This window comes from Streptomyces sp. NRRL S-455, from assembly GCF_000717875.1.
Classification (GTDB): domain Bacteria; phylum Actinomycetota; class Actinomycetes; order Streptomycetales; family Streptomycetaceae; genus Streptomyces.
Window position 1 is genome coordinate 1 of sequence record NZ_JOCT01000035.1, and the last position, 57,671, is coordinate 57,671.

At 71.0% G+C, this 57,671-nt stretch carries 46 protein-coding genes and 4 pseudogenes; 25 read left to right on the forward strand and 25 right to left on the reverse strand.

The features are described 5' to 3' along the window. Positions 1-345: 345 nt before the first annotated feature. Positions 346-990, forward strand: coding sequence for a PhzF family phenazine biosynthesis protein (locus IE97_RS0134030; RefSeq protein WP_030249515.1), 645 nt, complete (start codon positions 346-348; stop codon positions 988-990). 21 nt (positions 991-1,011) lie between these two features. Here IE97_RS0134030 and IE97_RS0134035 read toward each other — a convergent pair whose 3' ends face one another. Together IE97_RS0134035 and map are read right to left on the reverse strand one after the other, a co-directional pair. After that, entirely contained in the window at positions 1,012-1,659 is a 648-nt protein-coding gene (locus tag IE97_RS0134035) for a heme oxygenase (biliverdin-producing) (protein ID WP_030249518.1), read from the reverse strand. 121 nt (positions 1,660-1,780) lie between these two features. Then, positions 1,781-2,638 (reverse strand): type I methionyl aminopeptidase, encoded by an 858-nt coding sequence (map, locus tag IE97_RS0134040; protein ID WP_030249523.1) that lies wholly within the window; start codon positions 2,636-2,638, stop codon positions 1,781-1,783. Positions 2,639-2,696: 58 nt separating this feature from the next. On the opposite strand from map, the gene IE97_RS0134045 reads away from it, so the two are divergent. Next, entirely contained in the window at positions 2,697-2,927 is a 231-nt protein-coding gene (locus IE97_RS0134045; protein ID WP_030249528.1) for a hypothetical protein, read from the forward strand. Between the two features lie 53 nt (positions 2,928-2,980). Here the strand turns inward: IE97_RS0134045 and IE97_RS0134050 are convergent, their stop codons facing one another. Beyond that, positions 2,981-3,583, reverse strand: coding sequence for a hypothetical protein (locus IE97_RS0134050; RefSeq protein WP_030249532.1), 603 nt, complete (start codon positions 3,581-3,583; stop codon positions 2,981-2,983). Between the two features lie 146 nt (positions 3,584-3,729). Between IE97_RS0134050 and npdG the strand changes: the two genes are divergently transcribed. Together npdG and IE97_RS0134060 are read left to right on the forward strand one after the other, a co-directional pair. Next, on the forward strand, positions 3,730-4,449 hold the full coding sequence (gene npdG / locus IE97_RS0134055; protein WP_030249535.1) for an NADPH-dependent F420 reductase: 720 nt from the start codon (positions 3,730-3,732) through the stop codon (positions 4,447-4,449). Positions 4,450-4,523: 74 nt separating this feature from the next. After that, positions 4,524-4,703 (forward strand): hypothetical protein, encoded by a 180-nt coding sequence (locus tag IE97_RS0134060; protein WP_030249538.1) that lies wholly within the window; start codon positions 4,524-4,526, stop codon positions 4,701-4,703. Between the two features lie 4 nt (positions 4,704-4,707). On the opposite strand, the gene IE97_RS0134065 is transcribed toward IE97_RS0134060, so the two are convergent. Further along, positions 4,708-5,508 carry a site-2 protease family protein gene (locus tag IE97_RS0134065; protein ID WP_030249542.1) on the reverse strand — a complete coding sequence of 267 codons (801 nt, stop codon included), beginning with the start codon at positions 5,506-5,508 and terminating at the stop codon, positions 4,708-4,710. A gap of 114 nt (positions 5,509-5,622) precedes the next feature. On the opposite strand from IE97_RS0134065, the gene IE97_RS0134070 reads away from it, so the two are divergent. Then, positions 5,623-6,342 carry a DUF6578 domain-containing protein gene (locus tag IE97_RS0134070; RefSeq protein ID WP_051705227.1) on the forward strand — a complete coding sequence of 240 codons (720 nt, stop codon included), beginning with the start codon at positions 5,623-5,625 and terminating at the stop codon, positions 6,340-6,342. Positions 6,343-6,465: 123 nt separating this feature from the next. Further along, the gene (locus IE97_RS0134075; RefSeq protein WP_030249549.1) at positions 6,466-9,744 is read left to right on the forward strand and encodes a BTAD domain-containing putative transcriptional regulator; all 3,279 of its coding nucleotides are present in this window, start codon (positions 6,466-6,468) and stop codon (positions 9,742-9,744) included. Positions 9,745-9,763: 19 nt separating this feature from the next. Here the strand turns inward: IE97_RS0134075 and IE97_RS0134080 are convergent, their stop codons facing one another. From IE97_RS0134080 to panB, 3 genes are all read right to left on the reverse strand, one after another. Further along, entirely contained in the window at positions 9,764-10,585 is an 822-nt protein-coding gene (locus IE97_RS0134080) for an ABC transporter permease (RefSeq protein ID WP_030249553.1), read from the reverse strand. Beyond that, positions 10,582-11,601, reverse strand: a complete 1,020-nt coding sequence (locus IE97_RS0134085) for an ATP-binding cassette domain-containing protein (RefSeq protein WP_030249557.1) — start codon at positions 11,599-11,601, stop codon at positions 10,582-10,584. The genes IE97_RS0134080 and IE97_RS0134085 overlap by 4 nt, the downstream gene beginning before the upstream one ends. 235 nt (positions 11,602-11,836) lie before the next feature. Continuing rightward, positions 11,837-12,712 carry a 3-methyl-2-oxobutanoate hydroxymethyltransferase gene (gene panB, locus IE97_RS0134090; protein WP_030249561.1) on the reverse strand — a complete coding sequence of 292 codons (876 nt, stop codon included), beginning with the start codon at positions 12,710-12,712 and terminating at the stop codon, positions 11,837-11,839. A 413-nt stretch (positions 12,713-13,125) separates the two neighbouring features. Here panB and IE97_RS0134095 point away from each other — a divergent pair, with 413 nt between their 5' ends. Together IE97_RS0134095 and IE97_RS0134100 are read left to right on the forward strand one after the other, a co-directional pair. Next, entirely contained in the window at positions 13,126-14,175 is a 1,050-nt protein-coding gene (locus tag IE97_RS0134095) for an endonuclease/exonuclease/phosphatase family protein (protein WP_030249565.1), read from the forward strand. A gap of 150 nt (positions 14,176-14,325) precedes the next feature. Then, positions 14,326-15,546: an MFS transporter gene (locus IE97_RS0134100; RefSeq protein ID WP_030249570.1), complete on the forward strand. Its 1,221-nt coding sequence runs from the start codon at positions 14,326-14,328 to the stop codon at positions 15,544-15,546. Between the two features lie 75 nt (positions 15,547-15,621). On the opposite strand, the pseudogene IE97_RS38890 reads toward IE97_RS0134100, so the two are convergent. Further along, a pseudogene (locus IE97_RS38890) lies at positions 15,622-16,178 on the reverse strand (O-methyltransferase). A 40-nt stretch (positions 16,179-16,218) separates the two neighbouring features. Continuing rightward, entirely contained in the window at positions 16,219-16,926 is a 708-nt protein-coding gene (locus tag IE97_RS0134110) for a haloacid dehalogenase type II (RefSeq protein ID WP_030249574.1), read from the reverse strand. Between the two features lie 101 nt (positions 16,927-17,027). Here IE97_RS0134110 and IE97_RS0134115 point away from each other — a divergent pair, with 101 nt between their 5' ends. Further along, positions 17,028-17,609: a hypothetical protein gene (locus tag IE97_RS0134115; protein WP_030249579.1), complete on the forward strand. Its 582-nt coding sequence runs from the start codon at positions 17,028-17,030 to the stop codon at positions 17,607-17,609. A gap of 179 nt (positions 17,610-17,788) precedes the next feature. Here IE97_RS0134115 and IE97_RS0134120 read toward each other — a convergent pair whose 3' ends face one another. Beyond that, entirely contained in the window at positions 17,789-18,676 is an 888-nt protein-coding gene (locus tag IE97_RS0134120; protein ID WP_158708380.1) for a hypothetical protein, read from the reverse strand. A gap of 404 nt (positions 18,677-19,080) precedes the next feature. On the opposite strand from IE97_RS0134120, the pseudogene IE97_RS38895 reads away from it, so the two are divergent. After that, positions 19,081-19,621: pseudogene (locus IE97_RS38895) on the forward strand (bifunctional DNA primase/polymerase); the annotation flags it as partial. Between the two features lies 1 nt (position 19,622). Further along, positions 19,623-19,903: pseudogene (locus IE97_RS43250) on the forward strand (ATP-binding protein); the annotation flags it as partial. Positions 19,904-20,482: 579 nt separating this feature from the next. On the opposite strand, the gene glnA reads toward IE97_RS43250, so the two are convergent. Next, a complete protein-coding gene (gene glnA / locus IE97_RS0134130; RefSeq protein WP_030249586.1) occupies positions 20,483-21,844 on the reverse strand; it encodes a type I glutamate--ammonia ligase in 1,362 nt (453 codons plus the stop codon). 295 nt (positions 21,845-22,139) lie between these two features. Between glnA and IE97_RS0134135 the strand changes: the two genes are divergently transcribed. Then, positions 22,140-23,327: a globin domain-containing protein gene (locus IE97_RS0134135; protein WP_030249590.1), complete on the forward strand. Its 1,188-nt coding sequence runs from the start codon at positions 22,140-22,142 to the stop codon at positions 23,325-23,327. 69 nt (positions 23,328-23,396) lie between these two features. Here the strand turns inward: IE97_RS0134135 and IE97_RS0134140 are convergent, their stop codons facing one another. Then, entirely contained in the window at positions 23,397-23,831 is a 435-nt protein-coding gene (locus tag IE97_RS0134140) for an RrF2 family transcriptional regulator (RefSeq protein WP_030249594.1), read from the reverse strand. 197 nt (positions 23,832-24,028) lie between these two features. Here IE97_RS0134140 and IE97_RS0134145 point away from each other — a divergent pair, with 197 nt between their 5' ends. The 4 genes from IE97_RS0134145 (at position 24,029) to IE97_RS0134160 (ending at position 28,035) form a co-directional block, all read left to right on the forward strand. After that, positions 24,029-24,697 carry a DUF3105 domain-containing protein gene (locus IE97_RS0134145; RefSeq protein ID WP_030249598.1) on the forward strand — a complete coding sequence of 223 codons (669 nt, stop codon included), beginning with the start codon at positions 24,029-24,031 and terminating at the stop codon, positions 24,695-24,697. Then, entirely contained in the window at positions 24,694-25,314 is a 621-nt protein-coding gene (locus IE97_RS0134150; protein ID WP_030249602.1) for a DUF305 domain-containing protein, read from the forward strand. Before IE97_RS0134145 ends, IE97_RS0134150 begins: the two co-directional genes overlap by 4 nt. 172 nt (positions 25,315-25,486) lie before the next feature. Continuing rightward, positions 25,487-26,236: a CPBP family intramembrane glutamic endopeptidase gene (locus IE97_RS0134155; RefSeq protein WP_078603482.1), complete on the forward strand. Its 750-nt coding sequence runs from the start codon at positions 25,487-25,489 to the stop codon at positions 26,234-26,236. A 44-nt stretch (positions 26,237-26,280) separates the two neighbouring features. Next, positions 26,281-28,035 (forward strand): NAD+ synthase, encoded by a 1,755-nt coding sequence (locus tag IE97_RS0134160; RefSeq protein WP_030249610.1) that lies wholly within the window; start codon positions 26,281-26,283, stop codon positions 28,033-28,035. A gap of 18 nt (positions 28,036-28,053) precedes the next feature. Here IE97_RS0134160 and IE97_RS0134165 read toward each other — a convergent pair whose 3' ends face one another. From IE97_RS0134165 to IE97_RS0134175, 3 genes are all read right to left on the reverse strand, one after another. Then, complete coding sequence (locus IE97_RS0134165) at positions 28,054-28,680, reverse strand: glyoxalase (protein ID WP_030249614.1); 627 nt, start codon at positions 28,678-28,680, stop codon at positions 28,054-28,056. A 79-nt stretch (positions 28,681-28,759) separates the two neighbouring features. Beyond that, complete coding sequence (locus IE97_RS0134170) at positions 28,760-29,209, reverse strand: VOC family protein (protein ID WP_030249619.1); 450 nt, start codon at positions 29,207-29,209, stop codon at positions 28,760-28,762. 28 nt (positions 29,210-29,237) lie between these two features. Beyond that, positions 29,238-29,750, reverse strand: coding sequence for a pyridoxamine 5'-phosphate oxidase family protein (locus IE97_RS0134175; protein ID WP_030249623.1), 513 nt, complete (start codon positions 29,748-29,750; stop codon positions 29,238-29,240). Between the two features lie 158 nt (positions 29,751-29,908). Here IE97_RS0134175 and IE97_RS0134180 point away from each other — a divergent pair, with 158 nt between their 5' ends. After that, entirely contained in the window at positions 29,909-32,917 is a 3,009-nt protein-coding gene (locus IE97_RS0134180) for a bifunctional [glutamine synthetase] adenylyltransferase/[glutamine synthetase]-adenylyl-L-tyrosine phosphorylase (protein ID WP_030249626.1), read from the forward strand. 27 nt (positions 32,918-32,944) lie between these two features. On the opposite strand, the gene IE97_RS0134185 is transcribed toward IE97_RS0134180, so the two are convergent. Next, entirely contained in the window at positions 32,945-33,823 is an 879-nt protein-coding gene (locus IE97_RS0134185; protein WP_030249630.1) for a phosphatase PAP2 family protein, read from the reverse strand. Between the two features lie 94 nt (positions 33,824-33,917). Further along, positions 33,918-34,952: a LacI family DNA-binding transcriptional regulator gene (locus IE97_RS0134190; protein ID WP_030249633.1), complete on the reverse strand. Its 1,035-nt coding sequence runs from the start codon at positions 34,950-34,952 to the stop codon at positions 33,918-33,920. 388 nt (positions 34,953-35,340) lie between these two features. Here IE97_RS0134190 and IE97_RS0134195 point away from each other — a divergent pair, with 388 nt between their 5' ends. The 7 genes and pseudogenes from IE97_RS0134195 to IE97_RS0134225 all read left to right on the forward strand — a co-directional run bounded on the left by IE97_RS0134195 (position 35,341) and on the right by IE97_RS0134225 (position 48,127). Continuing rightward, on the forward strand, positions 35,341-36,609 hold the full coding sequence (locus IE97_RS0134195; RefSeq protein WP_030249638.1) for an extracellular solute-binding protein: 1,269 nt from the start codon (positions 35,341-35,343) through the stop codon (positions 36,607-36,609). 125 nt (positions 36,610-36,734) lie between these two features. Further along, entirely contained in the window at positions 36,735-37,739 is a 1,005-nt protein-coding gene (locus tag IE97_RS0134200; protein ID WP_030249643.1) for a carbohydrate ABC transporter permease, read from the forward strand. A 16-nt stretch (positions 37,740-37,755) separates the two neighbouring features. Continuing rightward, complete coding sequence (locus IE97_RS0134205) at positions 37,756-38,664, forward strand: sugar ABC transporter permease (RefSeq protein WP_030249647.1); 909 nt, start codon at positions 37,756-37,758, stop codon at positions 38,662-38,664. 163 nt (positions 38,665-38,827) lie between these two features. Further along, on the forward strand, positions 38,828-40,603 hold the full coding sequence (locus IE97_RS0134210; RefSeq protein WP_030249652.1) for an alpha-amylase family glycosyl hydrolase: 1,776 nt from the start codon (positions 38,828-38,830) through the stop codon (positions 40,601-40,603). A gap of 119 nt (positions 40,604-40,722) precedes the next feature. Continuing rightward, positions 40,723-42,095, forward strand: a pseudogene (locus tag IE97_RS38900) (alpha-amylase). Between the two features lie 142 nt (positions 42,096-42,237). Beyond that, positions 42,238-47,649, forward strand: a complete 5,412-nt coding sequence (gene pulA, locus IE97_RS0134220) for a pullulanase-type alpha-1,6-glucosidase (RefSeq protein ID WP_030249655.1) — start codon at positions 42,238-42,240, stop codon at positions 47,647-47,649. Between the two features lie 118 nt (positions 47,650-47,767). After that, complete coding sequence (locus tag IE97_RS0134225) at positions 47,768-48,127, forward strand: 5-carboxymethyl-2-hydroxymuconate Delta-isomerase (protein ID WP_030249659.1); 360 nt, start codon at positions 47,768-47,770, stop codon at positions 48,125-48,127. 6 nt (positions 48,128-48,133) lie between these two features. Here the strand turns inward: IE97_RS0134225 and IE97_RS0134230 are convergent, their stop codons facing one another. From IE97_RS0134230 to IE97_RS0134240, 3 genes are all read right to left on the reverse strand, one after another. Further along, positions 48,134-48,823 (reverse strand): TetR/AcrR family transcriptional regulator, encoded by a 690-nt coding sequence (locus IE97_RS0134230; RefSeq protein ID WP_030249664.1) that lies wholly within the window; start codon positions 48,821-48,823, stop codon positions 48,134-48,136. Positions 48,824-48,917: 94 nt separating this feature from the next. Continuing rightward, a complete protein-coding gene (locus tag IE97_RS0134235) occupies positions 48,918-50,843 on the reverse strand; it encodes a hypothetical protein (protein WP_030249667.1) in 1,926 nt (641 codons plus the stop codon). Positions 50,844-50,890: 47 nt separating this feature from the next. Next, complete coding sequence (locus tag IE97_RS0134240) at positions 50,891-51,418, reverse strand: tetratricopeptide repeat protein (protein WP_030249672.1); 528 nt, start codon at positions 51,416-51,418, stop codon at positions 50,891-50,893. A 146-nt stretch (positions 51,419-51,564) separates the two neighbouring features. Here IE97_RS0134240 and IE97_RS0134245 point away from each other — a divergent pair, with 146 nt between their 5' ends. Next, positions 51,565-51,999, forward strand: coding sequence for a hypothetical protein (locus IE97_RS0134245; protein WP_030249676.1), 435 nt, complete (start codon positions 51,565-51,567; stop codon positions 51,997-51,999). 72 nt (positions 52,000-52,071) lie between these two features. On the opposite strand, the gene IE97_RS0134250 is transcribed toward IE97_RS0134245, so the two are convergent. From IE97_RS0134250 to IE97_RS0134270, 5 genes are all read right to left on the reverse strand, one after another. Then, complete coding sequence (locus tag IE97_RS0134250; RefSeq protein ID WP_030249681.1) at positions 52,072-53,649, reverse strand: DUF1996 domain-containing protein; 1,578 nt, start codon at positions 53,647-53,649, stop codon at positions 52,072-52,074. Between the two features lie 203 nt (positions 53,650-53,852). After that, positions 53,853-54,506: a LuxR C-terminal-related transcriptional regulator gene (locus IE97_RS0134255; RefSeq protein WP_030249685.1), complete on the reverse strand. Its 654-nt coding sequence runs from the start codon at positions 54,504-54,506 to the stop codon at positions 53,853-53,855. Further along, positions 54,497-55,756: a sensor histidine kinase gene (locus IE97_RS0134260; RefSeq protein WP_030249689.1), complete on the reverse strand. Its 1,260-nt coding sequence runs from the start codon at positions 55,754-55,756 to the stop codon at positions 54,497-54,499. The genes IE97_RS0134255 and IE97_RS0134260 overlap by 10 nt, the downstream gene beginning before the upstream one ends. 95 nt (positions 55,757-55,851) lie before the next feature. Then, positions 55,852-56,856, reverse strand: a complete 1,005-nt coding sequence (locus IE97_RS0134265; RefSeq protein ID WP_030249694.1) for an SDR family oxidoreductase — start codon at positions 56,854-56,856, stop codon at positions 55,852-55,854. Positions 56,857-56,937: 81 nt separating this feature from the next. Beyond that, complete coding sequence (locus IE97_RS0134270; protein WP_030249697.1) at positions 56,938-57,519, reverse strand: winged helix-turn-helix domain-containing protein; 582 nt, start codon at positions 57,517-57,519, stop codon at positions 56,938-56,940. Positions 57,520-57,671 lie beyond the last annotated feature (152 nt).

Sequence of the window (57,671 nt, forward strand, 5' to 3'; positions counted from 1 at the left end):
GTGTCCGTCCTCGGAACGGCGCGATGGGGTCGGAGACCGATTGACGGTCCGTTGACGCGCCAACCAGCTGCGGGCGGACACCCCCCGACACGTCCCCTTCCGTGCGACGGCGGCTGCGGGTGCGGGGGCGGGCCGCCGATCCGCCTAGCTGCGGGCAGTCGTGCCGCTGGGGCGATGGGGGTCCCCCCTGCTCGAGCGAAGCCGAGAGCTTGGGGGAGGGGCTCGGCTGTCGGGGGCCGGAGTTGTCGTCGGCCGGCGAATGTCCGAGGCCCGTCGGATCCTTGAGCGACCTACACCGACCGGCCTGCGACGCACCGGCCGCCCGGGCGATGCTTGAATGCCCCAGTGACGGACTATGACGTGCTGCGCGTCTTCTGCGGGCCCAACGGCGGATACGGCAACGAACTCGGGGTCGTTCGCGACGGTTCGGTGCTGCCCGAGCGGAGCGAGCGACAGGCGTTCGCCGCCAAGCTCGGGTTCAGCGAGACCGTGTTCGTCGACGACCCCGAGCGGGGCGTGATCGACATCTACACGCCGACCCTGCGGCTGCCCTTCGCCGGGCATCCCTGTGTCGGGACGGCGTGGCTGCTCGACGTGCCCGAGCTGGTCACGCCGGCCGGCGAGGTCGGGGCGCGGCAGGACGGGGAGTTCTGCTGGATCGAGGCGCGGGCGGAGTGGGTGCCGCCGCGGACCCTGCGGCAGTTCGGCAGTGCCGCCGAGGTCGACGATCTGGACGTGCCGCCGCCGGGGGAGTGGGTGTACGCCTGGGCCTGGGAGGACGAGCCCGCCGGGCGGGTGCGGGCCCGGGCGTTCCCCGGACGCGGCGACGGGATCGACGAGGACGAGGCGACCGGGGCGGCGGCCCTGCTGCTCACCGACCGGCTGGGCCGGGCCCTCAACATCACCCAGGGGGCGGGCTCCCAGATCCTCACCGCGCCGCAGCCGGGCGGATGGACCGAGGTGGGTGGCCGGGTCCACCTCGAACGCTGAACCACGGGGCGGGGCCCCGGCTCAGGCCGACAGCGGGAACTCCTCGCCCAGCGCGCGGAACACCGCGTTGTTCAGCGCGTACGCCCGCTCGCACTCGGCCACGATCCGCTGCCGCTCCAGCTCGTCGCCGGGCACCGCGTCCAGCCGTTCGTGGTAACTGCGCTTGTAGGCGGCCGGGTTGGGGATCTGCTCGAAGACGTAGAACCTGACCCCGTCGCCCTTCCTCGGGAAACCCCACGCCTTCTTGGCGGTGTCGCGGATGATCTGCCCACCGGAGAGGTCGCCGAGGTAGCGGGTGTAGTGGTGGGCGACGTAGCCGGCCGGCCAGGTGCGGGCGCACTCGGTGATCCGGCGCGCGTACTCCAGCGTGGCGGGCACTGCGCTGATGCCCGAGCGCCAGTCCGGCCCGCGCAGGTGCTCCAGGTCCCGCTCCAGCGAGGTCATGCGGAACAGCTCAGGGCGGACGAAGGGGCCGGCCACCGGGTCCGCCGCCAGGCGCTCCGTGCCGGACTCCAGCGCCGCGTACACGAACCACAGCTGCTCCGTGTAGCGCGCGAACGCGTCGACCCCCAGTCTGTGCGCCAGCAGATCGCTCATGAACGCCGAGCCCCTGATCTCCTGGTGCTGCTCACGGGAAGCGGTCCGAAGGAGGGTCGAGAAGGATTCCATGGCCCACTTCCCCTGCTTACCGACGTTGTGTCGGTAAAACGCTACTCCGGTGCAGGGCGGGGCGCCATGGGGAAGGCCCGCCCTCCGAGGAGAGCGGGCCGTGGGCGGGGTGACCGTGGCGCTACGGAAGGGTGAGGATCTCGGCCCCCGTGTCCGTCACCACCAGCGTGTGCTCGAACTGGGCGGTCCGCCTGCGGTCCTTCGTCACGACCGTCCAGCCGTCGTCCCACATGTCGTACTCGTGCGTCCCGAGCGTCAGCATCGGCTCGATCGTGAACGTCATCCCGGGCTGGATGACGGTCGTGGCGTGCGGGCTGTCGTAGTGCGGGATGATCAGGCCCGAGTGGAACGACGAGTTGATGCCGTGGCCCGTGAAGTCCCGCACCACGCCGTAGCCGAACCGCTTGGCGTACGACTCGATGACCCGGCCGATGATGTTGATCTGCCGGCCCGGCCTGACCGCCTTGATCGCCCGGTTGAGGGACTCCCGGGTCCGCTCCACCAGCAGCCGCGACTCCTCGTCGACGTCACCGACGAGGTAGGTGGCGTTGTTGTCGCCGTGTACGCCGCCGATGTACGCCGTGACGTCGAGGTTGACGATGTCTCCGTCGCGCAGGACCGTCGAGTCCGGGATGCCGTGGCAGATGACCTCGTTGACCGACGTGCACAGCGACTTCGGGAAGCCCCGGTAGCCGAGCGTCGAGGGGTAGGCGCCGTGGTCGCACATGTACTCGTGCGCCACCTTGTCCAGCTCGTCCGTGGTCACGCCGGGCGCGATCAGCTTCGCGGCCTCCGCCATCGCCCGGGCGGCGATCCGGCCGGCGACCCGCATCGCCTCGATCGTCTCGGGCGTCTGCACCTCCGGTCCGGTGTACGGCGTCGGCGCGGGCTTGCCGACGTACTCGGGGCGACGGATGTTTCCGGGCACGGAACGGGTGGGGGACAGTTCCCCGGGGACGAGCAGCGACTGGCCAGACATGCCAGCGAGTCTAACCAGCGGCCACGGGGGAACATGTCGATGGCGAGAGGAGCTGGTCATGGCCCTGTTCAAGAAGCGCACGGTCGGCAAGCCGGGTGAGTGGTACTACTGCCTGGAGCACAAGAAGGTCGAGGAGGGGCCGGAATGCCCCAACAAGGACCGCTTCGGCCCGTACGCGAGCCGTACCGAGGCCGAACACGCGATGGAGACCGCCCGCGAACGCAACCTCCAGTGGGAGAACGACCCCAAGTGGCACGACGCCCCGGCGGGCGGTCGGAACGAGGAGTAGGCGTACCCGTGCGGCCGTGACGTTCACGCGGCCGCACGGGTACGAAACCGGCCCTACCAGCGCGCGGGCGGTGGGGCCGTCAGGTGTTCCGCCAGTCTCCGCACCCTGTCCCGAAAGCGGCGCCGGCCACGGGGAGCCGGCAGGGAATTCTCCCCGGCCGCCGCGCTGACCAGATGCTGCACCGTGTCCAGGTCCAGCTCCGAGCCGTCGGGAACGGCCAGACACTCGTGGGCCAACGCCGGCAGCTCCCCCTCCCCGGGGCCGAGAGAGAGCACCGTCGCCCCGGCGCGCCGGGCGTCGGACACCCGTTCAAGGAGCGGCGCGGCCGGTCCCTCCGGGGACACCACCAGCAGCGTCTCACCCCGCCGCGCCGCCTCGAGCCGGCCGAGACCGACCGCCAGGTGCGCCGGATCCGAAGGGCGCGCGTCATGCCGTACCAGCGTCGGGGCCAGCTCCGGCGTGCCCGACCACGCGGCCTCGTCCACCAGGTGTGCCGCCAGGTGCCACGGCTCGAACGCCGGCGTGCCGACGAGCAGCAGACCGCCCCCGTGCGACACCACCGACCCCCGCAGCGCGCCGGCGAACCGCCGCGTGGACCCCAGCCACTCCGTCCCGGCGAGCACTTCCCTCAACAGCGCCACCCGTACCGCGTCCATGCGACCGCATCCTGCCCCGGCCGGTCACCCGTGAGGCGGAATTCACCCCGCATTCGCCCGGCTCGGGCAGAGTGACCGGTCATCCGTACCGCTGTCGAACGGCAGTCGGAATCCAGCGGGTTCCAAGCGGCCGTAGAGTCGGGGCCATGACCTCTACCGACAGTGCTGCCACCGACAACGCCCAGAAGGCCCCCGCCAAGGACCCCTGGGACCTGCCCGACGTCTCCGGACTCGTCGTCGGGGTGCTCGGCGGGACCGGGCCGCAGGGCAAGGGCCTCGCCTACCGGCTCGCCAAGGCCGGCCAGAAGGTGATCATCGGCTCGCGGGCGGCCGAGCGCGCTCAGGCCGCCGCGGAGGAGCTCGGACACGGTGTCGAGGGCGCGGGCAACGCCGAGACGGCGCGCCGCAGCGACATCGTGATCGTCGCGGTGCCGTGGGACGGCCACGGCAAGACCCTCGAGTCCCTGCGCGAGGAACTGGCGGGCAAGCTCGTCGTCGACTGCGTCAATCCGCTCGGCTTCGACAAGAAGGGCGCCTACGCGCTGAAGCCGGAGGAGGGCAGCGCCGCCGAGCAGGCCGCCGCCCTGCTGCCGGACTCCCGGGTCACGGCCGCCTTCCACCACCTGTCGGCCGTGCTGCTCCAGGACCCGGAGATCGACGAGATCGACACGGACGTGATGGTGCTCGGCGAGGTCCGCGCCGACGTCGAGATCGTCCAGGCCCTCGCCGGGCGCATCCCCGGCATGCGCGGCATCTTCGCCGGGCGGCTGCGCAACGCCCACCAGGTGGAGTCGCTGGTGGCGAACCTGATCTCGGTGAACCGCCGGTACAAGGCGCACGCGGGGCTCCGCGTGACCGACGTGTGAGCCGGTGACGCGGATGGGGGACACTGGACGGCACAAGCAGTGCCAGCAGTGTCCCCCGACAGGAGTCGACCGAAATGCCCCGCCTCGCCGTCTATGCCCTGATCGTCTGCGTCCTGTCCGTGACCGCGGCCGTGGTCTCCTTCGTGCAGGGCAGCTGGCTGGGGATCGTCTGGGTGCTGCTCGCCGGACTGTCGTCCAACATGACCTGGTACTACGTCAAGCGCGGCAGGGCCCGGAAGTCGGTCACGGGCTGACCCGTCAGGGGGCTGCCGAGCAGAACTCGTCCGAGCCCTGCCAGAAGCGGTACAGCCCCTGACCGCAGTAGGTGTCGAAGTCGCTGATCCCGAGCGACTTCAGGATCGCGTCGATCACGTCGAAGAACACGCCGTTCACCGCCGGCAGCCACAGCAGCGCGAACACGAACAGCAGGCCGAACGGCGCGAACGGCTCCACCTGCCGCCGGATCTTGTACGACAGCCAGGGCTCGATCACGCCGTAGCCGTCCAGGCCTGGTATAGGCAGGAAGTTCAGCAGCGCGGCCGACACCTGGAGCAGGGCGAGGAACGCCAGGGCGAAGCGGAAGTCGGACGGCACCCCGTCCAGGGTGTCCAGCCAGAACGGCGCCGTGCAGACGACCGCGAACAGCACGTTCGTCAGCGGACCCGCGGCCGAGATCAGGCTGTGCTTCCAGCGGCCCCGGATCCGCCCGTGCTCGATGAACACCGCGCCGCCGGGCAGGCCGATCCCACCCATGATCACGAAGAGCACCGGCAGCACGATGCTGAGCAGCGCGTGCGTGTACTTCAGCGGGTTCAGGGTCAGGTACCCCTTCGCCCCCACCGAGATGTCCCCGCTGTGCAGGGCGGTGCGCGCGTGCGCGTACTCGTGCAGGCAGAGCGAGACGATCCAGGCCGCCGTCACGAAGAGGAACACGGCGACCCCGGGCTGCTCCGCGAACCCGGTCCAGGTCGCCCACCCGGTGACCGCCGTCACGGCCAGGATCCCGATGAACACGGGACTGATCCGCCGCTCGCTGTGGCGGCTGGTGGCGGTGGTCATGGAACTCCCTGCACTCTCGGACACGCGACGGGGACGGAACGGGACGGCCCGACGGTACCGGGCGCAGGGGGAAAACGTCTCGCGCGGGGCGGCCGGTTCCGGGAGGGTGGGGGCATGGGGCTCTGGCACGTGATCTACGAGGACTGGCAGATGGAGTGCTGCGGCACCCCGTTCGGGGTGGGGGACGAGGTGAGCTGGCCCCTGCTGCTCGAGGACGCGGACCAGGCGTTCGGCGGTGGCTGGCACGACCAGCTCACCGAGGTCGCCGGGCAGGTGGAGGAGGCGGGCGGCGTCCGCCTGCTGCGCGAGGAGACGGGACTCACCCTCGCCGTGGGGGCGGACCTCGACGACGAGGAGGACCGACGCCCGAAGCCGGGCGACTGGTTCCGTTCCGTCGGCCTGCTCTCCGTCGAACGGCACGGCGCGGTCTGGCCCGAGACCGTCGGGCGGGTGCGGGCCGTCCAGGTGCTGACCCAGGCCTACGACCAGAGCGTCCCGGGTTCACGGACCTGGTACCCGGTGGCGGGGAAACGCCGGATGCGGCTGGTGGACCGATGCCCCGAGTGGTTCGCCGACGGCGGTGCAGCGGACCGGGGACGGTGCTGGAGGGAGGCGGGCGTGGTGGTGACCCTGGAGGTACCGCACACGGATTCGAGGCTCTCCCACGCCGTCCGCGAGGCCCGGGGCATCACGCGGCAGGGCAGCGAACCAGGCGCGGAGACGAAGGGACTCCCGGAGGCGGACCTGACGGTGCTGCTGGAGGGCCTGAGCACGGCTGCCGTTCCGGCGGGCAGCCCGGGGCGGCCGGCCCGGCGGAGTGGCCGGCGTGCGTGAACGCTGTCGTCGGAGCGGTCCGGCCGCGTCCGGCGCTTCCGGAGACCCGAGCACGCCTGCTCCACCCCGTGAACCCCGCCGCGCCGTCAACTGCCGTGCCCCGGCCTCGTATCACCGGAGACAATGGACCCCGTGCGCTATCGCATCCTCGGCACCACACAGGCACTCCGCACCGACGGCACGGTCGTCCCGGTGGGCGGGGCGCGGCTGCGTGCGCTGCTGACCGTGCTGGCTCTGCGGGCCGGTCGTACCGTGCCCGCGGGGATGCTCGTCGACGAGGTGTGGGGCGGGGAGCCGCCCGCCGACGCGCCGGGCGCGCTGCAGGCGCTTGTCGGGCGGTTGCGGCGGGCGCTCGGGGCGGACGCCGTGGCCTCGGCGGAGGGCGGGTACCGGCTCACGGCCGTGCCCGACGACATCGACGTGCACCGGTTCGAGCGGCTGGCCGATGAAGGGGTGCGGGCCCTGGCCGACGGCGACCCCGCCAAGGCCGCCGTGGTGCTCGACGACGCCCTCGCGCTGTGGCGCGGACCGGCCCTCGCCGACCTCCCCGACCGCACCGCCGAGGCAGCCCGCTGGGACACCCGCCGCCTGGACGTGCTGCGCGCCCGCCACGGCGCCGCCCTCGCCCTGGGCCGGGCCGAGCAGTCCGTTCCCGAGCTGACCGCCCTGTGCGACAGCCACCCCCTGGACGAACCCCTTCAGACTCTCCGTCTGCGCGCCCTGCGCGACGCCGGACGCACCGCGGAGGCACTGGACGCCTACGAGGACGTCCGGCGGCTGCTCGCCGACCGGCTCGGCACCGACCCCGGGCCGGAACTGCGCTTACTGCACGCGGAGTTGCTGAGACCGGGCGACAGCCCTGTGCCCGCCCGCGGCAGCGGGGCACCGCCCGTCGGCAATCTCCGCGCCCGGCTCACCTCCTTCATCGGCCGCGAGGCCGACATCGAGACCATCCGGGGCGATCTCGCCACCGCCCGGCTCGTGACGCTGCTCGGACCCGGTGGGTCCGGCAAGACACGGCTGTCGCAGGAGGCCGCCGAGGCCGTGCGTCCCTCCATGCCGGACGGCGTCTGGCTGGCCGAACTCGCCCCGGTCGAGGACCCCGCCGCCGTACCGGAGGCCGTGCTGACCGCCGTCGGTGCCCGCGAGACCGTGCTGTACGGCGCCGGCGCCGAGGAGATGCGGGCCGCCGCCGACCACCGTCACGACGACCCCTTCGAACGCCTCGTCGAGCACTTCGGCAGAAGCCGCATCCTGCTCATCCTCGACAACTGCGAGCATGTGGTCGACGCGGCGGCCCGGCTCGCCGAGGAACTGCTCGCCCGCTGCCCGGGCCTGACCGTCCTCGCCACCAGCCGCGAACCCCTCGGCGTACCGGGGGAATCGCTGCGCCCGGTGGAACCGCTGCCCGAACCGCAGGCGCTGCGGCTGCTCGCCGACCGGGGCGCGGCCGCCCGCCCCGACTTCCGGACCGACGCCGACGAAGAGACCGCGGCGGCCTGTGCCGAGATCTGCCGGCGGCTGGACGGCCTGCCCCTCGCCATCGAGCTCGCCGCCGCCCGCCTCCGCATGCTGACACCCCGCCAGATCGCCGACCGGCTCGATGACCGATTCCGCCTCCTCACCTCCGGCAACCGCACCGTCCTGCCCCGCCAGCAGACCCTGCGCGCGGTCGTCGACTGGTCCTGGGACCTGCTCGACGACGACGAACGCGACGTCCTGCGCCGCCTGTCGGTCTTCGCCGGCGGGTGTGACCTCGCCGCCGCCGAGGCCGTGTGCGGCCCCGTCGCCCTGGAGGCGCTCGGCTCGCTCGTCGACAGGTCCCTGGTCGTGGCAGGCCCGTCCGGTGCCGGCGGGATGCGCTACCGGCTCCTGGAGACCGTCGCCGAGTACGCGGGCGAGCGGCTCGACGAGGCCGGGCAGCGGGCGGACGCCGAGCGCGCGCACCTGACGTACTACCGCGAACTCGCCCGCACCACCGACCCGTTGCTGCGCGGCCCCGATCAGCTCACCGCCGTCCGGCGGCTGGAGCTCGAGTACGAGAACCTGCGCACCGCCCTGCGCCACGCCGTCGCCGGCCGTGACGAGCAGGAGGCGCTGTGCCTGGTGCTCTCGCTGGCCCGCTACTGGCAGATGCGTGACCTGCGCATCGAGGCCCGCAACTGGTGCCGCGAGGTCATGTCCCTCGGCCCCGACCCCTTCGCCGAGCCGGTCCGCCGCGCCGCCCCCGTGTGGGAGCGGTGCACCGCGGCGCCGCCGATGACCGGCGAGACCCTCTGGGAGGCTCGGCGTGGCGTCCACCTCGCCCACGTCGCCTGCATGGACACGGAGCTGGACGCCTGGCAGAACCCGCGGGCGCAGCGCAAGCTGCGGATCATCACCGAGGCGTACGAGCCCGGGCTGCCGCAGACCTGCCGCAGCCCCGGCATCTTCTGGTTCTACGCCGTGATGCTGACCGGCGGCATCGAACGGCTGCGCGGCATCGCCGACGCCTCGGTCGAGACCTGCCGCAAGACGCCCGGATACGACTGGGAGCTCGCCTTCTGCCTGCAACTGCGTGCCAACCTGATGGCGAACCGCACCGACTGGGCGGGCGACGCGACCCGTGACGCCGACGAGTCGCTGGCGATCTACCGGCGTCTCGGCGACATCTGGGGCACCGCCGAGGCGCTCTCCGCGCGCGGCGAGGCCCGCGAGCACAGGGGCGAGTACGTCCTCGCCGCCGCCGACTACGAGGCGGCGATCGAACACGCCGAACGCCTCGGAGCCCGCGCCCATCAGGCGGTGCTCGCCGCCCGCCTGGGTGCTGTCCTGCTGCAGGCGGGCGAGCCCGAGCGGGGCGAGCGAATGCTGCGGGACGTGATCGCGCAACAGCACAGCCCGGGCAGCGGCGCCATGCCCGCCGCCCGGCACTTCCTCGCCGGCTGGCTCGGCATGACCGGCCGGACCGCCGAGGCGCGGGAACAACTGCGGCTGCTGCGCGAGGACTTCCAGATCGCCCACTTCGTCGTCTTCGACGCGTTCATCCTCAGCGCGGAGGCCTGGCTGGACGCGCTCGACGGCCGCCACCAGGAGGGCCTGGACAAGATCCGGCAGGCGCTGGAGAGGGCCGAAGACCCCTTGTCCGAGGTCATCGCCCCGCACATGCGCTCCGCGTACCTGGTCATCGCCGCGATGTCCCTCGCCCGCGTCGACGGCGGACGCCGGGCCCGGGACGCCGCCCGGTGCATCGGCGCCGCCGACGCGATGCTGCCGCCGACCCGTGTCACGGTGGGCTTCGAGCGGGAGGTCCACCGCCAGGCCGTCGAGCGGGCGCGGGCGGCGCTCGGAGCGGATGAGTACGAGGCCGCGTGCGCGGAGGGCGCCGGCCTCTCCCTCGAGGAGGCCGTCGCCCTCGTGTGACGCGCACCGGCGGCGCCCGTCAGCTCTTGGTCCGGAACTTGTGGATCGCGACGGGCGCCATCACCGCCGTGATCGCCACCGACCAGCCGAGCGTCACCCACAGGTCGTGCGCGACCGGCCCGCCCACCATCAGACCGCGCGCCGCGTCCGCCAGCGTCGACAGCGGGTTGTAGTCGGTGAACGCCTGCAGCCAGCCCGGCATCGACGTCGTCGGCGCGAAGATCGACGAGCCGAACTGGAGCGGGAACAGCACCAGGAAACCCATCGCCTGCACGGACTGCGCGCTCTTCATGATCACACCCAGGGTGATGAACACCCACATGATCGACGAGGCGAACGCGGTGGACAGGGCCACGGTCGCGAACAGCCCGGGCCAGTTGGTGATGTCGAAACCGACTGCCACGGAGACGATCATCAGCACGGCGGTCGCGAACAGCATCCGCAGCAGCTCCACCGAGATCTTCGCGAACAGCACCGAACCGCGCCCGATCGGCAGGGACCGGAAACGGTCCATGACACCGGAGTTGAAGTCCTGGCTGAAGCCGGTGCCGACGCCCTGGGACAGCGTCATGCTCATCATCGCGATCATGCCGGGGATCACGTACTGCACGTACTGGTCCTGGCCGCCGCCCAGCGCCTGCCCGATCGAGCCGCCGAACACGAACACGAACAGCAGGGTGAAGATGACCGGCATCAGCAGCGCGTCGGCCATCGACTCCGGGTCCTGACGGATCCACAGCAGGTTGCGGCGGACGAGCGCGCCGGTGTGCCGCAGGTGCCCGCGCAGCGAGATGCGGGCGTCGTCGGTGGCGGCGGGGGTGGAAAGGGTGGTGGCGCTCATACGGCGACCTCCTCGCGGTCCTGGGCGGGCACGGTGTCCTGCGGGGTACTGGCCCGGTGGCCGGTGAGGGACAGGAACACCTCGTCCAGGCTGGGCAGTTCGGTGGTGATGGCGGCGAGCGTGACGCCACGGGCGGTGAGGGCGCCCACGACGGCCGTCAGTTGCTCGTCGCTGAGGATCGGTACGAGGAGGGTGCCGGTGTCGGTGTCCACCGTGGTGGACGCGAGCCCGGTGAGGCCGAGATCGTCGAGGTGCCCGGCCAGCGGCCGCAGCTGCGTGGCCTCGGCCGGCCGGATCCGCAGCGTCCGCCCGCCGACCTTGGCCTTGAGTTCGTCGATCCGCCCGTCAGCGACGACCCTGCCCCGGTCCACGACGGTCAGCTCCGAGGCGAGCTGCTCGGCCTCCTCCATGTACTGCGTGGTCAGCAGCACGGTCACGCCGTCCCCGACCATGGCCTTGACCTCGTCCCACACCTCGTTGCGGGTACGGGGGTCGAGCCCGGTGGTCGGCTCGTCGAGGAAGAGGACGGCCGGCCGGCCGATCATCGAGGCGGCCAGGTCGAGCCGCCGCCGCATACCGCCGGAGTACGTGGCGGCGGGTCGCTTCGCGGCCTCCGTCAGCGAGAACCGCTCCAGCAGCTCGTCCGCACGCGCACGTGCCTCCTTGCGGGGCAGGTCGAGCAGCCGCCCGATCATGTACAGGTTCTCCCAGCCGGGCAGCTTCTCGTCGACGGAGGCGTACTGCCCGGTGAGCCCTATCACCCGCCGCAGCTGCCGCGGCTGCCGTGCGACGTCGTACCCGGCCACGGCCGCCTGTCCCGAGTCGGCCTTCAGCAGGGTGGACAGGATCCGCACCAGGGTGGTCTTCCCGGCCCCGTTCGGCCCGAGCACCCCCATCACGGTGCCCTCCCGCACGTCCAGGTCGACCCCGTCCAGCGCCTTGGTCTCCCCGTAGTGCTTCACCAGCCCCCGCACGGTGACAGCGGCGCCGCCGGTTCGTGTGTCGATTCGCGTCATGTGGCAGACGGTCTCAGGGCCCACCGACAAATCACCGACAAGCCACCGACAAGCCCCGGACATCCCGCCGACGACCACCGCAACCATCAATTGACGAGCACCGCAACCATCAATTGAGCAACCACGACGGCGAGAACCACCTCCGCGAGAGCGGCGCCGGCTTAGGCGCAAGAAAGGGCGACGGCCCGCCGACGGGGGAAGATCGGCGGGCCGTCCGGGATGGTGCGGCAATGGCTCAGTGCACCGAGTGCTCCTCCTGCGGGAACGTTCCGCCGACAACCTCGTCGGCGAAGGCCTTCACCGCGTTCCCCATGACCTCACGCAGATTCGCGTACTGCTTCACGAACTTCGGCACCCGCCCGCCGGTCAGACCGAGCATGTCTGTCCAGACCAGCACCTGCGCGTCCGTCTCGGGGCCTGCCCCGATCCCCACGGTCGGAATGTGCAGCACCCGCGTCACCTCGGCCGCCAGCTCCGCCGGCACCAGTTCCAGCACCACGGCGAACGCACCCGCGTCCTGCACGGCCTTCGCGTCGCGCAGCAGCTGCTGGGCCGCCTCCTCGCCCCGACCCTGCACGCGGTAGCCCATCGCGTTGACGGACTGCGGGGTCAGCCCGATGTGCGCCATGACCGGGATGCCGGACTCGACGAGCAGCCGGATCTGCTCGTGCGACCGCTCGCCCCCCTCCAGCTTCACGGCCTGCACGCCCGCCTCCTTCACCAGCCGGGTCGCCGAGCGCAGCGCCTGCACCGGACCCTCCTGGTAGGAGCCGAAGGGCAGGTCACCGACGATCAGGGCACGCGAGGTGCCCCGTACGACGGCCGCCGACAGCATGGTCATCTCGTCGAGGGTGACGGGCACGGTCGTCTCGTACCCGAGGTGGCAGTTGCCCGCCGAGTCGCCGACGAGCATGACCGGGATCCCGGCCTCGTCGAACACGGACGCGGTCATCGCGTCGTACGCGGTGAGCATGGGCCACTTCTCGCCGCGTTCCTTGGCGGCGGCGATGTCACGCACGGTGATACGGCGGGTGCCCTTGCCGCCGTACAGCGCCCTGCCGCCGTCGGAGGGCTTCTGCTGAGCAGTCTGGGCAGCCGGAAGCTGCGTCATGGCACGGCTCCTAACACGTCATCTCGAGGCGCCCTGACGGCGTCCCCGGACCACGTCCATGGTGGCACCTCGTGCCATCGACGGCTAGGGGAGCCCCTGTGAGTTCCGCCCGGCCCCGCCCCGGGCCGTCGCACGACCTGTTCGTCCGCTCCCCGACGACCTCGCGGCGCGGATCGCCGGCACCGTCCTCGAAGGTCTACGTCCCGTCAGTTCCGAGCCGCGCCGGTCCAGGTGAGTGTGCGCGTTTCGTCACAGAGGGCGCTTACTCACGCGCGACCGGAACTCGTGGCGCCGGCTCGGACGTCATCGCCCCCGTACGGCCGTCGAGGGACGGCGGGAACGGAACGGATCATCCCCTAGGGTCGTAAAGGCACGGGGGCGATGGTGTGCACGGCAGGCAGTGAGGCGACGGTATGGCGCAGCAGGCGTACATGACGGAGACGGACGACGGCGGCTCGGGGCTCGAGCCCAGGGGAAACCGGCTTCGGCGCCTGTTCGACCGGCTGCTCGGCGGCCGGCGGGGCGACCCGCGGATCTGGCGGCGCGGGATTCTCGTGGCCGCGTGCGCGGTGCTGCTGGCCGTGATCATGGTGCTGCACTCGCACATCCCGAACGCGGTCGGCAACCTGGGCAGTCTCACCGAGACGTTCCTGCCCTGGCTGGGCCTCCTCGTCCCGGTGCTCCTCGTGCTGGCCCTGGTCCGCAGGTCGGCGACCGCCCTGATCGCGGTCCTGCTGCCGTCGGTCGTCTGGCTGAACCTCTTCGGCGGCCAGCTCAGCGACAAGACCGCCGCCGGCGGCGATCTCACCGTGGCCACGCACAACGTCAACGCCGACAACCCGGACCCGGCGGGCACCGCCCGGGACGTGGCCGCCTCCGGCGCGGACGTGCTGGCCCTGGAGGAGCTGACGGAGGAAGCGGTCCCCACGTACGAGAAGGCCCTGGCGTCGACGTACCGGTACCACTCGGTGCAGGGCACGGTCGGCGTGTGGAGCAAGTACCCGCTGACCGGCGTACGGGGCGTCGACCTGGACATGGGCTGGACCCGGGCGATGCGCGCCACCGTGACCGCTCCGGCCGGGCAGGTCGCGGTCTACGTCGCCCACCTGCCGTCGGTGCGCGTGAAGATGGAGGCCGGGTTCACGGCCCGGCAGCGCGACCGGAGCGCCGACTTCCTGGGTGAGGCCATCGCCCGCGAACCGCTGAGGAACGTCGTCCTGCTCGGCGACCTGAACGGCACGATGAACGACCGTGCGCTCAACGCCGTCACCGCCCAGATGCGCTCCACGCAGGGCGCGGCGGGCAACGGCTTCGGGTTCAGCTGGCCCGCCTCCTTCCCGATGGCGCGCATCGACCAGATCATGGTCAAGGGGCTGAAGCCGGAGAGCTCGTGGACCCTTCCGAGGACGGGCAGTGACCATCTGCCCATCGCGGCACGTGTGAGGGTCACCACAGGCGGCTGAGGGAAACCGCTGGTCAGGGACGTGTGGGCGGGGTTCGGCAACCCCGCTTTCACGTCCCGGCGACCTCACGGAATAGTTGGCCTGCGAGACTTTGTTCCGTACTTGAACATACGAAGTACGAATCCCCAAGCAAGTCTCGAGAGGTTCTTCATGCCCCTGGCCCTGCTCGCCCTCGCCGTGGGCGCCTTCGGCATCGGTACCACCGAGTTCGTGATGATGGGGCTGCTGCCCGATGTCGCGGACGACCTGCAGATCTCGATCCCCAGCGCCGGCCACCTGGTGTCGGCGTACGCGCTGGGCGTCGTCATCGGCGCCCCGCTGCTGGCCGCGGTCACCGCCAGGATGTCCCGCCGCACGGTCCTGATCGGGCTGATGGGGCTGTTCGTCGCCGGCAACGCCCTGTCGGCCCTCGCACCCGACAACGGCTGGCTGCTGGCGGCCCGCTTCCTGAGCGGTCTGCCGCACGGCGCCTTCTTCGGCGTCGGCGCCGTCGTCGCCACGAACATGGTCGCCCCCGAACGCAAGGCGCGCTCGGTCTCGCTGATGTTCCTCGGCCTGACGGTCGCGAACGTCGCGGGCGTGCCGGTCGCGACCCTCATGGGGCAGCACCTGGGCTGGAGGGCGACCTTCCTCGGCGTCAGCGCCATCGGCCTGGCGGCGATCGCCGCGCTCGCGTTCCTCATCCCGCACGACCACGAGCACGCCACCGCGAAGGGCCTGCGCGGCGAACTCGCCGCCCTGCGCTCCGTCCCGGTCTGGCTGTCGCTCGGTACCACCGTCGCGGGCTTCGGTGCCCTCTTCGCGGCGTACAGCTACATCACGCCGATGCTCACGGACGCCGCCGGCTACGCCGACGCCAGCGTGACCCTGCTGCTGGCCCTGTTCGGCGTCGGCGCGACCGCCGGCAACCTGCTGGGCGGCCGCCTGGCCGACCACTCCCTGCGGAGCACACTGTTCGGCGGCCTGACCTCGCTGGTGGCGGTCCTGGCGCTGTTCCCGCTCCTGATGCGCACGGAGATCACCGCCGCCGTCGCCGTGATCCTGCTCGGCATGGCCGCCTTCGCCACCGGCTCCCCGCTTCAGCTGATGGTCATGGAGAAGGCCTCCTCGGCCCCCTCCCTGGCCTCCTCGGCCAACCAGGCCGCCTTCAACCTGGCCAACGCCGGCGGCGCCTGGATCGGCGGCCTCGCCCTGGCCGCGGGCTTCTCCGTCACCTCCCCGGCCCTGGCCGGCGCGGCCCTGGCCGTCCTCGGCCTGGGCGTGGCGGCGCTGGCCTACGCGGTCGACCGGCGCGCGGTGCCGGCCGGCGGGCATGAGCGGATCGTGGCGAGCCATGTCCCGCAGCAGGAGGCCGAAGCGGTGCACCACTGACACCGTCACCGGCCCGCTGACAGGAGCGGCAGCCCGCGGGTGATGAACCCGCGAGCTGCCGCTCCGTGCGTACGGTCAGCCCCGGCGGGCCGCGGCAACCGCCGGACTGGAGGGCGTCGTGGGGACTTCGGTGGCCTCCAGGGCCGGATGGCCGAGGTGGAACAGGCGCAGCTCGCCCACCGCACCCTCGGACCCCGGTGGCCACGCGGTCGACGGCATGAAGTCGTCGAGGATCCCGCCGGGAGCGAGCAACTCGACGACCCGCTCGGGAGCGTCCCGCTTCCCGCCCCCGTCGCAGAAGAAGACGTCGAACGGGGCGTGTGCCTCGAGCAGCCGCCAGCCCTCGGTCAGCACGCTGACGCGTTCGTCGTCCGCGAAGACCCCCGCGGTCCGCCGGGTCAGTTCCTCGTCCCGCTCCACGGTGACCAGCCGGGCAGTGGGCCCCCGCGGTGCAGTCAGGCGGTTCCCACGCCCGACCCGGTGCCGCTCTCGGCGACGTCGCCGCCGGGTTTCGCGGCGGCCGCCGTCCTGAGCAGCCGGCCCACCTCGGGGATACGGCTCTTCTCGAACCCGGCGTCGTCGGCGATGCGCCCGGCCGGTGCCACCCGCTCCGGAAGCACGCGCTCTGCCATGACCGGATCTCCCGGTCTCCCCCCTGTCACTCAGCCACTGTCAGTCCGACGCTTCGTGACCGTCCGTCAGCATGTCGACCAGTTCGCCCAGTTCGCGGAAGCGCCAGTCGAAGGTGTCGGCCCCCGTAGGCGGATCACCGACCGGTCGCCGCACATGGGCGGTCCGCATGCCGACCGCCTGCGCTCCGCGGAGATCCCAGGCGTGGGCGGCCACCATGAGCACCCGTTCCGGTGGGCAGCCGACGGCATCGACGGCGAGCCGATAGACCTCCGGCGCCGGCTTGTAGGCCCGGACCTCCTCGGCGGACAAGGCTTGGTGCCAGCGCAGCCCGGCATGGGCGCTGAGGTGCAGCAGCGCGGTCCGGCCGGCGTTGGAGAGCCCGAGCACGCGGAACCGCCGCGCGAGCCGTCCGAGAGCGTCGACGGAGTCGTCCCACGGGGGCAGCCGCCGACTCGCTGTCGCCAGCCGGGCGATGACGGCCGGATCGGCGATCCCGGCCCGCTCGGCGACGTGCCGAGCGGCCTCGGCGTCGAGGACCGCGCTGTTCGCGTACGGACGGGAACCCTGGCGGATGCGCTGCTGTTGGCGCTCGACGTGCTGCTGCCACGCGATGACGCGTCCGTCGACGACGGCGTCGTCGGACGCGGGCGTTGCCTCGCGTATCGCTGCTCGAAGCCCGCGGGGTTCGTCGACCAGGGTTCCGAGGACGTCGAAGACGACGGCCTCGATGCCGCGGATCTCTGCCACGTGTACTCCTGCCTCCGTGGGTGCCACCGTCCGGACGGATGACGTTACTGTCGAACCTGCTGCCGTAACATCCCACTCCCGATGTGGCGTGAGGGGGCGCAATGCTGGGCGGGTCAGGCGCCGGGAACTACTTCTCGGGTTACGCGTCTCGGGTCATCGAGGTGCCGAAGGAACTGCGCGAGCGGCCTGTGGTGATCGAGGCGTGGGGCTGGATCGGCAGCGCGAGTGGCTTCGAGGTCGTCGGCGTGACCGAGCCCCGGGGACGGTACACGGAGACGTACGCCGGCCGGTCGGGGAGCGGACGGGAGGGGGCGCACATCCTCCTCGAGCCCGGGCAGTGCGACTCGGTGCGGATCATGCGGGGGTGGAAGATGTCCGGGCGGTGGAAGATCCGGTTCCTGGACGCCATGTCCATGGCGCCGCTGCCGCCGAAGGCCAAGGGCGGCGCCTCACGGTTCTTCCGGTGTCCGGTGCCGGGGACCCGGATCGCCGCGGAGTTCGGCGACTCCGGCGGGCGGCTGGGTGTCTACAACGAGAAGGGTCGGTGCGTCCGCGTGCTCGCGGGGCGTGACCACCGGTTCGACGATGTGGTCGTCGTACCCGAGGTGACCGGTGTGCTCGCGGTCGAAAGGCCGGAGCTGAAGTGGGGACCCATGACGAAGTGGTCGCTGCGGGTGCAGTGACGGACGCCGGACACCTCGGGGGCCGACGGTCCGTGACCGTCGGCCCCGCTGGCGGGATCAGCGCGTGAGCGGCCGATTGATGGTGGTTGTTGGTCGCCCCGGGGCCGCCCTTCGACGGCTCAGTTCCTCTCTGCCGTCAGCCATGACGCGGTCGTACGTCCGCTGCTCGATGTTCTAGCTCAGGCGGTAGGCGTCGCGCCGATCTGGAGGTGTACGCCGTCGTGCAGTGAGCCGCCTTCGAACCTCGGCTTCAGGGTGAACTCGATCGAGCGGAAAGGCATGGGTTGGCGGAGGCGGACGCTGCCGTCGGAATCAGTGGGCTCGGGCGACCCTGGGGGTGGTTGGTACGCCTCGCCGATGACCGTGTTGCCTTCTTCGACCCTGAACTCAGCGTCCCCACTGAGCTCGGTGACCTCCGTGCCCATCGGAAGATTCTGGAACACCAGGGTGGAGGCGAGCGATCCCAGGTGAAGGACGAGATCCGTCACGTCGGCATCGAATTCGACCCCGTTGAGGATAGCGGTGCCCAGGGGTGGTGGTTCCGTCGTCACGGTGCGCGACCCGGTGAGCGTCACCTTATGGCCGTTCAGCTTTCCGGTGGCCTGGGTCTTCGCGTCGTTGCGTCTCGTCCAGTCGACGAACTGAAGCGCGTTTACCTTCCCGCCGATCTGGAGGTGTACGCCATCGTGCAGTGAGCCGCCTTCGAACCTCGGCTTCAGGGTGAACTCGATCGAGCGGAAAGTGGGTCCGCGCAGGCGAACGCTGCCGTCGGAATCAGTGGGCTCGGTCGACCCTGGGGGTGGTTGGTACGCCTCGCCGGTGACCGTGTTGCCCTCGACCCGGAAATCATCGTCGCCGCTGAGCTTGGTGACCTCCGTGCCCATCGGAAGATTCTGGAACACCAGGGTGGAGGCGAGCGATCCCAGGTGAAGGACGAGATCCGTCACGTCGGCATCGAATTCGACCCCGGTGAGCGTCACCTTATGGCCGCCCAGGGTTCCGATGGCCTCGGTCTTCGCGTCGTTGCGTTTCGTCCAGTCGACGAACAACTGCTGTTGTGTTGCCATGTCTCGGCCTTCCTGGCGATCTGGGCCCGTGTGAGCCAATGGGTTCGCCCCGGAGATTTCACTACGCATGCCCCCCAGGACCGGTCCCGCCGAGGGCACTTGTGGCTTCGCCGACAGTCGCGCTCGCTGCGCTCAACCCCTCAAGGGGAACGGCCTTGCCTCAAGCCGAGGAGTGTCCTGCTATTTGGGGCGCCTTTCTTCCAGATTAGCCGGATATGAGATTCGCGCCTCCCGGGGCCTTGCCCGGCCTGCCCTGATTCAGGGGCGGAGTTACGGGCAGGCGAGTCACCTTGCACCGCGACGTTCAAGCGCAACAAGTTCGGGTGAGCTACGTTGCCCGGTTCCGGATGCTCGTCCCAATACTTGGCCAGCGCGGCCCGCCACAACGGACGCTCCTCGACCAGATGAACTATCGCCGGAGAGGTACGCCGGTGCTGCCCCTGCGAGCGGGAAAGGCGCCGTTCGGCAACTGCCCGCAGTGCGCGGGCAACGGTGCGGCGGCCGACCGAACATGAAGAGCGCGGGCCCTTTTCGCTGCCCCGGCGTCTGCCACGCGTGGGCCGCCACCATCACCGACCCGGCCGTTCTCACCTCTCGGCGTGGACGACCGCGTGGCGGCGAGCCGTCTGCGTCGCCTACCATCCCGGCGCCGCCGGGCTGATCGTGGTGGACCTGGACGACGCGGCAGCCGTCGACTGGGCCCGCACCGCCCTGCCCACCACGCGGGTCGTGAAGACGACGCGCGGGGAACACTGGATCTACCGGGGCGCGATGTCGTCGCACAACGCGGTGCGGCCCGGCGTCGACATCAAGTCGACCATGCCCTACGCCCGCTACCTCCTTGCCGGCACCGGAGCTGTGACCGCTCTCCCGGGCGCCGTCCGGGCCCTTGCCGTGAAGGAGCCCTCCCCGGCCCGGCCGGCGCCGCACGGCCTCGCCGTCCCCGTACCGGCGCAGCCTCGATGACCTCAACGACGACGTGATCGAGGGGTACTTGCTCGCGCAGACTGTCCTCAAGCACGCCGAGACCATCGAGCCGGGCGGCGACCAGCGGATCATCCCAAGGGGTGGCCGACGACGGGCAAGGTCCTCTCCGACCGGCCCAAGCGCCTCCAGCCCACGCTTGCCGCCCGGGGTGTCGTGATCGAGTCGGGCCGCACCAGCGAGGGCCGCTACCTCGCAATGACCCGCATGCAGACACCACAGCCACACGAGGAGAAGCGGATGTTCGGACATCGCGCCGCGCACGGTCGCCCGGAGAAGCGTGAAGGACGGTCTCGTGTTCGCCCCACCGAAGCGTGCCAAGATGCGCGACGTCCCCTTGCCGGACCGTGTGGCGCACGTCTCCGCCTGTCACAAAGCGGCTACTGTTCACCCGTCTCGACGGCGAAGGCACGGTTCGGCGTACCGACTTCAACGACCGCGCGTGGAAGCCTGCTCTCGTGGCTGCTGGGATCATCCCCGCGCCAAAGCCCGGAGAGCGCCACCAGGCCGCCCGCGAACACGGCATGCACGCCCTCAGTCACTTCTACGCGTCCGTCCTGCGGGACGCCGGCGAGAACGTGAAGGCATTGAGTGCCTACCTCGGCCACAGCGATCCGGGGTTCACGCTCCGCGTGTACACGCACCCGACGCCGAGCAGCGACGCGCGGGCCCGGAAAGGCCGTGGACGGCCTGTACGAGGACACCGATCCAGCCCCCGACGGCCCACGGACGGCCCAGGACCAGTGAGACACCACGGAGCCGAGGGTCCACGACCGTCGGCCCCGTCCGCTGAACCAGCGGGAAACGTGCTCTGACCTGCCCTTACAGCGCCGGAAGGTTCTTGCGCAGCTCGAACGCCGTGACCTCCGAGCGGTACTCCTCCCACTCCTGCCGCTTGTTGCGCAGGAAGAAGTCGAAGACGTGCTCGCCGAGCGTCTCGGCGACGAGGTCGCTGCGTTCCATCAGGGTCAGGGCCTCGCCCAGGTTCTGCGGGAGCGGCTCGATGCCCATCGCGCGGCGCTCCGCGTCGGAGAGGGCCCAGACGTCGTCCTCGGCGCCCGGCGGGAGCTCGTAGCCCTCCTCGATGCCCTTCAGGCCGGCGGCGAGCAGGACGGCGTAGGACAGGTAGGGGTTCGCGCCGGAGTCGAGGGAGCGGACCTCCACCCGTGCCGAGCCCGTCTTGCCGGGCTTGTACATCGGGACGCGGACCAGCGCCGAGCGGTTGTTGTGGCCCCAGCAGATGTACGACGGGGCCTCGCCGCCCGCGCCCGCCGTGCGCTCCGCGCCGCCCCAGATGCGCTTGTAGGAGTTGACCCACTGGTTGGTGACGGCGGAGATCTCCGCCGCGTGCCGCAGCAGGCCCGCGATGAAGGAGCGGCCCACCTTGGACAGCTGGTACTCCGAGCCCGACTCGTAGAAGGCGTTGCGGTCGCCCTCGAAGAGGGAGAGGTGGGTGTGCATGCCGCTGCCCGGGTGCTCGGAGAAGGGCTTCGGCATGAACGTCGCCTGGACACCCTGCTCCAGCGCCACCTGCTTCATGACCAGGCGGAACGTCATGACGTTGTCGGCCGTGGAGAGCGCGTCGGCGTAGCGCAGGTCGATCTCCTGCTGGCCGGGCGCGCCCTCGTGGTGGGAGAACTCGACCGAGATGCCCATCGACTCCAGCATGGTGATCGCCTGGCGACGGAAGTCCATGCCGACGTTGGTCGGGGTGTGGTCGAAGTAGCCGGAGTTGTCGGCGGGCGTCGGGCGGCTGCCGTCCAGCGGCCGGTCCTTCAGCAGGAAGAACTCGATCTCCGGGTGCGTGTAGAACGTGAAGCCCAGGTCGGAGGCGCGGGCCAGGGAGCGCTTGAGCACGTAGCGCGGGTCGGCGAAGGACGGGGAGCCGTCCGGCATGAGGATGTCGCAGAACATCCGGGCCGTGCCCGGGGCCTCGGCGCGCCAGGGCAGGATCTGGAAGGTCGACGGGTCCGGCTTGGCGATCATGTCGGACTCGTAGACCCGGGCGAAGCCCTCGATCGCGGAGCCGTCGAAGCCGATGCCCTCGTCGAAGGCCTGTTCCAGCTCGGCCGGGGCCACGGCGACGGACTTGAGGAAGCCCAGCACGTCCGTGAACCACAGCCTTACGAACCGGATGTCGCGCTCCTCCAACGTCCGGAGCACGAACTCCTGCTGCTTGTCCATCTTCCGCTTCCCCATCCTTGCTGGTCAGGCCGCCTGTCATTCCGTACCACGGGAGGCGGTCGGGCACCTGAGCATCCCACCACACCACCATTTCGTACGCGTTGCACACCATGATCGCCCGGCCGGCCCGGGGTGGAACGCCTCGCGTACGGCGGGTGAACCGCTCTTCCGCCCATAGTGCCTGCTCGTACCCGCATCCGTAATGGCCGGTCCGGTTCGCCGCCCCCACCACTTAATTTGCATCTCATATGCAACTTTAAATACCGTGCCCGCAGTCGAGCACAGAGGAGCCCCGATGCTGTCCGAGCCGTCCGCCGCCACCGTCCGCGCCACCCTTCCCGCCGTCGGCGCGGCCCTCGGCACGATCACCGAGCGCTTCTACGCCGGGCTGTTCGCGGCCCACCCCGAGCTGCTTCCCGACCTGTTCAACCGGGGCAACCAGGCCGCCGGCACCCAGCGGCAGGCGCTCGCCGGTTCCATCGCCGCCTTCGCCACACACCTGCTGGACCACCCCGACCAGCGGCCGGACGCGATGCTGCACCGCATCGCCCACAAGCACGCCTCGCTCGGCGTCACGCCCGAGCAGTACGGGATCGTCCACGAGCACCTGTTCGCCGCCATCGCCGACGTGCTCGGCGACGCCGTCACGCCCGAGGTCGCCGCCGCCTGGGACGAGGTCTACTGGCTGATGGCGAACGCCCTCATCGCCGTCGAGAAGCGGCTGCGGGAGGAGCGGGGCGGGCACACCTGGCGCCCGTGGGAGGTCGTCGAGCGCGTCGCCGAGACCGACGACGTCGCCACGTTCCGGCTGCGGCCCGCCGACGGCGGTCCGGTGCGGGACTTCCTCGCCGGCCAGTACGTCTCCGTCCGCGTCGCCCTCGCGGACGGCGCCCGGCAGATACGGCAGTACAGCCTCTCCGGGGCGTCCGACCCGGCGCTGCGGCAGATCAGCGTGAAGCGTGTGCACGGGGACGAGGCCCCCGACGGCGAGGTGTCGAACCACCTCCACGGGCGCGTGGCGGTCGGTGACGTCCTGGAGCTGTCCGAGCCGTACGGCGACCTGGTCCTGGACACCGGATCCGACACGCCCCTGCTGCTGGCTTCGGCGGGCATCGGCGTCACCCCGATGACCGCGATGCTGGCGCACCTCGCCGGCTCCGGGCACCGCGCCCCGGTCACCGTCGTCCACGGCGACCGCTCACCCGCCACCCACGCCCTGCGCGCCGACCACGAGGCCTACGCCGCCAAGCTGCCCGACGCCGCCGTCCACTTCTGGTACGAGCAGGACGCCCCGGCGGGCACCCGCTCCGGCCAGGTCGACCTCACCGGCGTCCCGGTCGCCTCGGGCACGCGCGCGTACCTGTGCGGTCCGCTGCCGTTCATGCGGGCGGTACGGGCCCAGCTGATCAACAAGGGCGTGGCGCCGGCCGACATCCACTACGAGGTGTTCGGGCCGGACCTGTGGCTGGCGGGGCAGGCGTAGGTCCCCCCTCAGGCACTGTCCCAAGGGGTGTCCCGAGGTCTGTCCCGGGCCTGTCCAGAAGGGGCCTGTTCAGGGCCCCCGCGAGATCCCCAGCAGCAGCGCCCCGGTCGGCTCCGCCACGATGTCCGCCACGGTGATCGGGTCCAGTGAGGCGAAGAACGCCTCCTGGGCCCGGCGCAGGGCGGCACGCAGACGGCAGGCGGAATTCAGGGGGCAGGGGGTGGGGCCCTCGCAGTCGACGACATCGCCGTCGCCCTCGAAGGCACGCACCACGCCGCCCACCGAGGCCGTACGGCCCTGCTCGGTGAGGGACAGGCCGCCGCCCCGTCCGCGGCGGGCCGCCAGCAGGCCCATGTGCTGGAGCTCGGCGACCACCTTCGCCAGATGCGTGTACGGCACGCCCATACCTGCGGCGACCTCACGCGTCGTCGGACTCGACTCGTCCGCGACGGCGAGCCGCATCAGGACCCGCAGGGCGAGATCGGTGGAGCGCAGCAGCCGCATACCGGCAGCCTAGATAAGCGGTATCTGTGCTTCAAATTATCCGGCGGCCGGACCCGGGAGCGGACTCCCGAAGCTGTCGGAAGCCTGTCGGTGCCGTATCGATTCGGTCCTTTCCCATGGCCCTACTACGAGGCGCCCCGTCTCCCGCATACGATCAGCCCACCCGACCGTCCCACTTCATTCACGAAGGACACCTCATGGGCTCCGCCAACAAGAGCAGCACCGGACGCAAGGCGCGAATAGAGGAGATGCGGCGTGCCGAGCAGGCCCGTGAGCGCCGCAACCGGATCCTCACCATCGTCGCCAGCGTCGTGGTCGTCGGCGGCCTCGTCGCCGGCGGTGTCGTGCTCGTGCGGTCCCAGTCCGACGGTGGCGGCAGCGACACCGCGGCGAGCGACTCCTCGGCCAAGGGGAAGTTCGTCACCGGCGCGGACGGCGTGCGGACCTGGGAAGGGGAGCTCGCCCGCAACCACGTCACCAAGACCGTGAAGTACGCCTCCCAGCCCCCGGTCGGCGGCGACCACAACCAGGCCTGGATGAACTGCAACGGCGACGTGTACACCAAGGAGATCAACAACACCAACGCCGTGCACTCGCTGGAGCACGGGGCGGTGTGGGTGACGTACAACGCCAAGGCGAAGAAGGCGGACGTCGACGCGCTCGCGGCGAAGGTGAAGAAGACGCCGTACACGCTGATGAGCCCGATGGACGACCAGAAGGACCCGATCATGCTGTCGGCGTGGGGCCACCAGCGCACGGTGACGGGCGCCGACGACCCGGACGTCGACAAGTTCTTCGAGAAGTTCGTCCAGGGCAAGCAGACCCCCGAGCCGGGTGCCGCCTGCACGAACGGGCTGGCGCAGTGAGGCACGTCGGACTGATCGCCGGGGCGGCGGCGACGGCGCTCGTCGCCGCCGGCGCGATCACCTACGCCGTTGCCGGGGACGACGGCGGCGACAAGACGCCCTCCGCCGAGTCCGCGGACGCCGGGTTCGCGCGGGACATGGCGGTGCACCACCAGCAGGCCGTGGAGATGTCGTACATCGTGCGCGACCGCACCAAGGACGAGGAGGTGCGGCGCCTCGCGTACGACATCGCGCAGACGCAGGCCAACCAGCGCGGCATGATGCTCGGCTGGCTCGACCTCTGGGCCCTGCCCAAGGTGTCCTCCGAGCCCCCCATGACCTGGATGGGCATGGGCGACATGGCCTCCGGCAAGGACGGCGCGCTGATGCCGGGCATGGCGACCAACAGCGAGATGAAGAAGCTCGGCGAGCTCAGCGGGAAGCAGGCCGAGGTCTACTACCTCCAGCTGATGACGGACCATCACAAGGGCGGCGTCCACATGGCCGAGGGCTGTGCGCGGAAATGCACGGTCGGGGTGGAGAAGCGGCTCGCGCAGGGCATGGTGGAGGCGCAGGAGTCGGAGATCGACCTGATGGCGGACATGCTGAAGGAGCGGGGTGCCGAGCCGCGCTCCTAGCACCGCGAGTGCGCGGCCTGGCCGGCCTACGACCGGGCCAGGGCTGCTGTCGTGTTGAGGGCTTCCGACTCGTGGTAACGCGGCGCCGTCGCCTTTCGGCCCTCCTCAGCCGTGGCGCGCTCGTCCCGTACTCCCAGCCCGTGGGGGTGGATCGAGGGATGCTGGTGGCACCATGCGAATGCTCTGCGTCCTCGCCGTCCTGGTGGGCGCGAACCTGCTCAACAACTGGCTCGCGCCCGGCGCCTACGTGCCCACCTGCGTGGTCGCGGCTGCCACGCTGCTGCTGATCGCCCGGTGGGACGGTCTCACCCTCGCCGATCTCGGGCTCGACAGGGCTGCCTCGTACCGGGGGCTGCGCTGGGCGGCGATCCTGGTCGGCGCGGTTCTTGCCGTCTTCTTGGCCGGGCTCGCCCTGCCGGCCACCAGGGAGGCGTTCGAGGACGAGCGCGCCGTGGGCCTGACCCTGGGGGAGCTGCTGTGGCGGGTGCTGGTCCGGGTGCCGGTCGGCACGGTGCTGCTGGAGGAGGTCGCCTTCCGCGGTGTCTTGTGGGCCATGGTGCGGCGCCGGCGCGGTACCGCGTGGGCCACGGCTGTGTCGTCGCTGCTGTTCGGGCTCTGGCATGTGCTTCCCTCGCGCGGGCTGAGCCGGGCCAACGAGGCCGCGGCGGTACTCGGCACGGGGCCGGTGGGCAGCGCGCTGCCGGTCGTGGCCGCCGTCGTCGCCACGACCGCGGCCGGCGTCGTCCTGTGCGAGCTGCGGCGCCGGTCCGGAAGTCTGCTGGCGCCCGCGGCGCTGCACTGGGCCGTCAACGGCTTCGGCTATGTGCTGGCCTGGGGAACGGGTACGTCCGGTCGTACGGGCGCCGCTGAGCTCCTGGCGGCACCGCTGACCTTCGCAAGGGGACGGGGTGGCCCGGGGTGACCCAGGCCACCCCATTGCGTCGCTCTGACGATTACACTGGGCCCGTGCCTCAACTACGTCTCGCCCTGAACCAGATCGACTCGAGCGTCGGCGACCTCGCCGGGAACGCCGAGTCGATCGTCCGCTGGACCCGGCACTCCGCCGAGCAGGGAGCGCATCTCGTGGCGTTCCCGGAGATGGCCCTGACCGGGTATCCCGTCGAGGACCTGGCCCTCAGGTCGTCCTTCGTGGAGGCCTCCCGCGCCGCGCTGCGGAGCCTGGCCGCCCGCCTGGCCGACGAGGGCCTCGGCGAGCTGCCGGTGATCGTCGGCTACCTCGACCGCTCCGCGACCGCCCAGCCCAAGTACGGCCAGCCGGCCGGCGCGCCGCAGAACGCGGGAGCGGTGCTGTACGGCGGCGAGGTCGTCCTGAACTTCGCCAAGCACCACCTGCCGAACTACGGCGTCTTCGACGAGTTCCGCTACTTCGTGCCCGGCGACAGCATGCCGGTGCTGCGCGTCCACGGCGTCGATGTCGCCCTGGCCATCTGCGAGGACCTCTGGCAGGACGGCGGCCGTGTCCCGGCGGCCCGCTCCGCGCAGGCGGGTCTGCTGGTCTCGATCAACGCGTCCCCCTACGAGCGCGACAAGGACGACACGCGCCTGGAGCTGGTCAGCAAGCGGGCCCAGGAGGCCGGCTGCACCACGGCGTACCTCGCCATGATCGGTGGCCAGGACGAGCTGGTCTTCGACGGTGACTCGATCGTGGTCGACAGGAACGGCGAGGTCGTGGCGCGGGCGCCGCAGTTCGCCGAGGGCTGTGTGGTCCTGGACCTGGACCTGCCCGCGGCGTCGGCGGACGCCCCGACCGGGGTGGTGGACGACGGCCTGCGCATCGACCGGGTGGTCCTCTCGGAGGACCCGGTGGCGCCGTACGAGCCGGAGCTCACCGGCGGCTACGCGGACCGACTGGACGACGACGAGGAGGTCTACTCGGCGCTGGTCGTGGGCCTGAGGGCGTACGTCGCGAAGAACGGCTTCAAGTCGGTGCTGATCGGTCTGTCCGGCGGTATCGACTCGTCGCTGGTCGCGGCGATCGCCTGTGACGCGGTGGGCGCGCAGAACGTGTACGGCGTGTCGATGCCGTCGAAGTACTCCTCGGACCACTCGAAGGACGACGCGGCGGAACTGGCCCGGCGCACGGGCCTGAACTACCGCACGGTCGCGATCGAGCCGATGTTCGACGCGTACATGGGCTCCCTGGGTCTGACGGGCCTCGCGGAGGAGAACCTCCAGTCCCGGCTGCGCGGCACCCTGCTCATGGCCATCTCCAACCAGGAGGGCCACATCGTGCTGGCCCCCGGCAACAAGTCGGAGCTGGCGGTCGGCTACTCGACGCTCTACGGCGACTCGGTCGGGGCGTACGGCCCCATCAAGGACCTCTACAAGACGGCGGTCTTCCGCCTGTCCGAGTGGCGCAACCGGGCCGCTCGCGAGCGCGGCCAGACGCCGCCCATCCCCGAGAACTCCATCACCAAGCCCCCGAGCGCGGAACTCCGCCCCGGCCAGGTCGACACGGACTCGCTCCCCGACTACCCGGTGCTGGACGCGATCCTGGAGCTGTACGTCGACCGGGACCGTGGCGCCGACGAGATCGTCGCGGCCGGCTTCGATCCCGCCCTGGTCGCGAAGACGCTGCGCATGGTGGACACGGCGGAGTACAAGCGACGGCAGTATCCGCCGGGCACGAAGATCTCGCCGAAGGGCTTCGGCAAGGACCGGCGGCTGCCGATCACGAACGGGTGGCGGGAGTCGCTCTGACGAACCCGGCCAGGGACCTCACAAGGTCGCCGTCTGCGACGCCGGAGCCCAGGCGAACCCGTCCGGGTCCGTGAACGCCCCGGCGTCGCCGCCGATCGTGATCCGGTGGGAGCCGGTGCCGTCGGGGGAGACGCCGGCGACCTTGGCGAGGCCGCGGCGCTTGTACAGCGCCAGCTTGACGGGCGCCGAACCGGTGGCGAACTCGACGTACTTGCCGCCGAAGCTCTTGCCCACGGTGAGGCCGTGCTCGACGTAGAACTGCTTGGCGGCCCGCACGTCCTCGACGCCGAGCAGCAGGACGAGCTCGTCGAAACGCCTGGTCGCCGGGCCGGTGTTCTTCTTCGACGACGACGCGATCTGCCAGATCGTTCCGTCCGGGGCCTGGACGACGCCCCCGTAGCCCCACAGCGACTTGGCGGCGGGCTTCAGGGTCGCGGCACCGGCCGCCACGGCCGCGTCGACGAGGGCGTCGACGTCGGCCGGCTGGGAGACCACGAGCGACAGCGTGAACCCGCGGAACCCGGTGGTCGGTGCCTGAGAGGCCCGCAGGCGCACCTGCCCGCCCAGCTCGAAGGCGGTGGTGTAGAAGCGTTCGGCGGCGGGGAGGTCGGTCACCTCGAGGGTGACGCATGCGATGGACGTCATGGAAATGACGCTAATCGCGCCGCCGGGACCCCGCTTCTCGATTCCTGACCGGTGCGGCCCGCACGGCATCCGGGTGGCGTCAGCCCTCCTGCCGCCGCTTCAGGCTCGCCAGCAGCTCGTGCAGCGGCTCCGTCGCCCGCCGCCGGTACTCCTGGACCGCCCAGCCGTTGCCGTCCGGATCCTGGAAGTGCATGAACGTGGCGCCGTCGTCCGGGGCGTACTGGACCGGCTCCGAGACGTCGAGCCCGCGGGCGACGAGCTCCGCGCGGGCCGCCTTGATGTCGGCCACGCACAGCTGCAGACCCTGGTAGGAGCCGGGGGCCGGGGTGGGGCCGGGGGTCATCTCCCAGATCGATTCGCCGAGGGCGATCGAGCAGCCCGAGCCGGGCGGCGTCAGCTGGACGATCCGCATGCCGGGCATGACCTCCTGGTCGATGTCCACGTGGAAGCCGACCTTGTCCCGGTAGAAGTCCCGGGCCCGGTCGATGTCGCTCACGGGCAGCGGGATGACTTCGAGGGTGATGTCCACGGCGAGACTCCTTCGTCTTCGTCCGGCGTCATGCGAACCGCCACCTCGTCTGGCTGAACGGCTCTCCCTTACCGAAGCCGAAAACGGTACGCGGCGCCACCGAGTAGACGGCCGCGTGGCCCGCGCCGTGGTGGAAATACCCGTCCCGTACCTCGAAGTGCCAGAAGCTGCCGTACTTCGCCTCCCACGCCGCGGCCAGTTCCCGTAGCCGGGCGTCGTCGGTGACGCGCGCCGCCTCGCCCTCCACCACCAGGTCGTAGCCCGCGTTCCAGGTGTTCGTGCCGGTGGTCAGCACCACGTGCGGGTTCTCCGCGAGGTTCCGCGCCTTGCGTTCCTCCGGGCCCGTGCAGAAGTGCAGGGCGCCCTCCGACCAGACCGCCGGCAGAGGGGTGACGTGCGGTCGTCCGTCCGGCCGTACCGTCGTGATCCAGAAGAGCTCCGCCGCCTTCAGCCGCGCCTCGGCGTCCTCCCAGTCGGTGGCGGTGGCGGTCTCGTCGCTGTAGCGCCGGTCCAGCCGGGTCTCCGGGTGCAGGGTGGTCATGAGTGTCCTCCCGACCTCTCGCTTCACAAGGCAGACCCGGTCCGTCCACGGAACTCATCGGAGTCCACGCCGGGGTCTGCGGTTAGGCTCAAAGCCGTACGACCTTGATCCGAGGAAAATCCGAGGAAAGACCGAGGCGAGACCGAGGGAGGCCCGGAATGACGGCGGCGCCGGGGCGCAGGAGCAGTACCTTCACACGGCTGCTGCGGCACGGGTTCACCGACGCCTCCGCCGCCGAGCGGCTCCTGGACAGTCCCGAGCTCGTGCCGCTGCGCGACGACCCGGTGCTGCTGGACGCGCTGGGCGCGACCGCCGACCCGGATCTCGCGCTCCTCGGGCTCGTCCGGCTGCTGGAGGCGCAGCCGGACCCGGGCGCGCGCCGGGAACTGCTCGACACGCTGATCTCGTCCAAGCCGCTGCGCGACCGGCTGCTCGGGGTGCTCGGCGCCTCCACCGCCCTCGCCGACCACCTCACCCGGCACCCGGAGGACTGGCAGGCGCTCGTCATGTACGAGGCGTACGACCTGCACCCGGGCGTGGAGGAGTTCGAGGCCGGCCTCGCGGAGGCGGACGACCCCGTCTCCCTGCGCGTCGCCTACCGGCGCTGCCTGCTGTCCATCGCCGCCCGGGACGTGTGCGGTACCACCGGCGTCGCCGAGTCCGCCGCCGAGCTCGCCGACCTCGCCACCGCCACCCTGCGCGCCGCCCTCGGCCTCGCGCGGGCCGCCGCGCCCGAGGACGACGCGCTGTGCCGGCTCGCGGTCATCGCGATGGGCAAGTGCGGCGGCCATGAGCTCAACTACGTCTCCGACGTGGACGTCATCTTCGTGGCGGAGCCCGCCGAGGAGGCCGACGAGACCAAGGCCCTGCGCGCCGCGACCCGGCTGGCCTCGCACCTGATGCGGATCTGTTCCGAGACGACGGTCGAGGGGTCCATCTGGCCGGTTGACGCCAACCTCCGGCCCGAGGGCAGAAACGGTCCGCTGGTGCGGACCCTCTCCAGCCACCTCGCCTACTACCAGCGCTGGGCCAAGACCTGGGAGTTCCAGGCGCTGCTCAAGGCCCGCCCGGTCGCGGGCGACCTGGAGCTCGGCGAGGAGTACGTGGCCGCGGTCCAGCCCCTGGTGTGGAAGGCCGCCGAGCGCGAGAACTTCGTGCCGGACGTGCAGAAGATGCGCCGCCGGGTGGTGGAGAACATCCCCGCCGCCGAGGTCGACCGCCAGCTGAAACTCGGCCCGGGCGGCCTCCGGGACGTCGAGTTCGCCGTGCAGCTGCTCCAGCTGGTGCACGGCCGGGCCGACACCTCCCTGCGCAGCGGTACGACCCTCGACGCGCTGGGGGCCCTCGCCGCCGGCGGCTACGTGGGCCGGGCCGACGCCGCGCAGCTCGACGAGGCCTACCGGTTCCTGCGCACCATGGAGCACCGGATCCAGCTGTTCCGGCTGCGCCGCACCCACCTCGTGCCCGAGGAGGAGGCCGAGCTGCGCCGCATCGGCCGCTCCCTCGGGCTGCGCACCGACCCGGTCGCCGAACTGCTGCGCGAGTGGAAGCGGCACGCCACCGTCGTACGCCGGCTGCACGAGAAGCTGTTCTACCGGCCGCTGCTGGACGCGGTCGCCCAGCTCGCCACCGGCGAGGCCCGGCTCAGCGCCGAGGCGGCCCGGGAACGCATGGTCGCCCTCGGCTACGCCGACCCCGCCTCCGCCCTGCGCCACCTGGAGGCGCTGGCCTCCGGCGTCACCCGCAAGGCCGCCATCCAGCGCACCCTGCTCCCCGTCCTGCTGGGCTGGTTCGCCGACTCGGCCGACCCGGACGCGGGTCTGCTCAACTTCCGCAAGGTGTCGGACGCGCTCGGCAAGACGCCCTGGTACCTGCGGCTGCTCCGGGACGAGGGCGCCGCGGCCGAGAACCTCGCCCGGGTGCTGTCCGCCGGGCGGCTCGCACCCGACCTGCTGATGCGCGCACCGGAGGCGGTGGCGCTGCTCGGCGACGGGGACGGCGGCGGTCTCGAGCCGCGGTCCCGCGCCCACCTGGAGCAGGAGATCCTCGCCGCGGTCGGCCGGGCCGACGGGGCCGCCCAGGCGGTCGCCGCCGCCCGCGGGGTGCGCCGCCGTGAGCTGTTCCGTACGGCCGCCGCCGACATCGTCGGCTCGTACGGCACCGAGGAGCAGCCCGCCGAGGCCGACCAGGGCGCCCTGGTCGACCGGGTCGGCGGCGCGGTGTCCGACCTGACGGCCGCGACGCTCGCCGGCACGCTCCGCGCGGTCGTGCGTGACGGCTGGGGCGACAGCCTGCCGACCCGGTTCGCGATCATCGGCATGGGCCGGTTCGGCGGCCACGAGCTGGGCTACGGGTCCGACGCGGACGTGCTGTTCGTGCACGAGCCGCGCGACGGCGTCGACGAGCGCGAGGCCTCGCAGGCGGCCAACAAGGTCGTCTCCGAGATGCGCCGGCTGCTGCAGATCCCCAGCGCCGACCCGCCCCTGCTCATCGACGCCGACCTGCGCCCCGAGGGCAAGTCCGGTCCGCTCGTGCGCACCCTCACCTCTTACGCGGCGTACTACCGTCGCTGGTCCCTGACCTGGGAGTCGCACGCCCTGCTGCGGGCCGAGCCGGTCGCCGGGGACGAGGATCTCGGCCGACGGTTCATCGAGCTGGTCGACCCGCTGCGCTACCCGGCGGACGGGCTCGCCGACGAGGCCGTCCGCGAGATCCGGCGGCTGAAGGCACGGATGGAGTCCGAACGGCTGCCGCGCGGCGCGGACCCGAAGCTGCACGCCAAGCTCGGGCCGGGTGGTCTGTCGGACGTGGAGTGGACCGTGCAGCTGCTGCAACTGCGGCACGGCGCGGCCGAGCCGGGCCTGCGCACGACCCGGACCCGGGAGGCTCTGGCCGCCGCCCGCGCGGCCGGGCTCATCACGGACGAGGACGCGGCGACCCTGGACGAGGCCTGGGTCCTCGCGACCCGCGTCCGCAACGCGGTGATGCTGGTACGCGGCCGGGCCGGCGACACGTTCCCCACGGAGCCCCGCGAGCTGGCCGCCGTGGGACGGTACCTGGGCTACGGCCCGGGCCACGCGGGCGACATGCTCGACGCGTACCGGCGGACGGCACGCAGGGCGCGGGGCGTCGTGGAGGAGCTGTTCTACGGGATCGCCGAGCGCTGACTCGCGGGCCGCGGCGCGGGGAGCGGGTCAGGTCCTCGGCCGCGGTACCGGCTCGCCCCCGCCCCGGGACGGATCCGGCCGCTGGGCCGGCACCAGCTTCGGCAGGGTGTACGGCTGCCTCCCGTACCAGAGCCTCGCCACCGCGAACCCGAACGCCAGGCACAGCATGCCACCGACGGCATCAAGCCAGAAGTGGTTGGCCGTGGCGACGATCACCACCAGCGTCAGCGCCGGGTACAGCAGCCCCAGCACCCGCACCCAGGGGACCGCCGCCAGGGCGAAGATCGTCAGGCCGCACCACACCGACCAGCCGATGTGCATCGACGGCATCGCGGCGTACTGGTTGGACATGTGCTTCAGGTCGCCGGACGCCATCGAGCCCCAGGTCTGGTGGACCATGACCGTGTCGATGAAGTCGCCGCCGTTCATCAGCCGCGGGGGCGCCAGCGGATACAGGTAGTAACCGACCAGGGCGACGGCGGTCGTCGCGAACAGCACCAGGCGGGTCGCCGCGTAGCGGCCGGGATGGCGACGGTACAGCCACACCAGGACACCCAGCGTCACCACGAAGTGGAGTGTGGCGTAGTAGTAGTTCATGCCGATGATCAGCCAAGTCACCGAGTTGGCGACGTGGTTGACGGACTCCTCGACGGCGATGCCCAGATAGTGCTCGGCCTTCCAGATCCAGTCGGCGTTGCGCAGCGCCTCGGCCTTCTGCTCGGGCACGGCGTTGCGGACGAGCGAGTACGTCCAGTAACTGACCGCGATCAGCAGGATCTCGAACCAGAACCGGGGTCGCCGGGGGGTGCGCAGCCGGCGCAGCGAACCCTGCCGGGTCCCGGCCGCGACGTGCTGCGGAAGGGCCGATTCCCGGCCTTCCGGCGTCGTCACGGTCGTGTTACCCATAGGCGCAAAGTTTGCCAGAAGAGGACTTCCTCACCGATCATCCCGCGGCCTGGTGCGGGCCGCATGTTCTACGGCGAGATCAGGCCAGAGGATCTCAAGAGCGACCGCGGTCCCCGGGGGCCGAGGCGGTCGAACCGCGCACCACCAGTTCCGGCATGAACACGAACTCGCTGTGCGGCGCGGGCGTCCCGCCGATCTCCTCCAGCAGTGTGCGCACGGCCGCCTGGCCCATCGCCGGGACCGGCTTGCGGATCGTCGTCAGCGGCGGGTCCGTGAAGGCGATCAGCGGGGAGTCGTCGAAGCCGACCACGGAGATGTCCTTCGGCACGTCCAGGCCGCGCTGCCGCGCCGCCCGGATCGCGCCCAGCGCCATCATGTCGCTGGCGCACACCACGGCCGTGCAGTTCCGCTCGATCAACGCGGTGGCCGCGGCCTGACCGCCCTCCAGGGTGTAGAGGGAGTGCTGGACCAGCTCCGACTCCACGGTCTCGACGCCCAGCCCCAGCTGGTCCTGCATGGTGCGCACGAACCCCTCGATCTTGCGCTGCACCGGCACGAACCGCTTGGGCCCGAGGGCCAGGCCGATCCGCGTGTGGCCCAGGGACACCAGGTGCGTGACCGCCAGGCTCATCGCGGCGCGGTCGTCGGGGGAGATGAACGGCGCCTGCACCTTCGGCGAGAAGCCGTCGACCAGCACGTACGGCACGCCCTGCGCGCGCAGCCGGTCGTAGCGCTGCATGTCGGCGGTGGTGTCCGCGTGCAGCCCGGAGACGTAGATGATGCCGGCGACGCCGCGGTCGACGAGCATCTCGGTCAGCTCGTCCTCGGTCGAGCCGCCGGGGGTCTGGGTGGCCAGCACCGGTGTGTAGCCCTGCCGGGTCAGCGCCTGGCCGATGACCTGCGCCAGGGCCGGGAAGATCGGGTTCTCCAGCTCCGGGGTGATCAGGCCCACCAGGCCCTCACTGCGCTGCCGCAGCCGCACCGGGCGCTCGTAGCCCAGCACGTCGAGGGCGGCCAGCACGGACTCGCGAGTGGTGGCGGCGACGCCCGGCTTCCCGTTGAGGACGCGGCTGACCGTCGCTTCGCTCACCCCCGCCTGTACAGCGATGTCGGCAAGCCGTGTGGTCACAGCACTGGACTGTAGCGGCCGGGGTTCCGCCCGCACACCGACGGGACGCCTGGCGCGTGCCGTGGCACGGCCCGCTGCGGGTTGCTTGGTCATCGCGGTCCCTCGATGTCGTGGTCGGCGTCCGATCCGCAACGGATGATCCCCCCGGCGGAAACGGATAGCAAGTGCTTGCAGAGTCTTGCACAGCTGCCCGACTCCCGCTGAACGCCTGAAACCCGGGCTCACGGCGGCCCAGGGGAGGTCACGGCGGGATAACCATCCGTACCTCTTGCAACTTTTTGCTGCAAGGTCTTTCGCAACTCCTGCAAGCGCGGCTAATCTCACCGACGCCCGGCGGCCAACGGCGCAGTCGGCAGCACGAAACGGGCTTCACCCTCAAGGAGAACTCATGCGGCGTGGCATAGCGGCCACCGCGCTGGTGGCGTCCCTCGCCCTGGCGGCGACGGCGTGCGGCGGAAGCGACAGCGGCGACAAGGCCGACGGTCCGGTCACCATCACCTGGTGGGACACCTCCAACGCCACCAACGAGGCGCCGACGTACAAGGCCCTCGTCAAGGAGTTCGAGGCCGCCAACAAGGACGTCAAGGTCAAATACGTCAACGTCCCCTTCGACCAGGCGGAGGTCAAGTTCGACACCGCCGCCGGATCCAAGGGCGCCCCCGACGTGCTGCGCTCCGAGGTCGGCTGGACCCCGGCCTTCGCCAAGAAGGGCTTCTTCCTTCCGCTGGACGGCACCGAGGCCCTCGCCGAGCAGGACAAGTTCCAGCCCAGCCTGATCGAGCAGGCCACGTACGAAGGCAAGACCTACGGCGTCCCCTTCACCACCGACACCCTCGCCCTCGTCTACAACAAGGCCCTGTTCGAGAAGGCCGGCGTCGAGGCCCCCAAGACCTGGGACGACCTGAAGAAGGCCGCCGCCACCATCAAGGACAAGACCGGCGTCGACGGCTACTGGGGCTCCACCCAGGCCTACTACGCCCAGTCCTTCCTCTACGGCGAGGGCACCGACACCGTCGACGTCGACGCCAAGAAGATCACCGTCACCTCGCCCGAGGCCAAGAAGGCCTACGGCACCTGGCAGAGCCTCTTCAAGGGCAAGGGCCTGCACAAGGCCGACACCACCGCCGACGCCTACGCCCACATCCAGGACGCGTTCGTCAGCGGCAAGGTCGCCTCGATCATCCAGGGCCCGTGGGAGATCACCAACTTCTACAAGGGCTCCGCCTTCAAGGACAAGGACAACCTCGGCATCGCCACCGTCCCGGCCGGCTCCACCGGCAAGGCGGGCGCCCCGACCGGCGGCCACAACCTCTCCGTGTACGCGGGCTCGGACAAGGCCCACCAGGAGGCGTCGCTGAAGTTCGTGAAGTTCATGACCTCGGCCAAGGCCCAGGAGACCATCGCGCTGAAGAACTCCACGCTCCCCACGCGCGAGGACGCCTACACCGCCGAGGTCAAGGCCGACCCCGGCATCGCCGGCTACCAGGGCGTGCTGTCCGCCGCCCAGCCGCGCCCGGCCCTGCCCGAGTACAGCTCCCTGTGGACCCCCCTCGACGACGAACTGCTCAAGATCGCGGGCGGCAAGGTGTCCCTGGACAAGGGCCTCGGCAACGCCGAGACCGCCATCGCCAAGCTGGTGCCGGACTACACCAAGTGACCCACCGCGTGGCCGCCGGATCCCCCGGTCACGGGGGAGGGGATCCGGCGGCCACCGGCCTGCGCCCGCGCCTGGGCCCGGCCGGCTCCCCTTGAACTTCCTGAACCTCCAGAAGGTGTCGAACCATGACAGTCGCCATCGACCGAGCGACCGGCAAGCGGCGCGGTGAGCGGGCACCACGGCCCGGGCCGGCCCAGCGGCTGAAGAACGGCTTCCACAAGCACTGGTACGCCTACGCGATGATCGCCCCGGTGGCGATCGTCCTCGGGGTCCTCGTGCTGTACCCGCTGGCGTACGGCCTGTACCTCACCCTCACCGACGCCAACAGCCTCAACACCGCCCGCACCATCGGCGTCAACCACATCGACGCCACCTACACGTTCATCGGCCTGGACAACTACGCCGACATCCTGTGGGGCCCGACGGCGTACGACCGGTTCTGGTCGCACTTCCTCTGGACGGTCTTCTGGACGGCGGCCTGTGTCGCCCTGCACTACGGCATCGGCCTCGGCCTCGCACTGCTCCTCAACCAGAAGCTGCGCGGCCGCACCCTCTACCGGATGATCCTGGTGCTGCCCTGGGCCGTGCCGACCTTCGTCACCGTCTTCGGCTGGCGGTTCATGCTCGCCGACGGCGGCATCATCAACAGCGGTCTCGACCTGCTGGGCCTGCCGGCGCCGCTGTGGCTGGAGGACACCTTCTGGCAGCGGTTCTCCGCGATCATGGTCAACACCTGGTGCGGTGTGCCGTTCATGATGGTCTCGCTGCTCGGCGGACTGCAGTCGATCGACGCGAGCCTGTACGAGGCGTCCGAGATGGACGGGGCCAATGCCTGGCAGCGCTTCCGGTACGTCACCCTGCCCGGCCTCAGGTCCGTCAGCACCACGGTCGTCCTGCTCGGCGTGATCTGGACGTTCAACCAGTTCCCCATCATCTTCCTGCTGTTCGGCAACACCGCCCCCGACGCCCAGATCCTCGTGACCTGGGCCTACCAGCTGGGCTTCGGGCAGCAGCCGCGCGACTACGCCCAGTCCGCGGCCTACGGAATCCTGCTCCTGTCCCTCCTGATCGTCTTCACCTCCTTCTACCGCCGCTGGCTGAACCGCAACGAGCAGCAGCTCGCGATCTGAGGCAGGAGTTCTGAAAATGAGTACGACCACCGCCGAAACCTCCGCCAAGGTCACCGAGCGGCGCCCCGCCGACGCCCCGCACAAGATCCGCGGCCGCGGGAAGCGCGGCCGTGCCGCCTCCCTCGCCTCGCACGCCGTGCTGATCGGCGCGAGTCTGACCGCGCTCTTCCCGATCGCCTGGCTGGTCTTCCTGTCCCTCGGCCCGGACAAGGACGACTACCTCCACCCCGCGCGCATCTGGGGCAAGATGACGCTCGACAACTACGCGTTCGTCCTGCGGGACACCGGCTTCTTCGACTGGCTGACGAGCACGCTGGTCGTGGTCCTGGGCACGACGCTCATCGGCGTCGTCGTCGCCGCGTCCACCGGTTACGCCGTCTCCCGCATGCGGTTCCCCGGCTACCGGAAACTGATGTGGGTGCTGCTGGTCACCCAGATGTTCCCGATTGCAGTACTGATCGTGCCGATGTACCAGATTCTCTCGGATCTGCAGCTCATCGACAGCTACCTTGGTCTCATCCTTGTCAACTGCACGACGATCGTGCCGTACTGCGCCTGGCTGATGAAAGGCTATTTCGACACCATCCCGTTCGAGATCGACGAGGCCGGGCGCGTCGACGGACTGACCCCGTTCGGCACGTTCGCGCGGCTCATCCTGCCGCTGGCCAAGCCGGGCCTCGCGGTCGCGGCCTTCTACAGCTTCCTCACGGCCTTCGGTGAGGTCGCGTTCGCCTCGACGTTCATGCTGAGCGACGACAAGTACACCTTTGCCGTCGGTCTGCAGACGTTCGTGAGCGAGCACGACGCGCAGCGCAACCTGATGGCCGCGACGGCTGTGCTGATCGCGATACCGGCCGCCCTGTTCTTCTACCTCGTGCAGAAGAACCTGGTGACCGGGCTCACCGCAGGCGGTACGAAGGGGTGACCTTCGCCGGTGGTCGGCCGCGGGTTTCGTCGTGGCCGGTCGCGCCCACGCGGCGGAGCCGCAGATCGACAGAGCCCCGCGCCCGCAGGGGCGCGGCAGGGGCGGCCGCGGTGCCCATCCGACCCCGCTGTGCCGTGGCCGCCCGAACCCACCCACGCTTCCCATGACCGACATCCTGTTACGCATCAAGGACGACATGAGCCAGCACTCAGCCGCACCTGCCCCCACTCCCGCGTCCGCAGTGGCCGTCGCCAAGCGTGGCGACTGGTGGCGGGACGCGGTGATCTACCAGGTGTACCCGCGCAGCTTCGCCGACAGCAACGGTGACGGCATGGGCGACCTGGAGGGTGTCCGCACCCGACTGCCGTACCTGCGCGACCTCGGCGTGGACGCCGTGTGGCTCAGCCCCTTCTACGCCTCGCCGCAGGCGGACGCCGGCTACGACGTGGCCGACTACCGGGCCGTCGACCCCATGTTCGGCAACCTCCTGGACGCCGACGCGCTGATCCGCGACGCCCACGGGCTGGGCCTGCGCATCATCGTCGACCTCGTGCCCAACCACTCCTCCGACCAGCACGAGTGGTTCAAGAGGGCCGTCGCCGAGGGCCCCGGGTCTCCGCTCCGGGAGCGCTACCACTTCCGTCCCGGCAAGGGCGCGAACGGTGAGCTGCCGCCCAACGACTGGGAGTCGATCTTCGGCGGTCCGGCCTGGACCCGGGTCACCGAACCGGACGGCACGCCCGGCGAGTGGTACCTGCACCTCTTCGCGCCCGAGCAGCCCGACTTCAACTGGGAGCACCCGGCGGTCGGCGACGAGTTCCGCTCCATCCTGCGCTTCTGGCTGGACATGGGCGTCGACGGCTTCCGGATCGATGTCGCCCACGGCCTGGTGAAGGCGGACGGGCTGCCCGACCTCGGCTCCCACGACCAGGTCAAGCTGCTGGGCAACGATGTCATGCCGTTCTTCGACCAGGACGGGGTGCACGAGATCTACCGGCAGTGGCGGCTCATCCTGGACGAGTACGCCGAAAGGAAGGGGCCCGAAGGGTCTTCGTCAGAAGGGCGGTGGTGGGAGACGGGAGGGCGGATCTTCGTCGCCGAGGCGTGGACACCGACCATCGAGCGCACGGCCAACTATGTCCGCCCGGACGAACTGCACCAGGCGTTCAACTTCCAGTACCTCAGCACTCACTGGGACGCCGCCGAGATGCGCGAGGTCATCGACCGCACCCTGGAGGCCATGCGCCCGGTCGGTGCTCCCGCCACCTGGGTCCTGTCCAACCACGACGTGACCCGGCACGCCACCCGCTTCGCCAACCCGCCCGGCCTCGGCACCCAGATCCGCCTGGCCGGCGACCGGGAACTGGGGCTGCGCAGGGCACGCGCCGCGACCCTGCTGATGCTGGCCCTGCCCGGCTCGGCGTACATCTACCAGGGCGAGGAGCTCGGCCTGCCGGACGTCGTCGACCTGCCCGACGAGGTGCGCCAGGACCCGGCGTACTTCCGGGGCGCGGGCCAGGACGGCTTCCGTGACGGGTGCCGGGTGCCGATCCCCTGGACCCGGACCGGGTCGTCGTACGGCTTCGGCGACGGCGGCAGCTGGCTGCCGCAGCCGGACGGGTGGGGCGAGCTGAGTGTCGAGGCCCAGACCGGTGTGCCCGGCTCGACGCTGGAGCTGTACCGGGCCGCGCTCGCGGTGCGCCGCGAGCAGCCCGACCTCGGCGCCGGTTCGTCCGTGGAGTGGCTGCGGGCGCCCGATGGCGTGCTCGCCTTCCGGCGCGGGGAGTTCGTGTGCGTCGCGAACACCACCGGCGAGTCGGTGGCGATGCCGGCGTACGGCCGGGTGCTGGTCGCGAGCGGGGAGATCCTCCAGGTGGACGACGAGGCGAAGGTGCCCGCCGACACGACGGTGTGGTGGACCACCGCCGTCACTGCCTGACTTTCCCTTGAATTCCGTACGGCCCGCTGCCCTTCGGGGTGGCGGGCCCTTATCATCTGCGTCACCGCAAGGTTTCTGAACCTTGCAGCAAGAGCCTTCAACGAAGAAGGAAACCCCACATGGCACGCAGACATCTCTCCGCCGCCGTGGCTCTCGCCACGGCTGCGATTGTCATGAACCCGACTAATGCCAGGCCTCCCCACCTGGCACCAAGGACGTCACCGCCGTCCTCTTCGAGTGGAAGTACGCCTCCGTCGCCCGCGAGTGCGCGACCACCCTGGGGCCCGCCGGATACGGCTTCGTCCAGGTCTCACCGCCCGCCGAGCACATACAGGGCCCGCAGTGGTGGACCTCGTACCAGCCCGTCAGCTACAAGATCGCCGGCCGGCTCGGTGACCGCGCGGCCTTCCGGAACATGGTGGACACCTGTCACGCGGCCGGTGTGAAGGTCGTCGTCGACACCGTCATCAACCACTTGTCGGCGGGCAGCGGCACCGGCACCGGCGGCTCGTCCTACAGCAAGTACGACTACCCCGGCCTGTACTCCTCGTACGACTTCGACGACTGCACCGGCCGGATCAGTGACTACCGGGACCGCTGGAACGTCCAGCACTGCGAACTGGTCGGCCTCGCCGACCTCGACACCGGCGAGAACCACGTCCGGGGCGCCATCGCCGGATACATGAACGACCTGCTCTCCCTCGGCGTCGACGGCTTCCGTATCGACGCGGCCAAGCACATGGACGCCGCCGACCTCGCCCACATCAAGTCCCGGCTGAGCAATCCGTCGGTGTACTGGAAGCAGGAGGTCATCCAGGGCAGCGGAGAAGCCGTCCAGCCCACCGAGTACACGGGCAACGGCGACGTCCAGGAGTTCCGCTACGCCTACGACCTCAAGCGAGTCCTCAACAGCGAGAACCTCGCCTACCTGAAGAACTACGGCGAGGGCTGGGGGTACCTCAGCAGCGGCGTCTCCGGTGTCTTCGTCGACAACCACGACACCGAGCGCAACGGCTCCACGCTCAGCTACAAGGACGGCGCCACCTACACCCTGGCCAACGTCTTCATGCTGGCCTGGCCGTACGGCGCCCCGGACATCAACTCCGGCTACGAGTTCACCGACCACGACGCCGGTCCGCCGAACGGGGGCCGGGTCGACGCCTGCTGGCAGGACGGCTGGAAGTGCCAGCACAACTGGCCGGAGATCAAGTCCATGGTCGCCTTCCGCAGCGCCACGCGCGGCCAGGCCGTCACCAACTGGTGGGACAACGGCGGCGACGCCATCGCCTTCGGCCGGGGCGGCAAGGGCTTCGTGGCCATCAACCACGAGTCCGGCTCCCTGACCAGGACCTACCAGACCTCGCTCCCGGCGGGGACGTACTGCGATGTCCAGAGCGACACGACCGTGACGGTGAACTCCGGCGGGCAGTTCACCGCCACCCTCGGCTCGAACACCGCCCTGGCGATCCACGTGGGCACGTCCAGCTGCTAGGGCGGCAGGGCGTGGGCCAGGCCAACTCGGTTCGTTGAAAGTTCTTTCCAGTTGTTTCAGGACTCTTGCTGCAAGCGTTTCGGCGGCGATACGGTCGCGCGGGGTCGGACCCGAGAGCCGCAATCGCAAGGAGTCCACGTCAGTGATACCGAGATGGCCGGTGCCGTCAAGGCGCCGAACCGCCCGTGCCGGACGGGTCGCTGCGGTCACCGCGACCGCACTGGCCGCAGCACTCGTCCAGCCGCTCGCCGCCGGGGCCGCCACCGCGCCGGCGCCTCCGTCCGACGCGAAGCTCGCCGCCGAGCCCGCCCGCCACGACGCCACCCGTGAGCAGTTCTACTTCGTTCTGCCGGATCGTTTCGCCAATGGCGACCGCCGCAACGACAAGGGCGGCCTGACCGGATCCCGCCTGGCCACCGGCTACGACCCCACCGACAAGGGCTTCTACCAGGGCGGTGACCTCAAGGGCCTGACCAAGAAGCTCGACTACATCAAGGGCCTCGGCACCACCGCCCTCTGGATGGCCCCGATCTTCAAGAACCAGCCCGTGCAGGGAACGGGGGCGAACGCCTCCGCCGGCTACCACGGGTACTGGATCACCGACTTCACCCAGGTCGACCCGCACTTCGGCACCAACAAGGACCTCGAGACCCTCATCGACAAGGCCCACGCCAAGGGCATGAAGGTCTTCTTCGACGTCATCACCAACCACACGGCGGACGTCGTCGACTATGAGGAGAAGTCGTACGACTACCTCTCCAAGGGGGCGTTCCCGTATCTGACGAAGGACGGCGTGCCGTTCGACGACGCCGACCACGCGGATGGGCGACAGGCCTTCCCCGAGGTCGACCGCGACTCCTTCCCGCGCACGCCGGCCGTTCCCGCGGCGAAGAAGGACATCAAGGTGCCGTCGTGGCTCAACGACCCGACGATGTACCACAACCGCGGCGACTCGACCTTCGCCGGTGAGAGCTCCACCCACGGCGACTTCTCCGGGCTCGACGACCTGTGGACCGAGCGGCCCGAGGTCGTTCGGGGCATGGAGAGGATCTACCAGCGCTGGGTGCGGGACTTCGACATCGACGGCTTCCGGATCGACACCGTGAAGCACGTCAACATGGAGTTCTGGACGCAGTGGGCCACCGCCCTCGACGCCTACGCCGCGCGGCAGGGCCGCGACGACTTCTTCATGTTCGGCGAGGTGTACTCGGCCGACACGGACGTCACCTCCCCGTACGTCACCCGGGGCCGCCTCGACGCCACGCTCGACTTCCCGTTCCAGGAGGCGGCCCGCCAGTACGCCTCGCAGGGCGGCACCGCCCAGAAGCTCGCGGGCGTCTTCGGCGACGACTACAAGTACACGACCGGCAAGGCCAACGCCTACGAGCAGGTCACCTTCCTCGGCAACCACGACATGGGCCGGATCGGGTACTTCATCGAGCAGGACAACCCGAAGGCCACCGACGCCCAGATCCTCGCCAAGGACAAGCTCGCCAACGAGCTGATGTTCCTCAGCCGCGGCAACCCCGTCGTCTACTACGGCGACGAACAGGGCTTCGCCGGCGCGGGCGGCGACAAGGACGCCCGCCAGAGCATGTTCGCCTCGCGCACCGCCGACTACCTCGACGACGACCGGATCGGCACCGACGGCACCCACGCCGAGGACGCCTACGACACGAAAGCACCGCTCTACCGCCGGATCAGTGCCCTCGCGGGGCTCCGCAAGGCGAACCCCGCCCTCACCGACGGCGTCCAGCAGCAGCGGTACGCGGCCGACGGCCCGGGCGTGTACGCCTTCTCCCGCACCGACGCACGGACCGGCACCGAGTACGTCGTCGCCTTCAACAACGCGGCGGAGAAGAAGACGGCGACGTTCCCGACCGGCTCGGCGGGCATGACCTTCAAGGGCCTCTACGGCACCGGCGCCTCCGTGAAGAGCGACGGCGAGAAGAAGCTCACCGTCACCGTCCCGCCCGGCTCGGCGATCGTGCTCAAGGCGACCGGCAGGCTCGCCGGGCCCGCCACCGTGCCGGCCATCACCCTCAAGGCCCCGGCGGCCGGCGCCACCGGCACCGTCGAGCTCACCGCGGACGTGGACGGCGGGCAGCTCAACCGGGTCGTCTTCGCCGCCCAGGTCGGAGGCGGAAAGTGGCGGACCCTCGGCTCCGCCGACCACGCCCCCTACAAGGTCACCCAGACCATCGGCAGCGACGTGGCACCCGGCACCGCCCTGCGCTACAAGGCGGTCGTGATCGACTCGCGGGGCCGCACCGCGAGCGCCCTGGCCGCCTCCACCACCGGCACCCCGCCCACCGAGGAGCCGCCCTCCGCCTCCTCCCGCGACCACGCGATCGTCCACTACAAGCGCGCCGACGGTGACTACGCCGACTGGGGCCTGTACGCCTGGGGCGACCTGGCCGACGGCGAGGCCACCCAGTGGCCCGACAGCCACCCCTTCACCGGCCGTGACGCCTACGGCGCCTTCGCCTACGTCAAGCTGAAGCCCGGCGCCTCGGACATCGGCTTCCTCGTCATCGACAAGGACGGCACCAAGGACGTCGCCGCCGACCGCACCATCGACGTCACCAGGACCGGCGAGATCTGGATCGAGCAGGGCAAGGAGACCGTCCGCACAGAGAAGCCGACCGCCGACTACCCGGCCCCGGACAAGACCAAGGCGGTCCTGCACTATCACCGGGCCGACGGCGACTACGACGGCTGGGGCCTGCACGTCTGGACGGGCGCCGCGAATCCCACCGAGTGGTCGAACCCCCTGAAGCCGGTCAAGACTGATACCTATGGTGCGGTCTTCGAGGTACCGCTCACCGACGGTGCCACCAGCCTCAGCTACATCCTCCACAAGGGCGACGAGAAGGACCTGCCCGCCGACCAGTCGCTCGACCTCCGCGCGCACGGCCACGAGGTGTGGCTGTTGAGCGGCCAGGAGAAGTACCTGCTCCCGCAGCCCGCGGGCACCTCGGGCGCTCTCGACCTGACCACCTCCAAGGCGGTCTGGATCGACCGGAACACCCTCGCCTGGAACGGCTCCGACGCCGCCGCCTCCACCCAGCTGCTCTACGCCCGCGACGGGTCGATCGCGGTGAAGGACGGCGCCCTCACCGGTGCCGCCAAGTGGCTGCGGCTGTCGAAGACCGAGCTCAGCGACGTCCAGAAGGCCCGGTTCCCGCACCTGAAGGCCTACGGTGCCTGGACCGTCGACCCACGCGACCGCGATCGGGTGCGCCAGGCCCTGCGCGGCCAGGTCGTCGCCACCCAGCGGGCCGCCAATGGGGCCGTGCTCGCGGCGACCGGCGTCCAGATCGCCGGTGTCCTCGACGACCTGTACTCCGGCGCCACCAAGGCCGACCTGGGACCGGCGTTCTCCCACGGCCGCCCCACCCTGTCCGTGTGGGCGCCGACCGCGCAGCACGTCGCACTGGAGATCGGCGACACCACCGTGCCGATGAGGCGCGACGACACCACCGGCGTCTGGTCCGTCACCGGCCCGAAGTCCTGGAAGGGCAAGTCCTACCGGTACGTCGTCACGGTCTGGGCGCCCAGCGCCGGCAAGGTCGTCACCAACAAGGTCACCGACCCCTACGCCCTCGCCCTCACCGCCGACTCCGAGCGCGGCCTCGTCGTCGACCTGCGCGACAAGGCGCTGAAGCCCCGCGGCTGGGCCTCCCTGGAGAAGCCGAGGGCCGTCCCCCTCCGGGACGCCCAGATCCAGGAGCTGCACATCCGGGACTTCTCCGTCGAGGACCGCACGGCGAAGCACCCCGGCACCTACCTCGCCTTCACCGACAAGGACAGCGACGGCTCCAGGCACCTGCGCGAGCTGGCGAAGGCCGGCACCTCCTACGTCCATCTCCTGCCCGCCTTCGACATCGCCACCATCCCGGAACGCAAGGCCGACCAGGCGAAGGTCGACTGCGACCTCGCCGCCTACCCGGCCGACTCCGACAAGCAGCAGGAGTGCGTCGGGAAGATCGCCGCGAAGGACGCCTACAACTGGGGCTACGACCCGTACCACTACACGGTCCCCGAGGGCTCCTACGCCACCGACCCGGACGGCACCGACCGAACCGTCGAGTTCCGTGAGATGGTCAAGGCGCTCAACGAGGACGGCCTGCGGGTCGTGATGGACGTCGTCTACAACCACACCGCGGCGAGCGGCCAGGAGCGCACCAGCGTCCTCGACCGGATCGTGCCGGGCTACTACCAGCGGCTCCTCGCCGACGGGTCGGTGGCGAACAGCACCTGCTGCGCCAACACGGCCATCGAGAACGCCATGATGGGCAAGCTGGTCGTCGACTCGATCGTCACCTGGGCCCGGGAGTACAAGGTCGACGGATTCCGCTTCGACCTCATGGGCCACCACCCGAAGGCCAACATCCTCGCGGTCCGGGAGGCCCTCGACGCGCTCACGCCGGAGAAGGACGGCGTCGACGGCAAGAAGATCATCCTGTACGGCGAGGGCTGGAACTTCGGCGAGGTCGCCGACGACGCCCGGTTCGTCCAGGCCACGCAGAAGAACATGGCCGGCACCGGCATCGCCACCTTCTCCGACCGGGCCCGCGACGCCGTGCGCGGCGGCGGCCCCTTCGACGAGGACCCCGGCGTCCAGGGCTTCGCCTCCGGCCTGTACACCGAACCCAACTCCTCCGAGAACAACGGCACTTCGGCCGAACAGAAGGCCCGCCTGCTGCACTACCAGGACCTGATCAAGGTCGGCCTCTCGGGCAACCTCGCCGACTACCGGTTCACCGGCACCGACGGCAAGGAGGTCAAGGGCTCCGAGGTCGACTACAACGGCGCACCCGCCGGATACGCCGCCGCCCCCGGCGACGCCCTCGCCTACGCCGACGCGCACGACAACGAGTCCCTCTTCGACGCCCTCGCCTTCAAACTGCCCGCCACGACGAGCGCGTCCGACCGGGCCCGGATGCAGGTCCTCGCCATGGCGACGGCCACCCTCTCCCAGGGCCCGGCGCTGTCCCAGGCGGGCACCGACCTGCTGCGCTCCAAGTCCCTGGACCGCAACTCCTACGACAGCGGCGACTGGTTCAACGCCGTCCACTGGGACTGCGCCGACGGCAACGGCTTCGGACGCGGACTGCCCATGGCGGCCGACAACGCCGGCAAGTGGCCGTACGCCAAACCCCTGCTCAGCAAGGTCAGGGTCGGCTGCGAGCAGATCGAGGGCGCCTCGGCCGCCTACCGCGACCTGCTGCGGATCCGCGCCACCGAGAAGGACTTCTCCCTCTCCACCGCCGAGCAGGTGCAGTCCCGGCTTTCCTTCCCGCTGTCCGGCACGGACGAGACGCCCGGCGTGATCACCATGCGGCTCGGTGACCTCGTCATCGTCTTCAACGCCACGCCCGAACGGCAGGAACAGCGCGTCCCCGCGCTCGCCGGGGCCGGCTACCGCCTGCACCCGGTGCAGCGGGCGGGGGCGGACCCTGTCGTCAAGTCGTCCTCCTACACGGCACAGTCCGGCACGTTCACTGTTCCGGGACGCACGGTGGCCGTCTTCACCAGCGCCGCCGGGTAACCGCACCGGCCCTGGCGGCGGGGTGGGGCGGACCGCGTCCACGGTCCGCCCCACCCCCTCTGGCCGTCGGCGTTGACGGCTAGGGTGAGCCCGTTGGCCGCCCGGAACAGGAGTACCGATGCCGCAGATCACCGTCGACTGTTCCGCCGGCCTCGGCGACGGCTTCGACCGGCAGGGATTCGCCAAGGCACTGCACGAGGCGACGGTCGACATCGCGGGGGCCGCCAAGCCGTCGGCCTGCAAGACGCGGTTCCGCCGGACCGAGGACATCGTGGTCGGCCTCGAGACCGGGGGCCACGCCCATGTGCACGTCCACATCGCCCTGCTCCCCGGCCGCACCGAGGAGACCAAGGCCCGGCTCACCGAGGCCGCGCTGGAGCTGCTGCGGACGCACCTGAAGGTTGCCGAGGGGCTCGTGCTGCACGCCTCCGCCGAAGTGCGTGAGCTGGACGCGTCCTACCGGAAGTCCGAGGGCTGAGCGGGTTCAGGTCGTCGGTGTCACGAGTCGGCCGGCCAGTGCGGTGAACGGGCCGTAGGTCGGCTCGTCCTTGAAGATGCGGTGCAGCAGGGACCTCATCTCCTCGTCGTGTGCGGCGCTGACCGTGGCGAGCGCGGCGAAGTCGTGGACGAGCTTGACCTCCAGTTCGTCCCGTGGGATGCGCCGGCCGTCCAGCCAGATCAGCGCCGTCGACTCGGCGAGCGAGATCCAGGAACGGACGACCAGTTCCAGACGGGCGGGCGGATCGGTCACGCCCAGGTGCGAAAGGATCTGGACATACGCGGCCTGCCGTACGGAGTCGACGAGCGCGTTGGTCGTCGACGAGCCAACCGCGGGGCCGCCGCGCATCAGGGCGGAGAAACCGGGCCCGTGCTCGTCCACGAAGTCGAAGTAGCGGTGCATCACGCGCAGCAGCCGCTCTCCCAGCGGGCCCTCGTGGGGCTCCACGAAACGGGCCGCGAGATCGTCCGAGGCCCGCTGCAACGCGGCCTCGTACAGGCTGAGTTTGCCTGGGAAGTAGTGGTAGACCAACGGGCGTGAGATGCCCGCGACCGACGCTATCTCGTCGATGGAGACCTCGTCGGGCGAGCGGCGGCTGAACAGTTCGAGGGCGACGCCGATCAACTGCTGCCGACGCTCCTCCACTCCCAATCTGCGGCGAACCCCGGTAGTCATGCGGACACCTTACCGATCGATTCCAGCCGCGAACCGGCCAGGATCGATCATGGACGTTCACCGTCGCCCACCGGGCGGGCGTACGATCCGGCCGTCAGCGCAGTCCGCCGATCGCACGCCCGTCCTTCAGCGTGCCCTTCAGCTCGGCCCGGACCCCTCGCTCGGCCGGCACGGTCAGCAGACTGCCGCGCGCCGACCCGCTGATCCCTCCCGACGCCCGGATCGACGCCGTGTGCCGACTGCCGGCCGCCAGCAGATACCAGTCGCCCGCCTCCGACTTCCACCACACACCCGCCAGCACGTGCGGGTGGCGCGCCCCGCACGCCGGCGCGTTCTCGGCCTTCGCCGCCACCGCCCCGTACGTCCCGCCCGGAGTGTGGAACTGCGCCAGCACCCGCGCCCCGCCACCCCGCCAGGTCTCGGCCCGGGTACACACCCACGCGGCCGAACCGCTCGCGTCCGGCAGCGGCTGCTCGTTGAACGCCCAGGCGTTGACGCTGCGCACGCCCGCGGAGCGCATCGTGGCGAGCGAGCAGGCGAACGGCTCCCAGGTGCGCAGCGCCTCGGCGCCGGACACCTCGCCGGGGGAACCGGGCCGCCCCGTGGTGAGCCGGGCCGGCACCAGTTCGCCGAGGTCGGTCAGCAGCCGGGTGCCCGTGCCGTCGGTCAGCTGCAGCACGTTCCACGACGTGCACGCGCCCGGCCGCAGGACCGGGCCGGCCAGCGGCGCCGTGACACCGCCGGTGAGGACGAGGTCCATCGCGCCGGAGCCCGGCTTCATCAGGTCCCGCTCGGCCGCCTTCTTCACCCAGGGCGCGGTCAGGTAGCGGACGTTGCCGTCGGTACGGCCCAGGACCACCGCACTCGCCCCGGACCGGCCGGCGCCGTCGACCCGGGCGAAGTCGAGCGCCGCGCCCTCCGTGTCGTCCGCCGGTTCGGCGTACCGGGCGATGCGCAGACCGTCGTAGAGGATCACCACCCGTGCGGCGTCCACCCTCCCCGCGAACAGCAGCTGCGGTGGTCCGGCCGGGCCGCCGGTCGGCGTGCCGGGCGTCGCCGTCACCCCGACCGCCCCGCCCGGGCGGGCCCAGACGGCCAGGGCGCGGCGCAGCAGCGCCGTGTCGCCGGTGAGGTCGCCGCGGGCCGGCCACACGGAGAAGTCGGTGCGCGCCGAACTCCGCCACGCGGCGGGGGAGATCCTGGTCAGTTTCGCCGGATCCAGCGCGGCCTGGGCGGCCGGGTTCCGCGCGTACGGGGGCGCGGCGGCGCCGTCGGGACCCACGCCCCCGCCGGGCAGGCCGAACAGCGCCCCGCACACCAGCAGGGCCGCGCCGGCGGCCAGCGCCGCCTTCAGGTACTGGCGGCGCCGCATCAGGTCGGTGGGGCGGGCCTGGAGCGAGCAGGGGTCGAACTCGGGGGAGTCGAGCAGCCCGAACTGCTCGGGGACTCCACCCGCCTCGAGCAGCGCGCCCTCCGCGTCGGCGACGCCCGCGGCCGTGAGCACCTCACGGACGGCGTCGTCCTCCAGCCGCTCCAGTCCGCGCAGCGCGTACGCGGCCCGGGCCGGGCCGGACAGGGTGGACAGCCGCTGGTCCAGGGCGAGTTCGTCGGCGCCGCCGGGCCTCGGGAACAGCTTCAGTCCCCACACCTGCGGCAGCAGCGGCGGCAGCTGGGACCTCTTGGGCCACGGCTTGAGCTTCAGCGGCAGTCCCGCCTCCAGCGCCGAGCGCAGCACCTCGAGACGGACCAGGGCGTAGCCGGGTTCGCCGTCACGGCCGGCCGACTGGGCTGGGATCACCGGGGCCGGAGTGCGGCTGCCGCGGGGCAGCGCCCGCTGAGTGAGGGCGTGTGCGGTCAGCACGCGCCTGCCGCGGCCCATGCCCGGCGGCAGCACCAGATAGGCGAGCCGCACGAGCCGCGGGTAGTGCTCGACGAGCGCGGCCTCGGCCTGCTCGACGTCGACGACCGGGCCGGTGGGGGAGGGGGACGCGGGGCGCTGGGCGACATCCTGTGACTGCACGTTCAGCAGAACGAGCGAATCGGGGGATGGTCACCTGACCGGGGACGTCAGCCCTCCGTAGGCTCCTCGGGATCCACCAGCAGCCGGGCGTAGTTCGCCATCGACCGCTGGTAGCGCGGCAGGTGCGGGGCCAGGGCGCCCAGGGCCAGCGACAGGGCCTCCCGGTCGCGGCCGGTGCTGGACAGGCACAGCGCGAGCGTCGCGCGTACGGGGTCGTCCAGCTCGTCGGACGGGGCGTCCAGCTCGGGCGTCAGCAGCGCGACGCCCTCCTCCGCCCGGCCGATGTTCCGCAGCGAGCTGGCCAGCTGGATCTTCGTCCGCCGGGTCTTGTAGGGGCTCGCGTCGGCGAGTCCGCGCTTCAGTGCCTCCTGGTACAGCGGGACCGCCTTGTCCGAATGCCCCGTCGAGTCCCAGGCGCAGGCCTGCTCGAACACGCCGAGTGGGCTGCCCTCCGGCAGTTCGGCCACGAGGGCGTCGACCTCGGCGCGGAAGCGCGCCTCGTCCTCCTCTGCTTCGGCGTAGTCGTCGAAGCGGGCCCACAGAGCGGCCACCCGGTCTTCCCAGTCCTGGTTCACCGGCCCAGCCTCGCACAGACGTGCCCACCGGCACACGGGATTTGAGCACCGCGCGCTCCGCAGCCGTATCGAAGACGAGGAGCCTCTCGCCGGGGCTCCGTGCGGCATGCGTCCGGACCGTGCCGTGAAGAGGACCGGAGGAACAGATGAGGGTGACCCGACCGATGCTCGCGCTGAGCGGCGCGGTGGCGATACTGGCGCTGGCCGGCTGCGGATCCGGTGGCAAGGACGAGGCGGCCGTCCCCAAGGAGGTGACCGGCAGCCTGGAGCACATCGCCGCCGAGGCGAAGTGCAAGCCGAACATGCAGACCGACGCCGACACCATCCGCCAGGCCATCTGCAAGAAGGGCAAGGAGAAGTACGTTCTCGCGACCTTCGCCACCGATCGCGGTCAGCGTGAGTGGCTGAACAGCGCCAAGGACTACGGCGGCTACTACCTCGTCGGCCGCAAGTGGGTCGCCGTGGGCCAGGAGAAGACGGTCACGGCGCTCCAGAACAGGCTCGGCGGGACCATGGAGGAGGGCTCCGAGCACATGAACCCCGGTGGCAGCCACAACAAGAGCGGAAGCCACCACGGCTGACCGCGCGGGTCCGGAAACACGGAAAAGCCGGCGGTGGGAACTCCCACCGCCGGCTTTGTCACCGGCCTAGGACTACTGGCAGTCCTGACCACTGTTGATGCACTCGACCATCTCGTTCATCACGTTCTCGTCGAAGAAGTTGATGAAGTCGTTGTGGTCGGTGATCGGCTTGTGCAGCTGCTCCGGGAAGGAGTCCACCGCGAAGGCGTTCTGCACCTGCCCGTTGTTGATCTGCGGCGCCTCGACGTCGTAGACCAGGCGGACCTGGAGCTGGGGGATGGCCTGGAAGCCGTTCGAGCAGCTGCCGTCCGCCTCCACGAAGTCGACGTGGGTGCGGTGGTTGGCGCTGTCGATGTTCTGGCCGTCCCAGCAGCTCTGGAAGTTGGACGTCCGGACCACGCTGCTGCCCTGGGGGCAGAGCGGGTACTTGTCCGTCACCTGGCGGTCCTCGAAGCCGGTGCAGCTCCAGGAGGTGTTGGCGTTGTTGAGGCCGTTGGTGAAGGACTTGGCGTCACCGGTGATGATGCGCAGGGCCTTCGGCATCGCGACGACGTCGCTGGTGCGGTTGCCGACGAACTTCAGCTGGGCCTCGGCCGGCTCGACGATCTTGCCGACGTTGCCGTCCTGGCCACCGCCGGGCTGACCCGCGTCGATGTCGTCCGAACCGTCCTGGATACGGAGGACCGGCCAGAAGTACGAGGACTTGTCGCCCTGGTTCTGGCAGGACGTCTGGGCGTTCGCCAGGTCCTCGTCGCTCGCGAAGGCGTTGTTGCTCTGGTTGCCGACGTAGTCGTGCTGGTGCTGCGCGCCGTTGGACACGCCGGGCGCCACGATCACGTTGTCCGAGTTGCGGTTCTCGTTCTCGTTGGTGCCGCAGTTCGTGGTGAACGTGCCCGTGGAACCACCGTCGCCGTTCGCGGCGAGGCCGTTCGGCAGGTTGCGGGAGTTGGGCTGGACGTCCTCGATGTTGATGAAGTCGTTCGCCGCGGGGCCGTTGTTGGCCTGCCCGCCGTTGCCGCCCTGATCCTGGCCGCCCTGGTCCTGGCCGCCCTGGTCCTGGCCGTCCTGGTCCTGGCCGTCCTGGTCCTGGCCGTCCTGGTTCTGGCCGTCCTGGTTCTGGCCGTCCTGGTTCTGGCCGTCCTGGTTCTGATCGCCCCCGGCCTGGCCATCGGTGGTGCTGGCGTCGGCGGCCATGCCCTTGCACTCGGCCATCTGGTCGAGGTTGGCCGGAGCCTGACCGCCCACCCGCTTGATGTTGATGCCGATCCGGTCGATGACCGCGACCCGCTTCGACTTCAGCGGGCCGAGGATGGCGTTGTCGACGAAGGCGGAGTCGCCGGCCTGAGCCTGACGCGTGGAGGCGAGCCGGGTGTAGGCCTCGCTGATCTGCTTGTCGAGATTCGCCAGCTCCTTGTCGACACCCTTGCGCGCACCGTCCGGCACATCGGTCAGCTGCTGTCCTACGTCCGGGCACTGGATCGTGGCGATCTGCGCGCCCGCGGACTTGATCTGGCCCGCCGAGTTCTCCTCATGCGCCGAGGCATAGAAGTTTGCCCAGATCAGCCCGCCCCCACCGAGCGCTAGGGCCGCCGATGCGGCTATGGCCTTGGTGGCCATCGGCGTCCGGCGTTTTCTTGTGTTGCGTCCCATGGAACTCCTCTGACTTCCTTTTTCGGGGGCATCGAGGCGCCCGACAGGAGTGAAGCGGCTCCCTTCCATACGGAGGCCGTCCCAGGGGTGTTCAGATGTCCCGGAAATTGATGCGAGATTCGTGAGGGCCTTGTGTCCTCAACAGGCGCTCCGGGACCAGGAGTTGCTGGCCACCCACAATGGGTGAGTGCGCTGGTCCGGTTTCACCGGCCCTGGTCGAGATACGCGAGAACCGCCAGCACGCGACGGTTGTCGTCGTCCGAGACCTCCAGTCCCAGTTTGGCGAAGATGTTCGCGGTGTGCTTGGCGATCGCCCGTTCCGTCACGACCAGCCGGCTCGCGATCGCCGCGTTGGACCGGCCCTGCGCCATCAGCTCCAGCACCTCCCGCTCCCGGGGCGTCAGGCGCGCCAGCGGCCGGTCGTCGCCCGCCCGGCGCGCCAGCAACTGCTGGATGACCTGCGGATCCATCGCCGTACCACCGGCGGCGACCCGCCGCACGGCATCCACGAACTGCCCGGCGTCGAACACCCGGTCCTTCAGCAGGTACCCGACCCCGCCGCTGCCGTCGGCGAGCAGTTCACGCGCGTACAGCTGCTCCACGTGCTGGGAGAGCACCAGCACCGGCAGACCGGGCCGCTTCCGGCGGGCGTCCAGCGCGCACTGCAGGCCCTCGTCGGTGTGCGTCGGCGGCAGCCGGACGTCGACCACGGCCACGTCCGGGTCAAGTTCGGCCAGTGCGGCGGCCAGTTCCGGACCGGACTCGACGGCCGCCGCGATCTCGAAGCCGTGTGCCTGGAGCAGCCGGACGAGTCCGTCGCGCAGCAGGAACAGGTCTTCGGCCAGGACTACGCGCAAGGGATCTCCATGGTGACCATGGTGGGACCGCCCCCGGGGCTGCTGACGGCCAGGACGCCGTCGAATGTACCCAGTCGCCTCTCGACCCCCGCCAGGCCGGAACCGGCCTCGATCACCGCGCCGCCCTTGCCGTTGTCGGTGACGCTCACGCGCAGCATGCCGTCCGCCTGGTGCAGGTCGATCCAGACCCGGTCGGCGCCGGAGTGCTTCACGGCGTTGGTGAGCACCTCGCTCACCGCGAAGTACGCGGCCGACTCCACGGGCGCCTCCACCCGCCCGGGCAGGTCCACGCTCACCTCGGTGGCCACCGGCAACCGCAGCGCCAGCGCCCGTACGGCGTCACCCAGTCCGCGCTCGGCGAGGACCGGCGGATGGATGCCGCGCACCAGTTCGCGCAGCTCGGACAGGGCCTCGACCGAGGACCTGCGGGCCTGGGCGATCAACTGCCTGGCCTGGGCCGGGTCCTCGTCGAGGAGCGCCTCGATGGTGCCCAGGTCCATGCCGACCGCCACCAGCCGGGCTTGCGCTCCGTCGTGCAGGTCCCGTTCGATGCGCCGCAGTTCGGCGGCGGAGGCGTCGACCGCGTCCCGTCGTGTCTCGGTCAGGACTCGCACCCTCTCGGCCAGTTCCTCCTGGCTGCCGCCGAGCACGGCCCGGGTGAGCCGGAAGTGGGCGGCCAGCAGGCGCGGGGTGCAGAAGTGCGCGAGGAACAGCAGGACCAGGCCCAGGGCCGCCGCGCCGAGGGCGGACGCCTGCCCCGTGACCGGCACGAACCCGTACCAGTATCCGTCGGGGAAGACCCGCCACAGCCCGATGGCGAGGGCGAATCCCTCCAGCGGGTAGAGCAGCAGCACGGCCGGCAGCAGAGCGGTGACGAACCCGGCCGTCATGTCGACCGGCAGCCACCCCAGGTCCCGCCAGGTCGCCGGGTCGCGCAGCATCCCGAAGGTGCGCGCCCATGGGTTCGTGTCCTTCGGCAGCGGCCGGTAGGCCGGAGGTATCCGCACCCCGCCCCACTCCGCGGCCAGGTCCCGCCGCCAGTTCGCGAACGCCCGCACCCCCGACAGCACGTACGGCGTCGTGACGAGCCCGACCCCGATCGGGATCAGCGCGATGGAGACGAGGGACAGGCAGAAGCACAGCACCGCCCCCGGCAGCGAGACGAGGGCCAGCGCCAGCCCCCGCACCGCGGCGAGCCCGATGCCCCGCCCCTTCGTACGCACGTCGCCGTTCTTCATGTCCATGGTCATGGCGTCAGTCTCGTGGAACGGGGTGGCGGGGTCACTGGGCCGAGCACCCGGCCGGGGGTGGTGCTATGTACACCTCCGGGCCGGCGAGCGGTGGTTCACGCGCCGGTGCCGGCCGCGAGCACCTTCGCCTCCACCTCCGGGTCGAGCCCCTTCCGCGTCCGGTCCGTCCGCTGTGGCGCCACACCGCCGATGGAGCGCAGCCAGCTCCAGGTGTCGGCGACGGTCTCCTCGACGGGCCGGCAGCGCAGGCCGGCCGCGAGCGCGCGGGAGACGTCGGCGCTGTGCAGGGCGTCGTGCATGTCGCTGCCCGGAGGCACCCACACCGGCAGCTGGATCCACGGTTCGATGCCCGCGTCCAGGATCACCTCGGGCTCGGTCCACCGCAGCTCGGCCGCACCGCCCGTGACCCGCGCGCACGCGTCGAGCAGCGTCCCCATCGTGGCGTGCCCCTGCGGACTCATCAGGTTGTACGGCCCGCTCAGCCCCTGCTCCGCGGCGCCCAGGATCCACTCGGCCAGGTCCCGGACGTCGACGTACTGCAGGGGGAGGCCCCGCGGCCCCGGCGCCAGGACCGGGCCGCCGCGGGCCATCCGGGTCAGCCACCAGGGGAGGCGGCCGACGTTCTCGTACGGACCGAGGATCAGTCCGGCCCGGACGAGCACCGAGCGGTCCGCCCCGAAGCCCTCCACGGCGGCCAGCTCACCGCCCCGCTTGTCCCGGAGGTAGTCGGTCTGACCGGCCTCGGCCGAGGCCCCCTCCACCAGGGGCGCGTCCTCCCCGTAACCGGCCGGTGGGGCCCACGCGTACACCGAGCAGCTCGACACGTACACGTACCGGTCGGCGCGGCCCCGCAGCAGCCGCGCCGTGTCCCGCACCGCGTGGGGCGCCGCCGACCAGGTGTCGACGACGACGTCCCACTCGCCCTCGGCCAGGGAGGCGAGCCCGTCGGGCGCGGTGCGGTCACCGAGCAGCGACCGCGCGCCCGGGGGCGCCTCGCGCCGCCCCCGGTGGAAGACGGTCACGTCCCAGCCCCGCCCCAGGGCCGCCTCCACCACGGCCCGGCCCGCGAACTCCGTCCCACCCAGCATCAGAAGTCTCATGCCGGTGACTCTGCCCCGTGGAGCGGCCGGACGGGACGGAATCTGCCGTCGGCAGAAGCAGTGCCCTGGCCCGCCTGCGGGTCAGGGTCCCTTCGGCGGCACGTACTTGTACCCGACGCGGCGCACGGTCCGGATCGTGTCACGGTGTTCGGCGCCCAGCTTGCGGCGCAGCCGGGCGACGTGGACGTCGACCGTGCGGCCGTCGCCCACGTGTCCGTAGCCCCACACCGTGCCGACCAGCTGGTCACGCGTGTGCACCCGGTTCGGATGCGCCACCAGGTGGGCCAGCAGCTCGAACTCCAGGTACGTGAGGTCGAGCGGGCGCCCGGCCACCTGGGCGGTGCGCTGCGCCGTGTCGACGCGGATCAGCGGGTCGGCCTCCGGCTCGGGGCCGGACGCGGCGCCGATCTCCTCCGGCCGGTCCGGCACCGCCACGGGGAACGGCGGCTGCTGGTCGGCCGGGACGAGCACCAGATAACCGACCATCGGCGGCTGCCCGGGCAGTGCCGGGAGGGTGTGCTGCGGCGCCGGCAGCCAGGTGGCCCCCGGCGGCAGCAGGTCCGCGACGGTCACCACCTCGTCCCGGTCGACTGCACGCAGCCGGGGACCGTGCGTCGCGGGGGCGTCGAGGGTGGCGGTGGACAGGGAACGAGTGGTCGCCATGAGAGGTCAGCTCTTTCGCGCGAGAGGTTCGTCGGAGAGGTCGACGGCCGCGATTCGTGGTCGGGCTCGCCGAGGGACGTACGCGGTTCGCGCTGGCCGAAGGCCGGGGTGTACGGCTTTAGAGGGCCGGCGCGTTCGTCGCGCGGCAACAC

Coding starts and splice junctions, on each gene's coding strand:
- IE97_RS0134250 (WP_030249681.1), bottom strand. CDS start 53,649: ATGGGACGCAACACAAGAAAACGCCGGACGCCGATGGCCACCAAGGCC.
- IE97_RS0134260 (WP_030249689.1), bottom strand. CDS start 55,756: ATGACCATGGACATGAAGAACGGCGACGTGCGTACGAAGGGGCGGGGC.
- glnA (WP_030249586.1), bottom strand. CDS start 21,844: ATGGACAAGCAGCAGGAGTTCGTGCTCCGGACGTTGGAGGAGCGCGAC.
- IE97_RS0134070 (WP_051705227.1), top strand. CDS start 5,623: ATGGGGCTCTGGCACGTGATCTACGAGGACTGGCAGATGGAGTGCTGC.
- IE97_RS0134140 (WP_030249594.1), bottom strand. CDS start 23,831: ATGCGGCTGCTGCGCTCCACCGATCTCGCCCTGCGGGTCCTGATGCGG.
- panB (WP_030249561.1), bottom strand. CDS start 12,712: ATGACGCAGCTTCCGGCTGCCCAGACTGCTCAGCAGAAGCCCTCCGAC.
- IE97_RS0134195 (WP_030249638.1), top strand. CDS start 35,341: ATGCGGCGTGGCATAGCGGCCACCGCGCTGGTGGCGTCCCTCGCCCTG.
- IE97_RS0134135 (WP_030249590.1), top strand. CDS start 22,140: ATGCTGTCCGAGCCGTCCGCCGCCACCGTCCGCGCCACCCTTCCCGCC.
- IE97_RS0134080 (WP_030249553.1), bottom strand. CDS start 10,585: ATGAGCGCCACCACCCTTTCCACCCCCGCCGCCACCGACGACGCCCGC.
- IE97_RS0134265 (WP_030249694.1), bottom strand. CDS start 56,856: ATGAGACTTCTGATGCTGGGTGGGACGGAGTTCGCGGGCCGGGCCGTG.
- IE97_RS0134165 (WP_030249614.1), bottom strand. CDS start 28,680: ATGACGTCCATCGCATGCGTCACCCTCGAGGTGACCGACCTCCCCGCC.
- IE97_RS0134205 (WP_030249647.1), top strand. CDS start 37,756: ATGAGTACGACCACCGCCGAAACCTCCGCCAAGGTCACCGAGCGGCGC.
- IE97_RS0134210 (WP_030249652.1), top strand. CDS start 38,828: ATGACCGACATCCTGTTACGCATCAAGGACGACATGAGCCAGCACTCA.
- IE97_RS0134060 (WP_030249538.1), top strand. CDS start 4,524: ATGCCCCGCCTCGCCGTCTATGCCCTGATCGTCTGCGTCCTGTCCGTG.
- IE97_RS0134245 (WP_030249676.1), top strand. CDS start 51,565: ATGAGGGTGACCCGACCGATGCTCGCGCTGAGCGGCGCGGTGGCGATA.
- IE97_RS0134120 (WP_158708380.1), bottom strand. CDS start 18,676: ATGGCAACACAACAGCAGTTGTTCGTCGACTGGACGAAACGCAACGAC.
- IE97_RS0134200 (WP_030249643.1), top strand. CDS start 36,735: ATGACAGTCGCCATCGACCGAGCGACCGGCAAGCGGCGCGGTGAGCGG.
- IE97_RS0134225 (WP_030249659.1), top strand. CDS start 47,768: ATGCCGCAGATCACCGTCGACTGTTCCGCCGGCCTCGGCGACGGCTTC.
- IE97_RS0134075 (WP_030249549.1), top strand. CDS start 6,466: ATGGACCCCGTGCGCTATCGCATCCTCGGCACCACACAGGCACTCCGC.
- IE97_RS0134180 (WP_030249626.1), top strand. CDS start 29,909: ATGACGGCGGCGCCGGGGCGCAGGAGCAGTACCTTCACACGGCTGCTG.
- IE97_RS0134155 (WP_078603482.1), top strand. CDS start 25,487: ATGCGAATGCTCTGCGTCCTCGCCGTCCTGGTGGGCGCGAACCTGCTC.
- IE97_RS0134065 (WP_030249542.1), bottom strand. CDS start 5,508: ATGACCACCGCCACCAGCCGCCACAGCGAGCGGCGGATCAGTCCCGTG.
- npdG (WP_030249535.1), top strand. CDS start 3,730: ATGACCTCTACCGACAGTGCTGCCACCGACAACGCCCAGAAGGCCCCC.
- IE97_RS0134145 (WP_030249598.1), top strand. CDS start 24,029: ATGGGCTCCGCCAACAAGAGCAGCACCGGACGCAAGGCGCGAATAGAG.
- IE97_RS0134035 (WP_030249518.1), bottom strand. CDS start 1,659: ATGGAATCCTTCTCGACCCTCCTTCGGACCGCTTCCCGTGAGCAGCAC.
- IE97_RS0134095 (WP_030249565.1), top strand. CDS start 13,126: ATGGCGCAGCAGGCGTACATGACGGAGACGGACGACGGCGGCTCGGGG.
- map (WP_030249523.1), bottom strand. CDS start 2,638: ATGTCTGGCCAGTCGCTGCTCGTCCCCGGGGAACTGTCCCCCACCCGT.
- IE97_RS0134270 (WP_030249697.1), bottom strand. CDS start 57,519: ATGGCGACCACTCGTTCCCTGTCCACCGCCACCCTCGACGCCCCCGCG.
- IE97_RS0134185 (WP_030249630.1), bottom strand. CDS start 33,823: ATGGGTAACACGACCGTGACGACGCCGGAAGGCCGGGAATCGGCCCTT.
- IE97_RS0134175 (WP_030249623.1), bottom strand. CDS start 29,750: ATGACCACCCTGCACCCGGAGACCCGGCTGGACCGGCGCTACAGCGAC.
- IE97_RS0134115 (WP_030249579.1), top strand. CDS start 17,028: ATGCTGGGCGGGTCAGGCGCCGGGAACTACTTCTCGGGTTACGCGTCT.
- IE97_RS0134045 (WP_030249528.1), top strand. CDS start 2,697: ATGGCCCTGTTCAAGAAGCGCACGGTCGGCAAGCCGGGTGAGTGGTAC.
- IE97_RS0134100 (WP_030249570.1), top strand. CDS start 14,326: ATGCCCCTGGCCCTGCTCGCCCTCGCCGTGGGCGCCTTCGGCATCGGT.
- IE97_RS0134050 (WP_030249532.1), bottom strand. CDS start 3,583: ATGGACGCGGTACGGGTGGCGCTGTTGAGGGAAGTGCTCGCCGGGACG.
- IE97_RS0134230 (WP_030249664.1), bottom strand. CDS start 48,823: ATGACTACCGGGGTTCGCCGCAGATTGGGAGTGGAGGAGCGTCGGCAG.
- IE97_RS0134085 (WP_030249557.1), bottom strand. CDS start 11,601: ATGACGCGAATCGACACACGAACCGGCGGCGCCGCTGTCACCGTGCGG.